This window comes from Fervidobacterium riparium, from assembly GCF_025370035.1.
Classification (GTDB): domain Bacteria; phylum Thermotogota; class Thermotogae; order Thermotogales; family Fervidobacteriaceae; genus Fervidobacterium; species Fervidobacterium gondwanense.
Window position 1 is genome coordinate 1,169,386 of the sequence record NZ_CP009277.1, and the last position, 57,671, is coordinate 1,227,056.

The 57,671-nt window shown below is 37.2% G+C and carries 59 protein-coding genes and 1 riboswitch (2 of these 60 only partly in view); of the genes, 37 read left to right on the forward strand and 22 right to left on the reverse strand.

Features of this window, described 5'->3' with window-relative positions; all coding sequences use genetic code 11:
• The 3 genes in view from cbiR to cobT are tightly spaced (each overlapping or abutting the next) and all read right to left on the reverse strand, a layout consistent with a single transcriptional unit that may run on beyond the window.
• Positions 1–451, reverse strand: the 5' portion of a protein-coding gene (gene cbiR / locus IB67_RS05370; RefSeq protein ID WP_072760657.1) for a cobamide remodeling phosphodiesterase CbiR. It extends 200 nt beyond the left edge of the window; 451 of the gene's 651 nt are visible here — the first part of the coding sequence; it begins with the start codon at positions 449–451; the stop codon falls past the left edge of the window.
• Positions 448–954, reverse strand: coding sequence for a bifunctional adenosylcobinamide kinase/adenosylcobinamide-phosphate guanylyltransferase (gene cobU / locus IB67_RS05375; protein ID WP_464309340.1), 507 nt, complete (start codon positions 952–954; stop codon positions 448–450). Before cobU ends, cbiR begins: the two co-directional genes overlap by 4 nt.
• A complete protein-coding gene (gene cobT / locus IB67_RS05380) occupies positions 951–2,027 on the reverse strand; it encodes a nicotinate-nucleotide--dimethylbenzimidazole phosphoribosyltransferase (RefSeq protein WP_339744970.1) in 1,077 nt (358 codons plus the stop codon). Before cobT ends, cobU begins: the two co-directional genes overlap by 4 nt.
• A 70-nt stretch (positions 2,028–2,097) precedes the next feature.
• Positions 2,098–2,289, reverse strand: a riboswitch (cobalamin riboswitch).
• Positions 2,290–2,469: 180 nt separating this feature from the next.
• Between cobT and IB67_RS05385 the strand changes: the two genes are divergently transcribed.
• The 5 genes from IB67_RS05385 to IB67_RS05405 are packed head-to-tail and all read left to right on the forward strand — an operon-like array spanning position 2,470 to position 8,864.
• Entirely contained in the window at positions 2,470–3,120 is a 651-nt protein-coding gene (locus IB67_RS05385; RefSeq protein ID WP_072760652.1) for a Dph6-related ATP pyrophosphatase, read from the forward strand.
• 13 nt (positions 3,121–3,133) lie between these two features.
• Entirely contained in the window at positions 3,134–4,006 is an 873-nt protein-coding gene (locus IB67_RS05390; RefSeq protein WP_072760650.1) for a cobyric acid synthase, read from the forward strand.
• On the forward strand, positions 3,997–5,856 hold the full coding sequence (locus IB67_RS05395; protein WP_072760647.1) for a beta-N-acetylhexosaminidase: 1,860 nt from the start codon (positions 3,997–3,999) through the stop codon (positions 5,854–5,856). Before IB67_RS05390 ends, IB67_RS05395 begins: the two co-directional genes overlap by 10 nt.
• 15 nt (positions 5,857–5,871) lie before the next feature.
• Entirely contained in the window at positions 5,872–7,416 is a 1,545-nt protein-coding gene (locus IB67_RS05400) for an ABC transporter permease (protein ID WP_072760645.1), read from the forward strand.
• Positions 7,416–8,864 (forward strand): phospho-sugar mutase, encoded by a 1,449-nt coding sequence (locus IB67_RS05405; protein ID WP_072760643.1) that lies wholly within the window; start codon positions 7,416–7,418, stop codon positions 8,862–8,864. The genes IB67_RS05400 and IB67_RS05405 overlap by 1 nt, the downstream gene beginning before the upstream one ends.
• A 43-nt stretch (positions 8,865–8,907) precedes the next feature.
• Here IB67_RS05405 and IB67_RS05410 read toward each other — a convergent pair whose 3' ends face one another.
• Positions 8,908–9,789, reverse strand: a complete 882-nt coding sequence (locus IB67_RS05410; RefSeq protein ID WP_072760640.1) for a PhzF family phenazine biosynthesis protein — start codon at positions 9,787–9,789, stop codon at positions 8,908–8,910.
• 154 nt (positions 9,790–9,943) lie between these two features.
• Between IB67_RS05410 and IB67_RS05415 the strand changes: the two genes are divergently transcribed.
• Both IB67_RS05415 and IB67_RS05420 read left to right on the forward strand, forming a co-directional pair.
• Complete coding sequence (locus IB67_RS05415) at positions 9,944–10,732, forward strand: metallophosphoesterase family protein (RefSeq protein ID WP_072760638.1); 789 nt, start codon at positions 9,944–9,946, stop codon at positions 10,730–10,732.
• 110 nt (positions 10,733–10,842) lie between these two features.
• Complete coding sequence (locus tag IB67_RS05420) at positions 10,843–11,559, forward strand: DUF3298 and DUF4163 domain-containing protein (protein ID WP_072760636.1); 717 nt, start codon at positions 10,843–10,845, stop codon at positions 11,557–11,559.
• 1,472 nt (positions 11,560–13,031) lie between these two features.
• Here the strand turns inward: IB67_RS05420 and IB67_RS05425 are convergent.
• Entirely contained in the window at positions 13,032–13,328 is a 297-nt protein-coding gene (locus IB67_RS05425; RefSeq protein ID WP_082204731.1) for an RsiV family protein, read from the reverse strand.
• Between the two features lie 396 nt (positions 13,329–13,724).
• Between IB67_RS05425 and IB67_RS05430 the strand changes: the two genes are divergently transcribed.
• From IB67_RS05430 to IB67_RS05505, 16 genes are all read left to right on the forward strand, one after another.
• Positions 13,725–13,874, forward strand: a complete 150-nt coding sequence (locus IB67_RS05430) for a YkvA family protein (protein WP_158510125.1) — start codon at positions 13,725–13,727, stop codon at positions 13,872–13,874.
• A 135-nt stretch (positions 13,875–14,009) separates the two neighbouring features.
• Complete coding sequence (locus IB67_RS05435; RefSeq protein WP_498875162.1) at positions 14,010–16,451, forward strand: type I restriction-modification system subunit M; 2,442 nt, start codon at positions 14,010–14,012, stop codon at positions 16,449–16,451.
• On the forward strand, positions 16,444–17,703 hold the full coding sequence (locus IB67_RS05440; protein WP_498875163.1) for a restriction endonuclease subunit S: 1,260 nt from the start codon (positions 16,444–16,446) through the stop codon (positions 17,701–17,703). The genes IB67_RS05435 and IB67_RS05440 overlap by 8 nt, the downstream gene beginning before the upstream one ends.
• A 179-nt stretch (positions 17,704–17,882) precedes the next feature.
• Positions 17,883–18,632, forward strand: a complete 750-nt coding sequence (locus tag IB67_RS05445; RefSeq protein ID WP_498875164.1) for a transposase — start codon at positions 17,883–17,885, stop codon at positions 18,630–18,632.
• A gap of 25 nt (positions 18,633–18,657) precedes the next feature.
• Entirely contained in the window at positions 18,658–18,900 is a 243-nt protein-coding gene (locus tag IB67_RS05450; RefSeq protein WP_498875165.1) for a nucleotidyltransferase family protein, read from the forward strand.
• The gene (locus tag IB67_RS05455; RefSeq protein ID WP_498875166.1) at positions 18,893–19,153 is read left to right on the forward strand and encodes a HepT-like ribonuclease domain-containing protein; all 261 of its coding nucleotides are present in this window, start codon (positions 18,893–18,895) and stop codon (positions 19,151–19,153) included. Before IB67_RS05450 ends, IB67_RS05455 begins: the two co-directional genes overlap by 8 nt.
• 88 nt (positions 19,154–19,241) lie before the next feature.
• Entirely contained in the window at positions 19,242–22,451 is a 3,210-nt protein-coding gene (locus tag IB67_RS05460) for a type I restriction endonuclease subunit R (protein WP_498875167.1), read from the forward strand.
• 5 nt (positions 22,452–22,456) lie between these two features.
• Positions 22,457–23,131, forward strand: a complete 675-nt coding sequence (locus IB67_RS05465) for a M48 family metallopeptidase (protein WP_498875168.1) — start codon at positions 22,457–22,459, stop codon at positions 23,129–23,131.
• Positions 23,132–23,154: 23 nt separating this feature from the next.
• Complete coding sequence (locus tag IB67_RS05470; RefSeq protein WP_155804085.1) at positions 23,155–23,325, forward strand: hypothetical protein; 171 nt, start codon at positions 23,155–23,157, stop codon at positions 23,323–23,325.
• The gene (locus IB67_RS05475) at positions 23,312–23,689 is read left to right on the forward strand and encodes a YkvA family protein (RefSeq protein ID WP_090222513.1); all 378 of its coding nucleotides are present in this window, start codon (positions 23,312–23,314) and stop codon (positions 23,687–23,689) included. Before IB67_RS05470 ends, IB67_RS05475 begins: the two co-directional genes overlap by 14 nt.
• Positions 23,690–23,918: 229 nt before the next feature.
• Positions 23,919–25,178, forward strand: a complete 1,260-nt coding sequence (locus IB67_RS05480) for an FAD-dependent oxidoreductase (protein WP_498875169.1) — start codon at positions 23,919–23,921, stop codon at positions 25,176–25,178.
• 166 nt (positions 25,179–25,344) lie between these two features.
• The gene (locus IB67_RS05485; RefSeq protein ID WP_312058725.1) at positions 25,345–25,692 is read left to right on the forward strand and encodes a carboxymuconolactone decarboxylase family protein; all 348 of its coding nucleotides are present in this window, start codon (positions 25,345–25,347) and stop codon (positions 25,690–25,692) included.
• Positions 25,693–25,894: 202 nt separating this feature from the next.
• On the forward strand, positions 25,895–27,628 hold the full coding sequence (locus IB67_RS05490; protein ID WP_498875170.1) for a hypothetical protein: 1,734 nt from the start codon (positions 25,895–25,897) through the stop codon (positions 27,626–27,628).
• 120 nt (positions 27,629–27,748) lie between these two features.
• A complete protein-coding gene (locus IB67_RS05495) occupies positions 27,749–28,534 on the forward strand; it encodes an MBL fold metallo-hydrolase (RefSeq protein ID WP_498875171.1) in 786 nt (261 codons plus the stop codon).
• A 151-nt stretch (positions 28,535–28,685) separates the two neighbouring features.
• Positions 28,686–29,336 carry a DUF7424 family protein gene (locus tag IB67_RS05500; RefSeq protein WP_498875172.1) on the forward strand — a complete coding sequence of 217 codons (651 nt, stop codon included), beginning with the start codon at positions 28,686–28,688 and terminating at the stop codon, positions 29,334–29,336.
• Between the two features lie 474 nt (positions 29,337–29,810).
• A complete protein-coding gene (locus IB67_RS05505) occupies positions 29,811–29,954 on the forward strand; it encodes a hypothetical protein (protein ID WP_498875173.1) in 144 nt (47 codons plus the stop codon).
• A 55-nt stretch (positions 29,955–30,009) separates the two neighbouring features.
• Here the strand turns inward: IB67_RS05505 and istB are convergent, their stop codons facing one another.
• Together istB and istA are read right to left on the reverse strand one after the other, a co-directional pair.
• Complete coding sequence (istB, locus tag IB67_RS05510; protein WP_014451263.1) at positions 30,010–30,774, reverse strand: IS21-like element ISCbe3 family helper ATPase IstB; 765 nt, start codon at positions 30,772–30,774, stop codon at positions 30,010–30,012.
• 20 nt (positions 30,775–30,794) lie between these two features.
• Complete coding sequence (gene istA / locus IB67_RS05515; protein ID WP_290853041.1) at positions 30,795–31,997, reverse strand: IS21 family transposase; 1,203 nt, start codon at positions 31,995–31,997, stop codon at positions 30,795–30,797.
• A gap of 155 nt (positions 31,998–32,152) precedes the next feature.
• On the opposite strand from istA, the gene IB67_RS05520 reads away from it, so the two are divergent.
• Both IB67_RS05520 and IB67_RS05525 read left to right on the forward strand, forming a co-directional pair.
• On the forward strand, positions 32,153–32,644 hold the full coding sequence (locus IB67_RS05520) for a winged helix-turn-helix domain-containing protein (protein ID WP_498875174.1): 492 nt from the start codon (positions 32,153–32,155) through the stop codon (positions 32,642–32,644).
• A gap of 106 nt (positions 32,645–32,750) precedes the next feature.
• Positions 32,751–32,987 (forward strand): restriction endonuclease, encoded by a 237-nt coding sequence (locus IB67_RS05525; protein WP_363357916.1) that lies wholly within the window; start codon positions 32,751–32,753, stop codon positions 32,985–32,987.
• A 92-nt stretch (positions 32,988–33,079) separates the two neighbouring features.
• On the opposite strand, the gene IB67_RS05530 is transcribed toward IB67_RS05525, so the two are convergent.
• The 5 genes from IB67_RS05530 to IB67_RS05550 all read right to left on the reverse strand — a co-directional run bounded on the left by IB67_RS05530 (position 33,080) and on the right by IB67_RS05550 (position 37,242).
• Positions 33,080–33,319, reverse strand: coding sequence for a thioredoxin family protein (locus IB67_RS05530; RefSeq protein ID WP_498875175.1), 240 nt, complete (start codon positions 33,317–33,319; stop codon positions 33,080–33,082).
• Between the two features lie 32 nt (positions 33,320–33,351).
• Positions 33,352–34,452, reverse strand: coding sequence for a permease (locus IB67_RS05535; protein ID WP_072760618.1), 1,101 nt, complete (start codon positions 34,450–34,452; stop codon positions 33,352–33,354).
• A gap of 1 nt (position 34,453) precedes the next feature.
• Entirely contained in the window at positions 34,454–34,747 is a 294-nt protein-coding gene (locus IB67_RS05540) for an ArsR/SmtB family transcription factor (protein ID WP_072760616.1), read from the reverse strand.
• 145 nt (positions 34,748–34,892) lie between these two features.
• Positions 34,893–35,948 carry a SpoIIE family protein phosphatase gene (locus tag IB67_RS05545; RefSeq protein WP_072760614.1) on the reverse strand — a complete coding sequence of 352 codons (1,056 nt, stop codon included), beginning with the start codon at positions 35,946–35,948 and terminating at the stop codon, positions 34,893–34,895.
• 13 nt (positions 35,949–35,961) lie between these two features.
• The gene (locus IB67_RS05550; RefSeq protein ID WP_072760612.1) at positions 35,962–37,242 is read right to left on the reverse strand and encodes a S41 family peptidase; all 1,281 of its coding nucleotides are present in this window, start codon (positions 37,240–37,242) and stop codon (positions 35,962–35,964) included.
• 139 nt (positions 37,243–37,381) lie between these two features.
• Between IB67_RS05550 and IB67_RS05555 the strand changes: the two genes are divergently transcribed.
• Positions 37,382–38,008 carry a phosphatase PAP2 family protein gene (locus IB67_RS05555; RefSeq protein WP_072760610.1) on the forward strand — a complete coding sequence of 209 codons (627 nt, stop codon included), beginning with the start codon at positions 37,382–37,384 and terminating at the stop codon, positions 38,006–38,008.
• 24 nt (positions 38,009–38,032) lie between these two features.
• Entirely contained in the window at positions 38,033–39,007 is a 975-nt protein-coding gene (locus IB67_RS05560; protein WP_084634427.1) for an alpha/beta hydrolase, read from the forward strand.
• A gap of 15 nt (positions 39,008–39,022) precedes the next feature.
• Here IB67_RS05560 and IB67_RS05565 read toward each other — a convergent pair whose 3' ends face one another.
• The 8 genes from IB67_RS05565 to IB67_RS05600 form a co-directional block, all read right to left on the reverse strand.
• On the reverse strand, positions 39,023–39,160 hold the full coding sequence (locus tag IB67_RS05565) for a hypothetical protein (protein WP_178137764.1): 138 nt from the start codon (positions 39,158–39,160) through the stop codon (positions 39,023–39,025).
• 122 nt (positions 39,161–39,282) lie between these two features.
• Positions 39,283–40,638: an NCS2 family permease gene (locus IB67_RS05570; protein WP_072760608.1), complete on the reverse strand. Its 1,356-nt coding sequence runs from the start codon at positions 40,636–40,638 to the stop codon at positions 39,283–39,285.
• 60 nt (positions 40,639–40,698) lie between these two features.
• Positions 40,699–40,932, reverse strand: coding sequence for a hypothetical protein (locus IB67_RS05575; RefSeq protein ID WP_072760606.1), 234 nt, complete (start codon positions 40,930–40,932; stop codon positions 40,699–40,701).
• Positions 40,933–42,063, reverse strand: a complete 1,131-nt coding sequence (locus tag IB67_RS05580; protein WP_072760604.1) for a DegT/DnrJ/EryC1/StrS family aminotransferase — start codon at positions 42,061–42,063, stop codon at positions 40,933–40,935. It abuts the gene before it with no gap.
• 13 nt (positions 42,064–42,076) lie between these two features.
• Positions 42,077–43,261, reverse strand: coding sequence for a hypothetical protein (locus IB67_RS05585; RefSeq protein WP_143145316.1), 1,185 nt, complete (start codon positions 43,259–43,261; stop codon positions 42,077–42,079).
• Positions 43,262–43,274: 13 nt separating this feature from the next.
• Positions 43,275–43,937: a RadC family protein gene (gene radC, locus IB67_RS05590; RefSeq protein ID WP_072760599.1), complete on the reverse strand. Its 663-nt coding sequence runs from the start codon at positions 43,935–43,937 to the stop codon at positions 43,275–43,277.
• The gene (locus IB67_RS05595; RefSeq protein ID WP_072760597.1) at positions 43,897–44,517 is read right to left on the reverse strand and encodes a Maf family protein; all 621 of its coding nucleotides are present in this window, start codon (positions 44,515–44,517) and stop codon (positions 43,897–43,899) included. The genes radC and IB67_RS05595 overlap by 41 nt, the downstream gene beginning before the upstream one ends.
• A gap of 17 nt (positions 44,518–44,534) precedes the next feature.
• Positions 44,535–45,464 carry a ribonuclease gene (locus tag IB67_RS05600; protein WP_072760595.1) on the reverse strand — a complete coding sequence of 310 codons (930 nt, stop codon included), beginning with the start codon at positions 45,462–45,464 and terminating at the stop codon, positions 44,535–44,537.
• A gap of 274 nt (positions 45,465–45,738) precedes the next feature.
• On the opposite strand from IB67_RS05600, the gene IB67_RS05605 reads away from it, so the two are divergent.
• A complete protein-coding gene (locus IB67_RS05605) occupies positions 45,739–47,085 on the forward strand; it encodes a GGDEF domain-containing protein (protein WP_498875176.1) in 1,347 nt (448 codons plus the stop codon).
• Positions 47,082–47,264 (forward strand): GGDEF domain-containing protein, encoded by a 183-nt coding sequence (locus tag IB67_RS05610; RefSeq protein ID WP_498875177.1) that lies wholly within the window; start codon positions 47,082–47,084, stop codon positions 47,262–47,264. Before IB67_RS05605 ends, IB67_RS05610 begins: the two co-directional genes overlap by 4 nt.
• 45 nt (positions 47,265–47,309) lie before the next feature.
• Here the strand turns inward: IB67_RS05610 and IB67_RS05615 are convergent, their stop codons facing one another.
• Both IB67_RS05615 and IB67_RS05620 read right to left on the reverse strand, forming a co-directional pair.
• Positions 47,310–47,915, reverse strand: a complete 606-nt coding sequence (locus tag IB67_RS05615) for an MBL fold metallo-hydrolase (RefSeq protein ID WP_072760591.1) — start codon at positions 47,913–47,915, stop codon at positions 47,310–47,312.
• 53 nt (positions 47,916–47,968) lie between these two features.
• Positions 47,969–49,105: a CD0519/CD1768 family membrane protein gene (locus IB67_RS05620; protein ID WP_072760589.1), complete on the reverse strand. Its 1,137-nt coding sequence runs from the start codon at positions 49,103–49,105 to the stop codon at positions 47,969–47,971.
• A 258-nt stretch (positions 49,106–49,363) separates the two neighbouring features.
• Between IB67_RS05620 and rnr the strand changes: the two genes are divergently transcribed.
• The 8 genes from rnr to IB67_RS05660 form a co-directional block, all read left to right on the forward strand.
• Entirely contained in the window at positions 49,364–51,616 is a 2,253-nt protein-coding gene (gene rnr, locus IB67_RS05625; RefSeq protein ID WP_245789614.1) for a ribonuclease R, read from the forward strand.
• Entirely contained in the window at positions 51,570–53,582 is a 2,013-nt protein-coding gene (gene ligA, locus IB67_RS05630) for an NAD-dependent DNA ligase LigA (protein WP_072759715.1), read from the forward strand. The genes rnr and ligA overlap by 47 nt, the downstream gene beginning before the upstream one ends.
• Positions 53,572–54,291: a 2-C-methyl-D-erythritol 4-phosphate cytidylyltransferase gene (gene ispD / locus IB67_RS05635; RefSeq protein WP_072759717.1), complete on the forward strand. Its 720-nt coding sequence runs from the start codon at positions 53,572–53,574 to the stop codon at positions 54,289–54,291. The genes ligA and ispD overlap by 11 nt, the downstream gene beginning before the upstream one ends.
• A 39-nt stretch (positions 54,292–54,330) precedes the next feature.
• Complete coding sequence (locus IB67_RS05640) at positions 54,331–55,374, forward strand: lysylphosphatidylglycerol synthase transmembrane domain-containing protein (RefSeq protein ID WP_072759719.1); 1,044 nt, start codon at positions 54,331–54,333, stop codon at positions 55,372–55,374.
• On the forward strand, positions 55,334–55,831 hold the full coding sequence (locus IB67_RS05645; protein WP_339747854.1) for a metallophosphoesterase: 498 nt from the start codon (positions 55,334–55,336) through the stop codon (positions 55,829–55,831). The genes IB67_RS05640 and IB67_RS05645 overlap by 41 nt, the downstream gene beginning before the upstream one ends.
• 11 nt (positions 55,832–55,842) lie before the next feature.
• Positions 55,843–56,523 (forward strand): ComF family protein, encoded by a 681-nt coding sequence (locus IB67_RS05650; protein WP_245789601.1) that lies wholly within the window; start codon positions 55,843–55,845, stop codon positions 56,521–56,523.
• 30 nt (positions 56,524–56,553) lie between these two features.
• Positions 56,554–56,805 (forward strand): hypothetical protein, encoded by a 252-nt coding sequence (locus tag IB67_RS05655; RefSeq protein ID WP_072759721.1) that lies wholly within the window; start codon positions 56,554–56,556, stop codon positions 56,803–56,805.
• A gap of 120 nt (positions 56,806–56,925) precedes the next feature.
• On the forward strand, positions 56,926–57,671 hold the 5' portion of the coding sequence (locus tag IB67_RS05660; protein WP_072759723.1) for an ABC transporter substrate-binding protein. The gene runs 514 nt beyond the window's last position; 746 of the gene's 1,260 nt are visible here — the first part of the coding sequence; its start codon is at positions 56,926–56,928; its stop codon lies beyond the right edge, outside the window.

The following is a 57,671-nucleotide window of genomic DNA, read 5'->3' on the forward strand; positions in this document are numbered from 1 at the left end:
TTTTATCAATCAACTCCATTGGGAATCTTTCACCAAGAAAATGGTGCCCAACATCAAAAGTCATCTTTTCGTAGGGCAAGACCTTTTCCTTCAAGTTCTCAACCGAAACATCTTTGCTTGCAACTTTAATAAACTCACTTATGCCATCTATTGGATGCACTACATAATTCAGAATTTCCAAATCTGATTTCCTCAGAAAATTGTAAGCACTAATCATGTTTTCTACATTGTTTGTTGGCAAGTGGACAGTATATTTCAGACCATACTTCCCGGTTAGTTTTGCTAAATATTTAGCTTCCTTTTCTAAAAGCTCCTTGGTTTCATCGTCCCATGTATAGACCAACAGTTCAACAAAGTCAACTAAATGTGCCAAAATCCTTGCATTCTCGTAGTATGTTCCAGGTATGACCCAAGAGGTGCTACCAATAAGTTGCTTGTTCGCTGTGCTCATCTTATCCTTACCTCAATCCCACTGAAGAGTACGTAAACCTCGTTTGATATGCCTGCAAGTCTCGAATTGAGCCTTCCAAGTGTTTCTGCGTACTGTCTTGCAAGTTTGTTTTCAGGTACTATTCCGAAGCCAACTTCATTTGTGACTATAACAACATCATAATCGACAGTCTCTAAGATATTGATCAGATTTTCAGTGTAGTTTTCCACGTCGTAATTGTAATGGAATAAATTGCCGAGATAAGTCGTAATGCATTCAATTAGTGCAACGTCATAACCTCCACTGAGCTTTTTTAATACTTTGTGTACTTCCACAGGTTCTTCGAATGCATCAAACAATGTTCCGCGTTCTTTTTTGTGCCGTTCTATGCGCTCTCTCATCTCATCGTCAAATGGTACACTTGTTGCTATATATGCCCTCTTAGAGTAGGGCTTTTTCAATATGTAATTTTGTGCAAACGTGCTCTTGCCAGATTTTACCCCGCCGGTTATCAATGTAATCATACAGGTTGGTCTTCTCCTTTCGAAACGTTCGCACTTTCAAAAGTCGCCATTTCTCGAATCATTTTGATCGCAGCTTCTATGATTGAAATGGAAAGCACAGCACCTGTTCCTTCGCCGAGTCTCATATCAAGATCCAGAATTGGTCTCAAACCAAGTTTATCAAGAATCACTTTGTGTCCCTTGACTTTTGATTTGTGTCCTGCGAATACGTAGTTCAAAACTTGCGAATTTATCTTCCACGCGATTAAAAGCCCTGCTGTTGTTGGGAAACCATCGATGATTACGGGAACGCCTTCCTCAGCTGCTTTGAGTATAAACCCAGCCATCTGTCCAATACAATATCCACCAACCTTCTGCAGAACATCAATCGGATCATTAGCGTCTGGGTCATTAACTTCTAAGGCATATTTTATCGCTTCTTTCTTTTTTCTTAATCCTTCTTCATTCAACGGTGTTCCAATATCTAAGATTTCGTCAAGCCCAAAGCCTAAAGCCACTGCTACTGCAGAAGCGGTTGTTGTGTTTCCGATTCCCATATCACCGACAACAAGTAATTCTGCTCCTTTTTCTATTGCTTTGTCGGCGATTTCAGCACCTTTCTCGATACATGCATAAGCTTGCTCTTTTGTCATCGCAGGTCCTTTAGTAAAATCTTTCGTACCGTAGCCTATCTTAGCTTTTATTAACCTTTTGTGCTCAATGTCTACGTCTACTTTGACACCTGAGTCAACCACAAAGACATCTGCACCAACGTGTCGAGAAAAGACGTTAATTGCAGCACCACCGTTGAGAAAATTTAGAATCATCTGATATGTGACCTCTTGCGGATATGCGGAAACACCATTTTCTGCTACTCCATGATCTGCCGTAAACACGTAAACTTCTTTCCTTTTTGGGAGCTCAGGGATAACCTTTCCTTGGATTAATCCCATCTTCAGGGCGATTTCTTCGAGATAACCTAAGCTTCCGACGGGTTTTGTGAGGTTGTTAAGTCGGTTCACTATAGCACTTTTCAGTTCATTTGAGAAGGTTGCATTAATGTTGAAATTCAAGCCTTTCCTTGTGATTTCCATAAACTTTTCCCCCTTTATATACTTTAGAAATTAAAAACAAATTTTCCCGTAAAGCCCGAGCTTTCGGGAAAAACAATCCCCATTTGCAAAGGTATCCCGGCTTGCGGATCACCCTACTCACCACGCCTTCCCAAAAGCTAAGCTTTCAGTGGCATATTGTGGTTTTCGTCCCCGCTTACGGTTGCTGGGCAGCCTCGGATTCTCACCGAAGTTCCCTTTGCAAAAGAGTGAAATCTATTTACTTTCAAAAAGCATTATACAATATTTTCAGAAATGAACAATCTTGACAATCGCACGATAACGAACATTAGAATCGAAAATTTGACAATAACTGTATTTCTCTATATTCAGCACTAAATATTGTACATATTTGCTTTTGACAATACTACATTTTGTTAACTATAATCTTTATAAGCAAAATTCTACGAATGGGGTGATAGTTTTGTTTGTATTTGCATCGTGGAGTGGAGGAAAAGATTCTGCCTTAGCATTGTACTATGGTATGAAAAAGTACGGTAAAGTTGATTGCCTTTTTACTATGCTTGATGAAGACTGTTCTTCTTCAAGAGCACATGGTTTTGGCAAAGATATACTTGAAAAACAAGCTTTATTAATAGGGACAAAATTGATAACAAGATGCAGCAGCTGGGAAAGTTATGAAGAGAACTTTCTTGATTTTTTAAGTAACCACGCAAAAGGAGGAATCGGAATTTTCGGTGATATTGACTTACAAGAGCATCTTGATTGGGTAAAAAGAGTTTGCAGCGTTCATAATGTTACTGTAGAAGAGCCTCTCTGGAAGAGGAAAAGAGAAGTGATTTTAGAAGAGTTCTCAAACTTGGGATTTAGAGCTCTGATTGTATCTGTAAAGAAAAACTTAGGTATTGATGAAATCCTTGGTAATGAACTAACGAACAGAGAGACACATAGAATTCTTGAAAAATCCGGTGTCGATATCTGTGGTGAGAATGGTGAATACCATACGCTTGTCTATGACGGACCAATATTCAGCTCTCCCCTTAATTTCTACGTTGAAGGGCTCTACGAAGACGACAATGCAAAGCGACTAAAAGTTAGAGCGAAACAACTTTAATGGAGATGATAATATGAAAAAAGGTTCATTAATGATTCAAGGTACATCTTCAGCGGTTGGTAAATCTATAATCACACTTGCGCTATGTAGATATTTTTCGAATAATGGTTACAAAGTCGCACCGTTTAAGTCTCAAAACCTCTCCTCTGTGTCGTTTACTTCCAACAGCGGTCAAATCTTTGCATGGGCTCAAGCGCTCCAAGCTTTTGGAGCTAAAACTAAACCAATTGAGGAGATGAATCCTGTATTAATCAAGCCGGTCGGCGGAGGATACAGTGAGGTATTTTTGCTTGGCAAGAGCTTGGGAAGATTACATTATACGGACTACAATCGGAGAAAAACATTTTTGTGGAGAAAGATTAGAGAGGCGTATAACACTCTTTTAGAGAAACATGATATAGTTATTGTGGAAGGTGCAGGAAGTCCCGTCGAGCTTAACCTTAAAAAAGGTGATATTGTAAACATGAAAGTAGCTAAGAGTTTTAATATACCAGTGCTAATCGTTGGAAATATACATCTTGGCGGAGTTTTTGCTTCACTATATGGAACATACAAACTACTATCAAGAGCTGAACAAAAGCTTGTCAAAGGATTCATCATAAACAAATTCAAAGGCAGTAAAGAACACTTAGGCGATGGACTGAAGACTCTTGAAAAATTGACTAAAGTTAGGACTGTTGGTATTGTTCCATTTATCGATCACCATCTTGAAGACGAAGACGATGCTGGAAAGAGTTCAAAAAACATTGAGAAAAACATGGACTCATCATCTTTCACAGATGAACTTGATAGTGAAATAGAATGTATATCAAAGATCATTTGCGATAATTTAGACATGGTTTATATAAAAGAACTTCTATTTAGGGGGGATAGAATATGGAATTAATTCTCATACCTTATCCAAAAGTTGTGAAACAATGTAGCGGTTATGTTGGGCTTGGTACAAGGATTGCAACGACTTTTTATCAGGTTGCTCCAAACAGTGTTGATAAGTTAACAAAATTCTTAGGACAAGAACTAAGAAGATTAGGATTCGAATTATCAATGGATAGAACTGAAGCTTTGATACTTAATTTGTCAGTAAATCCAGACGTAGTTGTAGATCAACAAGGGTACAAGATGTTTGTGGAAGAGGAAATAAGCATTTACGCTAACGATGATGTTGGGCTTTTTTATGGCGTCCAGACACTCTTACAACTCTTCAGAAATGTGGCAGAGACTAAACAATTACCAAAGTTGTACATCCATGATTATCCTGACATACTGAACCGCGGTGTAATGCTCGACATCAGCCGAGATAGAATACCAAAAATGGATACGTTGAAAGTTTTAGTTGACAAATTATCTCATTTGAAAATAAACCAACTACAGCTCTACATGGAACACACATTTGCATACAAGAACCACAGAGTTGTTTGGGAAGAATATTCTCCATTAACCGCCGAAGAAGTAAGAGAATTAGATGAATATTGTAAAGAAAGACACATAGAGCTCGTGCCGAACCAGAATACTTTTGGCCATATGGCAAAGTGGCTCATACACGACGAATACAAATATTTAGCTGAAGCACCAGATGGTTTTGAAACACCATGGGACACTAAATTTCTCCAACCATTTTCGCTTTCTCCCGCTGTTCCCGAATCTATCAAACTTGTTGATGAGATTTTGCAGGAACTCTTACCAAATTTCTCGAGCAACAAAGTCAATATTGGTTGTGATGAGACATTTGACTTATGTCAAGGTAAATCTAAAGAACTTTGCGAAAAGATAGGTAAGGGACGTGTGTATCTTGACTTTCTCTTGAAAGTATATAATATAGCGAAAAAGCACAAACAGACAGTTATGTTCTGGGGAGATATCATTGAAAACCACCCAGAATTGATTGAAGAATTACCGAAAGACATGATAGCTATGGTTTGGGGATATGAGGCTGACCACCCATTTGATGAAAAGTGCAAATTGTACGAGCAAAGCAACATTTCGTTCTATGTGTGCCCAGGTACTTCAACTTGGAATTCATTTATCGGCAGGAGCAAGAATTGTATAGAGAACATCAAAAATGCGATATCGGCTGCTAAGAAATATCATGCTAACGGTGTTTTAGTAACAGATTGGGGAGACCATGGTCATTCTCAGCACCTACCATTTTCGTGGATAGGTTTTGCGTATATGGCTGCACTGAGCTGGAACTATACATTGGATGACAGCATAGAGAAAGTTCTTAGAGCAATAGACATACATGTATTTGAAACAAAAGAGGAAATAAGTAATGTAATTTTTGAACTTGGGGAAATTTGCGATAGATTACCATACACTCCTAATGGCACTCCATTCTTCTACACATTCTTGTATCCTGAAAATGTGATGAATTATGCTCAGAAATTCCGACAAAAGACGATAGAAGATGTGAAAAGTAGCTTAAACAAATCTCTTCTTAAATTAGAGAAGCTTAAGGAAAACAATAATCTTAAGGAAGTTGTCGAACAAATAGCCAATAATGTGAAGCTCGCAATCATGGGAATTAGAACTATTGAATTACTTATCAAGTACGGTACAATAGAGAACGTTGAGGACAAAGAATGGGAAAGATTTGAAAAGGATCTTGAAGACATACTTGAAGAGTATTCAAGAATATGGTTAAGATTAAATCGGACTGGTGGATTGAAACAAAGTTTGGAAAAATTGCGTAGAATAGAAAGAGTAAGAAGAGGGGAACGACCATATTTAGTTTTCTGATTGAGGCTATTTCATATGATTAAGAGAAGACACGTTATATACATACTTCCTATTGCTTACATAATATTTTCACTTTTTATTCCTTTCATCCTCAACCTCCATTTTTCAGGAGGTTTTTCGCTCGATGCACTGATAGACAACGCTTCAAAGATCCGATTTACTATATTTCAGGCTCTTCTTTCCTCAGTTTTGACTGCTTTACTCGGACTTCCAGGAGCTTACCTTGTCGGTAGAACGAAGATACATCCGGTTATAAGGCGCACATTCAGAGTGATGTCAAGCATTCCATTTGTCCTTCCCGGTATAACAATGGCAATAGGATTTTTCTTAGTGTTTGGGAAAAACGGCGTGTACACAAGATTTCTCAATACTTTTGGCTTAGATGTTAGGATACTTTATACCTTCAGCGCAGTTTTACTTGGTCATGTTTTTTATAACTTTCCACTCTTTATTCGGATTGTTGGCGAGGCTTGGGAGAATATAGACGGATACGTAATTGAAGCTGCGAAAGTTGATGGTGCAAGTGGTTGGGAAATATTTTCTAAGATTGAAATTCCGATGTTGTTGCCATCTATTCTCAGAGCTTTCTTTTTAACTTATATATACACTTTTACAAGCTTTTCCGTTGTGCTTATCCTTGGTGGAATTCAGTTCTCAACATTAGAAGTTGCGATTTACATGTACTCGCGAGTAACGTTTGATTTTAGAGCAGCAGCAACGTTGATGATTTTCCAAATTATACTTATATCTTTTATCGGTTATTTTACATCGCTTAAGCGTGAGGTTCATGAGAAGCACCACTATAGACACTTGGACAATTTTCCGAAGTGGGGTTATGTGTTCTTTACAATCTCAGCAATCCTGATATTTATCCCTCTTGTTTACTCAGCTTTATCAGGTTTTCTCGACTATTACGGTAAGTTCTCTCTCGAGAATTTCAAACTGCTATTTTCAGAGGATATATCGTACTTAACGGGTGCGAGTTTAAGCGAAGTTGTAAAGTACACGCTTGTAATCTCTACGAGCGCATCTATTTTGAGCATTCTTGTCAGTTTATTTGCCGGTTATTTCTCAGTGCGTGGAAAGAGGTTACAATATATCGTATTGATACCTGCGGCTATGTCATCCGTATCGCTTGCTTTTTCGTATGTGCTCATAGATATTCCAGTTTTGCTCAAAATAATCCTTGTCCACTCGCTTATAAATCTTCCCATATCATTTGGCATAATAGAATCTGGCTGGAGGAATATACCGCAAAATATAATTGATTCAGCGAAAATAGATGGCGCAGGAACTTTCAGATGGTTTTCAAAAGTCGCATTCCCACTTATGAAAAATAGCATATTTACAGCCTTCGTTTACTCATTTACAATTTCTGTAGGTGAGACATCCGGAACTCTAACATTAGCTGAGCCACCAATAACCACATTCGCAGCCGTTGTTTTTCGATTAATGAGTTCAAGAAATACTGAAATTGCGATGGCATTAAATACATTTTATTTCATATTCGTCGTTACTTTGTTCATAACAATAGAAGCCTTAAGGAAGGAGGAGCATTGATGATTCTTTTTGGTACAGGTGGTATCCGCGGTATTATGAGAGAAGGAGAATTTGATGAGAAGACTGTAGCTGTTGCCTCAAAAGGCGTTGCAGAGTACATGAAAAAGGAAGGATTAAAGAAGGTACTGATTGCATATGATACAAGGAATAACTCTGAAAAGTTCGCCAAGATAAGTGCTTCCGTGTTTGCAGGCGAAGGTATGGAAGTTTACATCTTTGATGAACCTGTACCAACGCCTGTTTTGTCGTATGGGGTTCGAAAATTAAAGATGGACATGGGGGTAGTTATCACAGCGAGCCACAACCCGCCAGAATACAACGGGTACAAAGTTTACACATCAAACGGTGTGCAAGCGGTTCCTGAAGTTACCGATATACTTTCAGACTTAGTCGAACAAGCTTGGAATCAGCCAATAAATGCCATTGAAAAGTACAGTATTTTAGGAACAGACATCCTCGATGAATATATAGATGAGTTGGCTGAACTTATCAACGCGGATCTTAGAGGTCTACGGGTTGTTTACTCCGCACTTCACGGCACTGGTACAAGATTCGTTCCAAGACTTCTGAGAAAAATGGGTGCTGAAGTTATAGAGGTTCAGGAACAGATGAACCATGATGGGAATTTTCCAACTGTGAAAACACCGAACCCAGAAGACAACAGGGCTCTTGTGCTTCTGAGAAAATACATGGAAGAACACAACGTAGAACTTGGAATAGCGACAGACCCCGATGCAGACCGAGTTGGTGTTGTGTATAAGAACGTAAGGCTTACTGGAAATCAGGTTGGCGTGATACTTTCTGACATGCTAATATCAGAATACGTCAATAAAGGCAATAACAAAGGTATGTTAATAAAGACTATAGTGACTACAGACATGGTAAAGCCAATGTGCGAAGAACACGGTATAAGACTCTTTGAAGTTCCTACAGGATTCAAGTTCATCGGTGACTTAGTAGAAAAGACTCCACAGTACGATTTCATTTTTGGTTTTGAAGAAAGCTGTGGATACCTTACAGGTGATATGGCGCGTGATAAAGATGCAGTTTTGGCTTGTGGATTAGTTGCAAAGGCTGCAAAGCAATTTGACTTACTTGAAAGACTTGATGCGTTGTACAAGCAGTATGGATACTACTTCGAAAAACTCTTGAATTTTGAGTTTGCATCAGTTACACAAGCATTGGACGTTTACTCAAAACTCAAATCAGTCGAATTACCCGAAGTGAAAGAAGTAATCGACTATTCAGAAGGGTACGATGGTGTCATACCAAACGAAACTCTTCTATTGGATTTTGAAAATGGAAAGATATTTGTCAGACCATCGGGAACAGAACCCAAGATGAAAGCATATGTTATGGTACAGACTGATAGTAGTGAAAAGTCTGGAAACGAATTAGATAAGCTTGAGAAGTTTATGAAAGATCTTGTCGAGAAGATAAAGGGCTGATAATTTCCAAAAGAAGCGGGGAAATACAACCCCGCTTTTTGATTCAAATATGTAAATCACCTTTGATTATAACCCTTGCATGTCCACCAACAAAAGCTTTGTAGATACCGTCTTTGTACTTTAATGATGCAAATATATTAGACATCCTACCCATGGTCTCACCTTGGATAATTTCGTATGTAACATCAGGCTGGACTACACCATGTGTATAAAGATAATAAATCAATGCACCATTTGCAGTTCCTGTTGCAGATTCTTCCGGGATTCCATACAGTGGAGCAAAATCTCTACAATTCGCAAGTGCTCTGTGTTCATCTAACGTAAATACGTGAAAGCTTACAATGTTGTTTATTCTACAAAAGTCCTCAATTCCATCCAGATTAGGTGAAATAGTAAACAATGTATGTTTAGACCTTACAGGAATAATCATGTCCCATAATCCGGTGCTCACGATTCTCGGCTTAAGGCTATATTTATCATCACCAATCTCCCCGGCCTCTATTCCTAACAATTCAGCAAGAGTAGTCTCGTCGAAATTCATTTCTTCAGATGTTTCCATCATTTGAGGCTCTGCTTGTTCCATCATTACTTTACCATCTTCAACGGTCACTTCAATAGCTCCCGTCCTTGTATGAGCTATGTATTTTTTATTCTCTTGAATAATGCTCTCTTCTTTTAGAACATAAAACGTTGCAATTGTTGCATGACCGCAGAGGTCTATTTCAGAAACGGGGGTGAAATAAAGCAAAACAAATTCATTATCAGACCTTTGTCTCACAAATGCTGTTTCTGAAAATCTAACTTCCTTTGCTATGTTCAACATCGTTTCTTTTGATATCGCGTGATCATCGTTTAACAAGACAACACCTGCTGGATTTCCGTAAAACGGTTTTTGTGTGAAAGCATCGGCAACAAAGAAACGCATCATCGGCCCCCCTTTCCAAATGCTAAGTATTCCGACTAATCTCATTATACCAAAAATGTGCGGTAAGTTTCTCAAAATTTCTTAACACAAAGTATGTTTAGACATAGTATAATTAATATAAATAACTGTAGAATCACCAAAAGGAGTGGTTTCTGTGCGACGAATAGCTTTTATTTCTGACATTCATTCCAACCTCGAAGCTTTAGATTCAGTAATGAAAGATGTTGAGAAACAAAGTATCGATGAAATTTACTGTCTTGGCGACCTGGTTGGTTATGGTCCGAATCCTAACGAAGTTGTTGAAACAATTAGAGCTATGAACATTATCACAGTCATGGGTAATTACGACGATGCTATTGGATATGAAAAAGATAGCTGTGGATGTGCGTACAATCCTGGTAGAGAAACAGAAGTTGGTGATGAGTCGATTAGCTGGACTATAAAGAACACAACAGTTGAGAACAAAGAGTTTCTGAAAAAGCTACCACACAAATTATCATTAGATATTGAAGGAGTCAAAATACTACTTGTTCATGGAAGTCCAATCAATTACCTTATTGAATATGTAAAACCTTCAACAAGTGCGGAAAGATTGAGAGTGCTGGTGAAAAACGTAGAGGAAGACATAATAATTAACGGTCACACCCATTTGATTATGGCCAAACACATCTATGGTAAGACAATCCTCAATCCCGGTAGCGTTGGAAGGACAAAAGATGGACAACCCGGAGCAACTTACTTGATACTGAACGTAGATAACGGAGTTTACTGGTATGAATTCCGATTTGTAGAGTACGATATTAAGACAACTGTTGAGAAAATTATCAAAACTGGTTTACCAATAGAACTCGCAACTGTTTTAGCATTAGGACAGACATTTGATATGGGACCTTCAAAGGAAGAAAAGCCGGAACTGAAAGAAATTCCAGGCTTCAAGATTTGATTTCGAATAAGTAAGGCAATCTTTCCCGGCAACTGTGAATTGATTTAGTTGCTGGGATTGTTTTTTCTTAGGTGTATAATAGAATTGGAGAACATAGAGGAGGTATTCTTATGGAAGAGCAAAAGAGATTTACCAAGCAACTATCTGCACTTTCTGTACTATTCTTGATTGCATTGATCGCATACATACTTTCGATGAACACAAAACAGGTTGTGCTGGTCGAAACTAAAACCGAAGATAAACTAACGAAAATCTTTGTACAAATACCGAAGTTCCAGAATTTCAAAAATGAAAATATACAAAACGAGCTTAATAATGGAATTCAGGAGAAGGTCAAGAAAATCGTTGAAGAGGTTAAAGAAATAGCAGAAGAAGTTAATAAAGTTGAAGAGCTTCGCTATCCATATCAAGCACACATTTCAACTGAAATCACTTATGAAGGTAGAGACCTAATTAGCTTGGTTATTTACTATTACACTTTTACAGGTGGTGCTCACGGTAATACCGTATTTGAAACGTACACTATTGATGTAAAAAGCGGAAAGATTTTGACACTGGCGGATCTATTTGACGGAACATGCGATTATACCAAGGTAATAAAAGACGAAATAATCAAAGAAATCAAATCAGAAGAGCAAGACTACTACCCTGAAGCTATCGAGTATATAACCCAGGAAGATTTTTCCAATAAGGCGTTTACGATCTCAAAAGATGGAGTTCAAATTCGTTACCAAGACTACGAAATCGCACCGCATTCAACTGGACTTCCAACATTCACGATACCTTGGGACAAATTCGCAAACTGCTTGAAGTATACTATAAAATAGTATTCAAACTCCTATTGTTCTTATTGCATTCTTCTGAAGCCACGGTTATTAACGCCCTGGCTTATTTATTCCAGAAAATATGTAAGTCCTTAGGGAATTGCCTGAATTTAACTTGAAATGCATCAGTGGATTCTCGGAAATCAAAGTCCAACCTCTCGATTAGTGCACCTTCTGGATTAATTAAAAACCTGCTTAGTATTGCGCTCAAGCATGTATGAGAATAATAATTAGAAGCGAAAATCCTGCACACGATTTATATTATGTCTATCACTCTGCTCAATTTTCGCTCTCTTTAACAAATGGCGTTCATACCTACACATACAGCGTTGATAATTCTGTTAGTCTCCACTAATGCACTCACGATTTCTGAAGTACATTCTATTGTGAAATACCTTTAGCTATGCCTATAATATTATCTACTATAGATTTACTTTGGCAATAGTTTATTACTATACAAACCTATTTCACTGTGCTTTGCCTATATAACCTTTTAATACATTAGTATATATTTATACACTAAATCTTTATGTGTATGCTAATTATCATTCTTAAGATACAGCATCTTCCCACCGCTCGCCTCATCTTATGTCAACAAGTTGTAATAATTATGTACTTATAGGGTTTTAAGCAGTTTCCGAAAAGACCTAAAAATTACCATGCCGTTTATTTGACCTATAAGCGTTTTCAAACTGTCCAGATATATAAGATTGCGTTAAACCTTCTCGAAAGGGCTTATAAGCGATTTAAAACGAAAGTGTTCGAAAAGCAATAATTTGTGCGTGTTGTAGAACTTAGAATAGTTGACGGAACAAAGGTAACCAAGTCCTCAGAAAAAATGCAATATAATGTTTCTTATATTGCAGTTTTTGTTCCCAATGTCAATCTTCATATAAACAATTAATTTGAGATTATTTCAAGCCGATTTAAAACACCATCCTTTTTATTTGACCTATAAAGCATTTCATGACAGCCGATAATTCTTAATATATCTTCTCGTTTTTGAATGTGTTATAGGGCATTTTACAAGGGTGGCGTTCAAAAACTTTTATTTATACTATTTGTTGCGCGGTATGTTATGTGATTAGCATACAAACAATTGAGAAGTGCGGTGCGAAGGATAGTATTTAATACGATAATAGACGACTGTAAGACCGTACTCTGTTTTCTTATTTGTCTGTAAGATAAATACTGACGAAATGTGAATTTAAGAGCCTAAGAATAAGGGAAGACCATATAACTTAGGTATAGCTATGTTATATCTATGGTAGAAATTACACAGTTCTGACTAAGAAAATAATATATAAGAAAAGTACATTTGTCAGGCATAATAAAGTAGTCAAGATATATACAGTGTGGTTAAGCGCCGTTACTTGCTATTGGCATACTAAATTGTGTCATGGTAATCATGATAGATATACTAAGTAACAATATGAGCACTAATGAAATTTATATCTCAAACAGGTTTCAAGTTTTCAAAATGGAATTTCGAAGATTGGCATACCAGTTAAGTAAGGGGCAATCTCGTAATCTTGGTAGCATATTTGCAAGGCACCTTTTGTTATCGTAAATGGTCTTTGTGACAGGGAGGCTTTTTCAACATACGCAACGGTATCTTCGAAGTGAACATCTTTCTGCAAATTGATTTTGAGTTCACAAAAAACACTGCTAATAATCAATACGACAATAAATGCTACCAAAAGTGTGATTAAAAAACCAAAGTTTTTCCCTCTGTTTCCTCCCACATTAGATGAAGGAGTATGTCTTCGCATACATTATTAATTATACAGCGCACGATAAAGGCCATGGATTCGAATTCCATCGGCTCCACCAGATTTAACAACATATTGATGCGATGGATATGAGCCTTGAGAAATCAAGCCTATGCGTTTTAAAGGATGAACAAAGATAAGGTGAAAAATGAAGTGGTTCGACAGCAAAGCAAAAGCGTTGAAAGGTCTAAAAAGTTGATTGAATGTAAAGAAAAAAGAAAGTATTTGAAATGTTTTTGCGGTAACGATATGATATAATTGTAATAGAATACTAAAGTTGTAACATATCAACAGATAGAATAAATCTATAAGAAATGGCAACTACCTATGCAAGAATATTAGGTTAAGTGGTTAAGCGGAAAATATGGAGTTTCATTTAAAACAAACTTAGCTATTGTGATAGTAGTACTTTATTTTGTTAATCCCATAGATGCCCTACCAGATGGCATTCCTTCTCTTGGCATAACAAATGATGCGGATGTATTTGCGCTCATAATAAACCAAATTAGAGTTGAGTTGGATAGATACAAAGAATGGAAACGATGACTTATTCATCTTGCGAACCTACCTTTTTCAAGAGTTGTTTGTGAGTGTCTCATATTTAAAGGATAATGTGCTTTTTGGAAAGTTTCAATAGTTTTAATAAACATTATAATAAATTTATTAATTGGAGGGATCGATTTGGCTGGTGACAAAATAACCTTAAGACAGCTTGAAACACATCTTTTCAAAGCAGCTGATATACTCAGAGGTAAGATGGACGCCTCTGAATATAAAGAATATATTTTTGGTATGCTTTTTCTAAAATATGCATCAGATGTCTTTGAGGAAAAAAGACAGGAGTTAAAAGATACCTATAAGCTCATGGGATTTTCTGAAGAGCAAATACATGAGCTTTTAGAAGATCCAATCTCTTATGGCGATGCCTTTTTTGTACCTGAAAAGGCAAGATGGGAAAATATTTTGAAATTAAAAGAGGATGTAGGAAATCAACTAAATAAAGCCCTGAGCGCTTTAGAAGAAGCAAATCCAGAGCTTGATGGAGTTTTGAAACACATAGATTTTAACGCAGTAAAGGGAAAAACCCGACTAAAGGATCAGCAGCTTATTGACCTTATTAATCATTTCAACAAGTATAAACTGACACCTTCAAACTTTGAATTTCCTGATCTGCTTGGTGCTGCTTATGAGTATTTGTTAAAGGAATTTGCCGATTCAGCTGGTAAAAAAGGAGGCGAATTTTACACACCGCCACATGTCAAAAAATTAATGGTAAGATTAGTTAAGCCCCGTGAGGGCATGTCAATTTATGACCCAACTGTGGGCTCTGGTGGTTTTTTGATTGAAGCGTTCCACTACGTTGAGGAACAAGGACAAAACCCAAGAAACTTAGCTCTTTACGGGCAAGAACTCAATGGATTGACATGGTCTATATGCAAAATGAATATGATTTTGCATGGCATCAATGATGCAAAAATTGAAAACGAAGACGTACTAACAACCCCCATGTTTTTGGAAAATGGATACATAAAAAGGTTTGATAGAATATTAGCCAATCCACCTTTCTCAGAAAATTATAGCCGCGCAAATATGCAGTTTGAAGAAAGATTTAAATATGGCTTTACTCCTGAGAATGGGAAAAAGGCAGACCTTATGTTTTTACAGCACATGATTGCAAGCCTGAAAGATGACGGAGTAATGGCAACAGTTATGCCCCATGGAGTTTTGTTCAGAGGTGGACAGGAAAAGGTTATAAGGGAAGGGATTGTAAGAGATGATTTGATTGAGGCAATAATAGGACTGCCACCGAAGCTTTTCTACAACACCGGAATACCTGCTTGTATTATTGTGATTAATAAAAACAAGCCAGAACATTTAAAAAATAAGATCTTGTTTATTAACGCTGATAGAGAGTATGGAGAAGGTAGAAATCAGAATTTCTTGAGACCAGAGGACATAGAAAAAATAGTCACAGTGTTCGATGAGAAAAAAGAGATACCTAAATACTCAAGGTTGGTTGATATAAAAGAGATAGAGGAGAATGATTTTAATCTAAATATTCGACGGTACGTAGATAATTCCCCAGACCCTGAAATCGAAGATGTGCGTGCCCATCTTTTTGGTGGTGTACCGAAGAAAGAAGTATTGCTGTATGAAAACCAGTTGAGGAAATTTAAGTTGAGCTATGATATTTTGCTATCAGAGAAGAGTGAAGATTATTTGGAGTTTAGAAAAGACATTACTGACAAAAATCAAATTAAGGAACTGATTGATAACTGTGCTGAGGTTAAACATACAATAGAAGAACACAAAGAAAAACTTTTGGAGTGGTGGCAGGTTGTAAGGACTGAAATTGAACAGTTTTACGGCAAAAATAATCTTTGGAAGTTTAGAAATGAAGCTTTGAAAAAGTTGAAAGAAAGTCTCTTGCCAATTGGAACATTTGATGAGTTCAAAATAGCGGGCATATTTGCAAATTGGTGGGAAGAACTTGTTTATGATTTTAAAAGTATAGTTTCTGCGGGTTGGAACAAGAATTTGGTTGAAGGAGAAAGAATTAAAGAAAAATATTTTAAAGAAGATATAGAAGAAATTGAAGATCTTGAAAGCAGGCTTGCCGAAATTGAAGCAGATTTAAGTGAGCTTTTAGAAGAGGTTGAAGATTGGGATGAAGAGCAGCAGGGAGATAAAACTGCAAGCAAGGTCAAAGAGTTTCTGAAGGACTTGGTTAAAGATTTAAAATCAAAAGACAGCGAGACTGCAAGAAGAGAAGCAAAAAAATGGGTAGACTTGTTAGAAAATATTGCTCAAAAAGAAAAGCAAATTAAAAAGGTAAGAAGCGAGATAAGCAGAAAGCAAAAGGAAATTGAAAATAAGATAAATGAAAAGATTGAATCTATTACCGAAGAAGAAGCAAAAGAGCTATTGCTCGAGAAGTTCTTTGAATTAATTAGCAATCAACTTGAAAAGTACTTAAATGCAGAGAAGAAAGAACTGATAAAGACTTTTGAAAAGCTTTGGGATAAATACAAAGTTTCTTTGCAAGACTTGAAAGCTGAAAGAGATGAAGAAATCAAAAAATTGGAGGAATTTTTACAAAGGCTGGGATATTGCTATGAGTGAGAATGTTAAATTGCCTGATGGATGGCAGAAAGTAAAACTGAGCGAAATAATTGAAGAAGTTAAAGAGAGAAATATTACTAATAATAAAGAGTATCCTATATTAACTTCTTCTCGTAAAGGAATATATATTCAAGAAGAATACTTTAATCGTGTTGTTGCAAGTGAAAACTTATCTAACTATAAAATCATCAGAAAAAATGAGTTTACGTATCGCTCGATGAGCGATGACCAAACTTTTGTTTTTAATAGACTTGAATTACTTGAGGTTGGATTAGTGAGCCCTGCTTATTATGTTTTCAAAGCAAAAAATTCTTTGAGCACATTCATTAAATATTTTCTAAATAATTCACAAGAAATAAAATCGCAGATTTCTAAAGTAATAGAAGGAACAACAAGGACAGCTCTAAGATTTAATCAAGTTTTAAAGTTTGTAGCAATGGTTCCCCCTCTCCCTGAACAACGCAAAATCGCTGAAATACTTGAGACAATTGATAATGCAATTGAAAAAACTGATGCCATTATAGAAAAGTACAAACGCATAAAGCAAGGTTTGATGCAAGATTTGTTTACTAAAGGAGTGGTAAGTGAGGGTGCAGGTGAGCGTGAGAGGTGGAGGTTGAGAGATGAGAATATTGATAAATTCAAGGACTCACCGCTTGGGAGGATTCCTGAAGGTTGGAAATGGGTAAAGTTGGGGGAAGTGATAACTTTTATTAAAGGCAAAGTTCCCAATAAACTATCAAACATTCAAGAGCATAGTATGGTAATATACTTATCACCAGAATATTTAAGAGGAAACATCAACGAAACATTTTTCTGCAGTGTAAAAAATGTTATTTTAGCAGATAATGACATAATAATATTGTTTGACGGTTCAAATGCTGGAGAAATATTTTTTGCAGAGAAGGGTGCAATTGCTTCAACTATGGCTAAGGTAGACATTCAGACAAAATTTATTCATAAAATTTTTCTTTATTATGTTCTAAAATCATATGAAAGGTTAATAAAATCCCAAATAAAAGGTTCTGGCATTCCTCATGTAGAAAAAAATATTTTCGAACTACTTTTTGCACCTCTCCCCCCTCTCCCTGAACAACGTAAAATCGCAGAAATACTTGAGACAATTGATAATGCAATTGAAAAAACTGACGCTATTAAGGAAAAACTTGAAAGAATCAAAAAAGGCTTGATGGAAGATTTGCTAACAGGCAAAGTTAGAGTAAATCACCTTATTGAGGAGGAAGAAAAATGAACAGTGATATACAAGTAATTTTACAAGAACGTAAAAATTATTTAGTGGAGACCCTGGCCAAAGTGGGATGTGAAATTGGAGGGATGAGTTAACAAATAAAAAAGAGAGTTAACAAAAAGGGGGAACCGTGCCAAAATTGTATCGAACACCAATCAATACGAAAGGAGGCACAGTTCCCCGTGATCAAAGTTATTATACCAGAAAAATCATTAGAAGCTATTGCGAAAATTGTCTTTAAGAGGTCAAGGAGGATGTTTACGAGGAAATATTCGGATTTAGACATATTAAGAGTCATCATTGCAATGTGTTTGACGAAATGTCAGTATGTGAGGGAGTTCTACGATGAAGTCAAGAGAGGGAATATCTATTATCCATACAAGTTACCAACTCGGCAGACGTTAACGTATCGGATGAAATATATAGACAAAGCGAAGATATCAGGAATAATGAAGAAGGTAGCAGGGAGCATACTTGCGATAGATTCGAGCGAGTTGAGAAATAAGAAAGAGAGATTGCATGCGTTGTACAACAGCAAAGAGAAAGTAGTAGTGGACTTCGAGGTAAGTGAGAGGCGAGAATGGGACGTAGGGATAGAAATGACGAAAGGGTGCAAAGGTAGTTTAATAATAGGAGACAGGGGATATCACGTTAAAAAGTTCAGGGCAGAAGGGGAAGGAGAAAAGATAATCAGGCCGAGGGGAAAAGCTGGTGAAGAATTCATGAAAAGTGAGCTGATGAGGGCGATATACAGGAAGAGGTGGGAGATAGAGTACTATTTTGAAAGGTTGAAACTGGGATTAGTGATAGAGAAGATAAACAAAGCGACGTTGTTTACGAAGTTAACGATAAGGTTAATTGGGCAGGAGTTAACATACTTGATAGGGATGCTGAAGAAACAACCGAAGCTATACACAGTTCTGTTCACTTAGATTTTACATTGGCCAGGGTGATTTAGTGGAAAAGTTCGGAGTAATTGAAATTGCTGTCTTTGGTTCATATGCAAGGGGCGAACAAAGAAATGATAGTGATGTAGATATCATTGTTGATTTTAAAGAGGGTTACAAAACTTTTGATAATTACATGAATTTGAAATTCTACCTTGAAGAACTTTTTGGTAAAAAGGTTGACCTTGTGATTAAATCGGCTATAAATCCACGCATAAAACCTTTCATAATGGAGGAAGCCATATATGTCTAAAAAGCGTATACTAAAGGTAATTCTTGAAGACATCATTGAAGAGATTGACCGCATTAAAAAGTTTACACAAGGAATTGAGAAATACAACAATTTTGTTGAAAATGAACTGGTTTTTTATGCAGTTTTAAAAGCTCTTGAAAATATTGGTGAAGCTGTTAAGCAGATTCCGGATGATAAAAGAGAGCTTTATCCAATAGAATGGAAGAAAATCGCTGGTTTAAGGGATATTCTTATTCATGAGTATTTTGAATAGATGCTGAAATAATCTGGGAGGTTATCAAAGAGAAGCTGCCGGAACTTGAAAAGGCAGTAAAATTCCTTCTTGAAAAGGAGAGTTAAAAATGTTTTACAAACTTGACGAAGAACATTATGTTGAAAATTCATTCCTCTTTCACCTTCAAAGGCTTGGATGGAAGATTTATAGACAAAACAAAGATAACCCTGAGGATACAAAAGAAATAATATCGTTCACTTCTTCATTAGAACCTGAATATGGTGAAAGCCAAAAATTCAGAGAAAGCTTTAAAGAAGTAATCCTTGAGGGAGTTTTAAGGGAGTCTTTAAAGAGAATAAACCCATGGATAGAAGATGACCAAATAAGTGAAGTTGTTCGAAGAATTACAACACCACAAGCTAACTCTCTTTTAGAGGCAAATAAAGAAATCCACGACTTGCTTTTAGAGAACACCTCAGTTTCTGAAAATAGAAAAACAGGAGAAAAAAGCCCAACTGTTAAGTTTATTGATTTTAAAAATCCGGACAATAATTCATTCATTGCTATATCACAGTTTAAAGTGAATATAACGGGAACTGAAAAACATATTGTTCCCGATTTAGTCCTTTTTGTGAATGGTTTGCCTCTTGTGGTGGTTGAATGCAAATCTCCAGCCATTGCTGACCCAATTTCTGAAGCAATTACTCAGCTTATGCGCTATTGTAACAGACGTGGCGCAATTGAGGGAAATGAAAAGCTTTTTTGGTACAACTTATTCTTAGTAGCTACATCCAATCAGGTTGCAAAGTATGGCACAATAACCTCAGAGTATGAGCACTTTGTTGAGTGGAAAGACCCTTATCCTTTTTCGCTGTCAAACGTAAATCCAGATGGAAATGTAACAAGCCAGCAAGTTTTGATTCATGGGATGCTTTCAAAAGAAAACCTTCTTGATCTGCTTCACACATTCACCATCTTTAAAGAAGATCCAAAAAGCAAAATGATAAAGGTTGTTGCAAGGTATCAGCAATTTAGAGCAGTAAAGAAGATGATAAAAAGGTTAAAAGAAGGCAAAACACCAGACGAAAGAGGAGGAATTGTTTGGCATACACAAGGCTCTGGTAAATCTTTGACAATGATGTTTATGGTTCGAGAGCTTTATCACAATCCTGAGTTTGGAAACTACAAAGTTGTTTTTGTCACAGATAGAAGAGATCTTGAAAAGCAGTTAAATGAAACATCAAGAAGTGTTGGATTTACTGTTAAGTTAGCAAGAAGCATTCAGGAGCTTAAAGAACTTTTAAAAACTGATACACCCGAACTTGTTATGGCTATGGTTCATAAATTTCAAGAGAGGGAATTAAAAGGAGAATTTCCTGTCCTCAACACATCACCTAATATTCTAATAATGATAGATGAAGCACACAGAACCCAATACAAGCTGCTGGGTGCAAATTTAAGAAAAGCTCTTCCAAATGCAACAAAAATAGCATTTACAGGTACACCTATAGAAAAGACCGAGATGACATTTGGCGATTACATAGACAAGTACAGCATAAAGCAGGCAGTTGAAGATGGTGTGACTGTTGAGATTGTATATGAAGGGAGAGTTCACAGCGCGGAGCTTTCAGACGAAGAGGCAGCAAATGCAAAGTTTGAAGATGTTTTCAAAGACGCTGATAAAGATACAAAAAGAATGATAATGGGAAGATTCACATGGAGAGCGTATCTTGAAGCTGAAGAAGTTATCCGTGACAAAGCAAAAGATATGATACAGCACTATATAACTCATATATTCCCAAATGGATTTAAAGCTCAAGTTGTTGCAGTGTCTCGTCTTGCTGCAATAAGATATAAAAAAGCACTTGAAGAGGCTCTCAAAGAAAAGATTTATGAATTAGAAAAAGAAAATAATTCAAAAATAGATTTAGAAACATTGAAAAAGTTAGAGGTTGGTGTGGTTATTTCAGGAGCTCAGAACGACCCACCTGAGTATCGTCCTTATACTGACCCCAATGAGCACGAAAGGATAATCAAAAGCTTTAAACTTCCATTTGACAAAGTAGATGAAAATGGTATCAGTGGCAATGTTGGTATTTTGGTTGTTCAAAATATGCTGATAACTGGTTTTGATGCACCTGTAGAGCAGGTTATGTATCTTGATAATGTGATTAAAGGACATAACTTGCTACAAGCTATTGCAAGGGTAAATAGAGTATACAAAAATAAGTCTTGTGGTTTTGTTGTAGATTATGTAGGTGTTTTGAAACATTTAAAAGAAGCGCTGGCTATTTACGCAGATGAAGATATTGACGAGATTTCACAGGTAGTTAGGAACAAAGCAAAAAGCGTTGATGAATTGAAGTTGAATCACCGCAGGATTGAAGAGTTCTTTGAAAAATATAAGATTAAAAATTGGCGTCAGAATATAGACGAGTGTATTGACATTCTTGTAGATGAAGAGATTAGAGATGAATTCATAGCACTTGTAAGACAATTTAACCGTAGTATGGATGCAGTTCTTCCCGACCCAGAGGCCTTAAAATATGTACATGATTTAAAAATTCTGGGTTTTATAAAAGAATCAGCAAGGAATAGATACAGAGATGACAAACTAAGTATAAAAGATACAAGTAACAAGATAAGGGGGATTATTGAAGAGTATCTACATTCTCAAGGTATTGATCCTAAAATACCACCCACTCCGCTTTTTGAAGACAAATTTCTCGAAAAACTTCACAAGGAACCAAGTAAAGCAAGGACACAAGAACTTCAACATGCAATCGTTGAGCATATTGAGGAACATTGGGAAGAAGACCCAGAACTCTATGAAAGATTTTCTGATAGACTGAAAAGACTACTTGAAGAATATAGAGAAAATTGGGACGTTTTGTATGATGAGCTTGAAAAATTAAGAGGAGAAATGAAAAAGGGAAGAGAAGTTGAACAAACATTTGGACTTGAACCTAAGAAAGAAATGCCATTTTTTGGTCTGATCAAAAGTGAAATATTTGGTAAAAAATCTGTCAGTGAGCTAACTGATAGCGAGATAGATTTTCTTGTTAACACAACTAAGGATATTATAGAGATAATAAGTAGAGAGGCTCAAACGGTTGATTTTTGGGAAAATATAACCAAACAAAAGAGGCTTAAATCTTATATAATTTCACACTTGCTTGCTAAAATATCATCTTCAACTTTTAAAAATAACTATGATACTGTAAGTGAAGAGCCTGTGCCTTATATAGCTAATTCTACAGCCAATATTGTATTCAGCAAAAGAAATGAAATAGCTCAAAAATTAATAGAACTTGCTTATTACCACTTTAGGAAGTGAGATTAATGGAAGACATAAAAATTGAAAAGATAATACGCTCGAAAAGAAAAACCATAGCTTTGCAGATGACAGACAATGCAACACTAATCGTTAGAGCTCCATTTAATTTAAGTGAAAAGACTATTTGGGAAGTTATAAATAAACATAAAAAATGGATTTATAAAAATAAAAAAGAGATAGAAGCAAGAGATCCAAAAGCTTTGCCCAAAGAATTTGTGAGTGGAGAAGGATTTTTATACCTTGGCAAGTATTATAAATTGCATATAGTAGATGGGCAAGAACAGCCGCTTAAATTTGAAAATGGGTTTTATCTTTCAAGAAGTGCTTTGCCAGAAGCAAAAAAGGTGTTTATAGATTGGTATAAAAAAGCTGCTTACGAGAAGATTATAGAACGGGTAAACTGGTGGGCTCAAAAAAGAGGTTTTAAATATAACAAAGTAAATATAACAAATGCCCAAAGAAGATGGGGGACTTGTTCTTCTAAAGGGAATTTAAACTTTTCTTGGCGGCTTATTATGGCCCCCCTTTCTGTTATTGATTATGTTGTTGTGCACGAACTTGTGCATCTTGAAGAAAAAAATCATAGCAAGGCCTTTTGGACAAAAGTAAAGATGCTTATGCCTGATTATAAAAAATATGAAGATTGGTTAAAAAAGAATGGGTATTTACTGAAACTCTAATGAAATTTGTGGAGGGTGGTAAAGTGCAAGAGATATTTAAAAAATATAAAGAAAGGTTGGTTAATTTAAGCGGCAGAAACAGAAGTTTGATGATGAAAAAGATATATAAAAAGCATTCATTTGATTTGTATCTATTAAAGAACTTTCAAGATAAAGATATTTATGCAGGAGGTATTATTTATGAACAATTCTGAATACGAATCTGAATATGAAAAATATAGAAAGAAAGCTGAAGAATATATAAATGATAGAGAAAAAACCAGGAATCTTTTAGATCAAGCTGCGAAAAAGGCTAAAAAACAAGGGCCTTTAGACAAAATATGGGATGATATTCAACTTATGTTTGGATTATTAGGCGATTGGTTAAGTGGAACATATAAAGTTTCAACAGGAACAATCTTAGCTATTTTGGGAGCAGTAATTTATTTTGTTACTCCCATTGACGCTATAGTAGATTTTATTCCTGTTCTTGGTTGGATGGATGATGCAGCTGTATTTACGCTAGTAATAAACCAAATTAGAGCTGAGTTGGATAGGTATAAAGAATGGAAACGGTGAGTTATTCATCTTGGGAAACCTGCTTTTGTCAAGAGTTAGTTGGGGGTGTTACCTATTTAAACGGTAATGCGGTTTTTGGAAAGTTTCAATATTTTTAGTTAACATTATCTTACTAGAAAGAGGAGGAGTTATTTGTGATTGAAACAGACATTTTAGTTATCGGTGGTAGTGCAGGTGGTATACTTACAGCAACCACGGCAAAAAAATCTATCCAGACAAGAGGGTCGTCGTGGTAAGGAAAAATAAAACAGTTATGGTTCCTTGTGGGATTCCTTACATATTTGGTACTCTCTATGACACCTCAAAGAACAGAATTCATGATGAAATGGTTAAAAGTGCTGGCGTTGAACTACTCATAGACGAGGTCATTAGTATTGACAAAGACAAAAAAGTAGCGATTTTGAAGAGTGGTGAAGAAATCAAATGGGACAAACTTGTTCTTGCAACAGGTTCACTGCCGGTTATTCCAAAGTGGCTACCTGGACACGACCTTGAAAACGTCTTCCCAATTATCAAAGATGAAGAATATCTTTCAAACATGCTCAGTAAGCTCAAAGAGATTAATGAAGTTGTTATAATTGGTGGAGGTTTTATTGGTGTAGAATTTGCTGAACAACTCGCGCTTGCTGGTAAACACGTAACACTTGTTGAAATAGCCCACAAGATACTTTGGCAAGCATTTGATGACGAATTTGCAGCGATTGCGGAACAAGACCTCGAAAGCCACGGGGTTACACTCAAACTGGGAACGAAAGTCAAAGCAATTCTTGGAAACGGCAAGGTAGAAGAAGTGGAATTTGAAAGTGGGGAAAGAGTTAAAGCAGAAGCAGTCATACTCTCCATGGGTGTCACGCCAAATACAGAGCTTGCAAAACAGCTTGGACTTGACCTCACAAGAAAAGGTGCCATAGTAGTTGATGAATACATGAGAACAAGTGCTCCAGATATCTTTGCTGTTGGTGACTGTGCACTTAAAAGAGACTTCTTCACCAGCAGGCATGTTCCAATACTTCTTGCATCAACTGCAGCTATGGAAGCAAAAATTGCAGCAGCTAACCTGTATGGTATCAAGTTCATCAGAGAGAACAGAGGCACTGTAAGTGCATTCTCTACGAAGATATTTGATAAAACTTATGGAGTTGCTGGTATAATCGAAAGATTTGCCAAAGAAGATGGATTTGATTACGTGGTTGGAAAAGCCGTATCTATGGATAGACATCCGGGGGCTTTACCAGGTGCAAAGAAAATCGAAGTTAAACTCATCTTCTCAAGAACATCTGGAGTTCTTATAGGTGCCCAAGTAGTTGGAGGCGATAGTGTTGGAGAAATGATTAATATACTAAGTCTTGCAATCCAAAAAGGTCTGACAGCAAATGAACTCAACACTATGCAAGTTGCAACTCACCCACTCGTGACTGCTTCACCTGTGACTTATCCAATCAATGCAGCAGCACTCGATGCGCTCGTAAAAATCTGCACAAAGTGCTGAACACTAAATAGGAAATAACTACACTTAATTCAGAGGTCTGGGACATTCCAGACCTCTTATATTTTTCTGTTACTAAGGCTTGACTAAGTAATTTATCGTGATATAATTAACACTTAATCGCTCGAGTGAAAAGAGCGAAAGAATATAAGAATTGGAGGTATAGCATATGGATGCAAGAAAATCAGTGAATGATTTCATGAATACTATGAAAGAACTTTCAAAATTCGACAAACCTTACGTTGATTCATTCATGAACTTTTTCAAAGAAGCTGAAAAACCAGGGAAACTCACTGCAAAAGAAAAGGCATTAATAGCTGTTGCCGTTGCAGTTTCTGAAAGATGTTCCTATTGTATTGCCATCCACACTAAGAATGCGCTTGATGCGGGAGCAACGCGTGAAGAAATTCTTGAAGCTGTAGAAGTTGCTGGACTTATGGGTGGCGGACCAGCTATAGCTTACATAACTCTCGTTCTTGAAGCGCTTGATGCATTTGGAGCAAAACAAGATAAATAAAGTTCTTAAGCAAGAACAAAAAAGTCCTGGGTCTTTCCCAGGACTTTTAGTTATTTTAATCCCAAAGTAAAGAATATTAAAAATTAGTGGTATAATTAAATTAAAATGTTTTGCTTTAACTTGAACCATAAGTGGATAGACGGCTTTATATCGTTCAAAAACACAAAGTAAGTTCCAAACCTTATAGAAAGGGGGTATCGGTATGGCAAGAAAGTTTATTTTGACAGTTGTTTTCGGCATGCTGTTTTCGACATTATACCTATTCGCTATCACCATAACCGTTCCTGGAAACTCTGATTTCGTTATGTACCTTAACCTCAGTAACATCAGTGACCAAGAACTGGCAACTGTTCTCCAAGATGCGGATATTACTCCAATAATTTCGGTGTATGGAAAGCTTTCAATTGGTAATGCATTAAACCCATCATTTTTCGACGAGCTCGAAAACTTTTCACCTAAGGTTTTGTTCGGTTCACCAATAGGTATGGTGCTCCCAGGAAAAATTGGTGACAAGAGCCTGGAGTTTTTGCTTAGCTACATGTTTGATACAAACGTCCAAATTCCGAAGCTAACAATCAACGAACCTTCGGTAGTCACAATTGATAACAAAAAACTCCACATCATACGCTCAAAAGATAACATTTATCTGTGTTTCAACAAAGACATTTCTATGTTCACAAAAGACATGCTAAATACCAAGATTTCAGCTATATCTCTTTCAACAAAAGATGATGTTATAGCTTACTTTAAGACATACAAAAAATCATTTATAGGCGAATTTTTATACACGTTCGGTGATTATTTTGGTATTCCTAATTCCGATGAACTAATTATCACCAAGAATGGTGAAAACTATAGCTTAAGCGTGACGGTTAACAAAACATTTTCTGACTACGAGAAAAAACTAGTACTTACCAGAAGAGGTATCCTGAAAGGACTTTCCTATCTAAATGGAGCTAACGTCATTGTCGCATTAGACACAAGCAACATTGCAGACCTTTCTTTGTTAAGTAAAAATTTGGATATGGATATTCCTCAAGAAATACAAAAAGTATTCGAATTCTTAGACATCTTTAACTCAATTGCACTTTCCGCAACTTTTGATGGATACTTCACATTCTCAGGTACATACAAACCCGAAAACGAACAAGATGCGAGATTTATATCCTCACTACTGAAAAACCAACTCTCAAACATGGGATATCAAGTAGTTGTTGAAAATCAAAAAATAAACATATACCCAAGCCAGATAGACAAAGCCCTGCTAAAGTCGATAACCGAAAACGCTTCGTTTATACTGTCCATAAACTACTCCGATGAAGAAAGTTCGGCAATGCTTAGTATAAAAACTGAAATTTTAGATAGCGGCAACTTGTCAATAAGTGGAGAATTTAATAACTTAGCCTGGTTCCTTGAAAAGTTCGAAGAATTAGCAGAACCATATTTTGATGAAACATATGAAGAGGAATGGGAATACAAAGAAGACGAGAATTGGGATGAAGAATACGAAGAATATGACGAAGAATATGAGGAAGAATATGAAGAAGAATACGGCGAAGAACGGTATGAGGAAGAAGATACAACAGAAGAAATCAACTATTCCGAGCTTGAATACGAAATAGCGGATGAGATAGTCAAAATACTCAACGCATGTGCTGATTACGTCCGTAATCAAGGACCGCAAGAGGTTACTTTAGAAGACTTGTATGATTATGGCTATATCGATTATATACCAGACAACTTCGATGTAAAAGGTGTCGTCATGAACGATGGGACGGTTTATGTTGTTATACATGTTGACGTTTCAGAGTACGACGTCGAACCAAGCAATATTAAGAGTATACTCTACTACGACAAAAACATCTATTCAGACATCATCAACGGAAAAATAAGTGTGATTCTGCACGTTGAACCTGAGCAGAAAGCTGAAGAGTAAAAAGAACAAGGAAATCTGTAAGTTTATTATCTAATCAGTAAACGGTGCCCCGTACGGGGCACTTTTATTTCTGAAAGTAGTATAATTGTAGTAGTGAATTACCCACAAGGAGGCTTAAAAGTGCAAAACAACAGTTCATCGATTACTCTTGGGTCTACTAATTTGACTATCCTTTGCGATGATACTCTTCAACCGCCACTACACTCTGAGCATGGTTTTTCTTTGCTGGTTGAAAAAGCTGGAGAACCAACTGTGCTATTTGACACCGGTACATCTGATGTATTCATCAAAAATGCAAGTACCATTGGTAAAAACCTTACGAAGGTAGATTATATTGTCATTAGTCACGGTCACTACGACCACGCAGGCGGGTTGAAATATTTAACCAACCTTGGCAAAAAATTCAATGTTTATCTTAGACAAGATGCATTTTTACCAAAATACAGTGGTGACAGATTCACTGGAATAGACTGGGAAGCGATAAAAGACTGGTTTGAATTTGTAATTGTCAAAGACAAACTCATCAAGATAACGAATTCCATTTATGCTTTTGGACCCGCACGGATGAGAAGCAAATTCGAAGAGCCTGATCCTAGTTTCCAGATTATAAAGAACAACGAAATGGTCAGGGACTTTTTTGAAGAAGAATTAAACCTTGTCGTAGATGAAGACGATGGAATAGTGTTGATAACCGGATGCGCACACAGAGGGATAATAAACATAGTTCTTGATGCTCTTGAATTGTTTGATAAGAGAATCAAACTCCTTATTGGTGGATTTCATCTTTACACATCATCTGAGGAAAAGGTTGATAAAGTCGTCTCAATTCTAAAAAGCTTGCCGATTGAACAGATAATTCCACTACACTGTAGTGGCGAGTTGGCGAGGATGAAACTTGCACTATAGATTCCGTCTTTAGCTTTGAATAGTGGTGCTTTGTTAGGAATTTACCTTTTGAAGTATACAAGAAATATAAAGAAAGATAATTGGGTGGTGTTGGAATCTTCACAACACCTAATTTGGTATATCTTAAGATGCTTAGGAGGTGGCGTAGTTTATGAAGAAAAAGTTTGTGAGTGTCCTTCTTGGAATCTTGGGTCTTGTGGTTATTCTTGTTCTCTCAAGTTGCCGGTTTGATGTCTCTGCCGAAATTTACCTGCGGGATATCTATGACTACGTGACGGGTGCTGCAAAAGATTTCTCCGGATACGGTATCTTCAATGCAGAGTTAGACAGAGAATATTATGATACTTATGAAAGTTCGGTGACTCAAATAGCAAAGAAGTATTTTTCAAACCTCGGTAACGTTCGATATGAAAACTCGGGGTATACCGCAGATATAGAAATAACAACAAACCCAAAACATATCTTTTACTTCACCGTCCAAAAAGATGGTACACTGGCACTCTTTTTTAACAACGAAAAATTCGATGCGTTGAACAAAGAATTAGAACAATTCAAGGAAAGTTACATGACATATAGTTTAAGCCGAGAACAGATGTCAATAACACTGACTTTTGTAAATGATTTGAAAAAACCTATCAAAGTGGTAGTTGCTGGAGCGGTGTATGTAAACAACGAACCTTGTCCATTCTCGCAAGAGTTTACATTAAAAACAAGAGAAAAGTTGAAAATTACCTTTACAGACGTTCTTAGAGATTACCTAACAAAACGAGGAAGCACGCCTATATTGAAAATATACTGGTGAGGACCTCATTAAATAAAATTGATAGTGTTAACTTATAGTGATGAAAGAGTGTAAGTGTGAAAGAACGCGTTTGATATTACCATTCTGCGTTTTCCAAAGATGCTTCACTACACAAAAACCATATGAGCGTTTTTGAATAAACTGGTGAAATCACATTTGGGGAAAGAAGGTTTTGAGTTGCTCATCTTGTGGAACCTGCTTTGTCAAGAGTTGGTTGAGGGTGCCCCTTATTTAAAGAATAATGTGGTTTTTGGAAAGTTTCAATACTTTTAGTTAACATTATCGATGATTCAAGAGTGACTCTTTGAACCCAATTCTCCTAATGAGATATGGGAAGTAACAGATAAAGGAAGAGAATATTATCTACAAAATGTTGAAAAGCTGAGGAGTAACAATAGCGTGAGACGAACTTTAGACTAGTGCTAACTCATGTGCTGAAACTATCAACATTGAGTATTTTCAGGAGGCGATATGTTGGCAGGCAGCAAAGATAAGAGCAAGGGTGTGGAAGTTGCGTTTGAGATTCTGGAAGAAGAAATCGACATCGCAATTAACGAGCTCAGTGAGAGAATTGCTCAATTATCTAAACAGCAAGAGTTTGATAAGGCAAAAGTGTAAATGTCAATATCAAAATGAACAAAAAATCGAAAATAAAAATGTACAAAAAATAAACTTAGTTTTGCTGGTTTGTGTTGCTAAAATATACTGTTTTTGACTGCAATCTGTATGAAGGACCTTTTATGAAAATCACGTAAGAATGATGGAGTAGCCTATCCAAAATTGCATTTGCTATCGTCGCTCCACCAAATATCTCTCCCCACTCTGAAAATACAACATTAGTTGTTATTATTGTGCTGCTCTTCTCATATCTGCTTGATATCAGCTGGAAAAATAAATTCGCTCCATCATTGTCTATAGGCAAATAACCTATCTCATCTATTATTAAAACTTTGTATTTCGAAAAATGCTTAAGTCTGTACTCTAATCTGTTCTCTAACAGTGCTTTTTTTAGCTGAGCTATTAACTCTTGAAAATGTATAAAATATGTTGAATACCTTCGTTTTGCACACTCTATACCTATTGCTGTGGCTAGATGCGTTTTCCCTACCCCTGGTGTTCCGACAAATAGTATATTTTCATTACCCTCTAAAAATCTCAAACTCATTAAGTCCATTATCTGTTGCTTGTTTATACTTGGCTGAAATGAAAAATCAAAATCTTCTATACCTTTTATAAATGGGAAATTTGCCACCCTCACACATCCTAATATCGCCCTTTCTTCTTTGGCTTTTATCTCTAAATTACTAAGTTCATATAATGCATCTGTCATACTCTTTTCTCCGCTTGCCACTAAATCTAAGTATTTGTCAAGGTTATTCTTTATGTTGTGAAGACCTAACTCTTCTAAGTTGTTAAGTAGTTTCACATAGTTGCTCATTTTTAGATTTTCTCCTTTCTTTAGTTTTTCAACAGATTATCAAATTTCTTTAGGTTCTCCTCACATATCTTGTTAAGCTCTTCTTTTTGACCAACTCTCATTAGCATTAGCTGTTTGTAATCTTCATCGTGATAATTGATACTTTTTTCATCAATAACATGTATCCTTAACAGGTTTGTGTTATAATAAATATAAATTTTGTTTTCCACCTCCTTTACTTGGACTGTTTTTCCTATGTATTCGGGTGGAACAGAGTATTTACTTCCCTTGTAGTAAATCAGAGAGTCCTTTTGGACTTTAACTGACTTGTAGGAATTTAGGTAACTCTCTATTAACCTTTTGTCTGGCAAGGGTTGTAAATACTCTTTTTCTTTTTGAAACAGAAGAGCAGGTGGGACTTGAGTTGTTTGATTTGGCTGCATACTGACCTTTGCGTTTATCTCTTTTATTATCCTTACTAAGTCCTCTTCTGTTTCAAATTCACCCTGATATGGCAGTATCCAATATATAAACTTGTTTGCTGCTTCAACTTTTCCTTTTGTGTACGAATGTCTTGGTTTGCACAGTTTCACTTCAAACCCAAAGTCTTTTGCAAAACTTTTAAATCTTGAATTTACTTTAATTTTCTCACCTGTTATATCAACAACTGCTGCTGCATTGTCAAATAAAATCTCTTTAGGTACTCCGCCTATATCTTTGAATATTCTTATTAGACTTTCTATTAATTCTTCTTGAGTTTTTGTCCTGTTTATCTCAAAGCAGCAATATCTTGAATAACCTAATTTAAAATCAAGAACATTAATAACAAACTCCTCTCCATTTCTTGAGACAAGCTTTATATTCTCTTTCCAATCAACTTGCGCTTGCTCACCTGGATCTGTCTCAAATCTTGGGTGACCTTTTACTTTCTTCTCTGGCTTTAATCCTTTTTTCTTAACATACTTATTGAAATTTGAGTATGTTCCTATTGTCTCATCTTTTGATTTTAAATACTCATAAACACCCTTGACTGTAACTCCTTTGATAGCAAGCTTTGATTTTATCTCATCATAGTATTTGTCCAATTTACTTGGTTTATTTCTATTCTTAGGTTTTCCTTCATAACCCTCATAATACTTTTTTACTGTTCTTCTGTCTATCCCATATATTCTTGCAAGTTCTGAAAAGTTAGGTTTCATTTTCATCGCCCTTATCATGTTTAAATGTGCTGTTAAGTTCTGCATTTGATATCCCTCCTCACTATGAGAAAGGATATCATATCAATGTACAATTTTGTACATCCTTATATTCCACTTTCAGTACATTTTTATTTTATCATTAACAGGCAAAAGCACTTATTGATGTGGGGCGAAAGGTAAAAGAATACAAAGAAAAAGTAATGGCACTTAAGAGAGAATGGAGAGAGATTTTTGAACAGGAAGAGATTGGGAATGAGACTTCTGAAACAAGCATTCAAAAAAGCGATGATGGGCTTTTCAATTCAGAATCAGTAGAACTTGGCATGAAAAAAGCCAAAGAAAGACTAAAAAAAGGGTTGAGGACACCAGAAGAGGAATATATTATTCCAATATTAGAATCCCTAATAGAACTTGGCGGAAAAGCAAAAATAGGACAGGTTCTCAAACGAGTCTATGAGAAAATGAAAGTGAAACTAACATGGTACGATATGCAGAAACTACCCAGCTCAGGGGATATACGTTGGGAAAATACTGCACGGTGGGTGAGATTTTATTTGGTAAGACAAGGGTTTTTATCTAAGGATTCTCCAAGAGGAGTTTGGGAAATTACAGACAAAGGAAGAGAATACTATAGACTAAGAACTAATCAAAGCGAGAAAATATTCCTGGGAGAAGAAAATCAAGATGTCTAAGTGTGAATTTCCAAGATTCTTTTTCTTGGCATAAAAAGTTATTTATGAGGCAATATCTTAAATCAAGAATAACTCAATCACTTAAAAAACTGTCTTCTGGTGTAAAATAAAAAGCTTTGTTGGCGCACTTCATGGCAAGGGTGCAAGAAAGGGTATATTCATCACAACCGCATCGTTTACCAAAGAAGCTCTGCAATATGCTGAAAATATAAAGGACATAAAAGTCGTTCTTATCGATGGTGACAAGTTGCTTGATTATATGATTAAATACAACCTCGGAGTGCGTGTGGATAGTGTTATTGAGATTAAAAAGATTGATTCGGACTATTTTGAAGAGGAGTAAAGGTTGAGAGATTTAAATAAGCTTGAAGATATGTGGAACAATAAAAGAGGCTGAGCGAAAAATTGTCCCGCTCAGCTTTTTTATACAATGTCTTATTTACTTAGCAATGCTTTTGCCTCGTCCAACGTTGGTATCTTCCCACTCAATACTACTTTTCCATCAATTGCCACTGCTGGGGTTGCTGCAACTCCTCTTGAAATTATTTCGTTGATGTCTTGGACTTTCTCAACTACTGCGTTGATTCCAAGTTCTTGAATCGCAGTTTCAATAATCTTGAGCGTCTGTTTGCACTTTGGACATCCTGAACCGAGTACTTCTACCTTCTTTGCCATGCAATAATCCCTCCTATGCTTGTTTAGTAGGTTTATCCAATAAGACCATAGATCATTCCAAATATTGTTGAGAAAAGAACAACCAAGCCGAAGTATGTAAATGCTTTCTTTTTTCCAAGAAGCTTTGTTATGACTATCATGCTTGGCAAACTTAGAGAGTTTCCTGCCATGAGCAATGCAAGTGTCGGTCCTTTTGCCATTCCAAGTTGTGTCAATGCTTGCACTATCGGCACTTCTGTAAGCGTTGCAAAGTACATTAACGCACCTATGATGGAAGCAACGAATGTTGAGAATATGTTGTTCTTGCCAAGTAAGAAGACCACTACATTCTGTGGAAGTAGTTTTGTTATGATTCCTGCTAAGAATACACCTACAAATAGGTATGGAAGTATCTTCTTAGCAAAATCCCACGTCTCAGCAATCCAAGATCTTGTTTCGTCTCTTTCAAATCCGAAAAGTGCCATCCCAAATACTGATAAGCCAAGTACGCCGAGTCCAGCATTTTTAATTGTTGGGTTTATTTTGAGCCCGCTGAGTACAAGGAAAAAGAGTTGCAACAGAAAAAATGTCAGTGCTTTTGCATTACTTGTGTTTGTCTCAGCTGTTTGTACAAATCCACCACTACCTTTTTCTTTGTAAATCAGCTCCATAATTAAACCTATGAGTATCGCTGCACTTAATGTTGCTATCATCCTTGCAATTCCAAGGTCCCAGCCAAGGATTCTTGCTGTTAGAAATATCGCTGCGATGTTGATAGCGGGTCCTGCGAAAAGGAATGTTGCTGCTGGACCGATTCCTGCTCCTTTCTTATATATGCCACCAAAAAGCGGGAGGATTGTACAAGAGCAAACCGCAAGTATTGCCCCGCTGATAGCTGCAATTGGGTAGGATATTATTCTTTTGGCATCAGGACCGAGAAGTTTCAGTATGGCATCTTTTTTGAGCATGACGGAAATTGTGCCAGCGATGAAGAATGCAGGGACTAAACAAAGTAGAACGTGTTCGCGGGCGTATTCGTTGAGCATAACAAAACCGTTTAAGATGCTGTCCTTAACAGCGGGTGCATCGAATGGGACAAAATAGAATACGAAGAATACGGCTAAGATTAGAAAGAATAATTTTAGTTCGCTCACCTTATTTCACCTCTGCATTAATATATTTGTCTATTAAATCCAGAAATTCTTTCAAAAATCTGTTGTCCGAAAGTTTGTAAAAGACCATGTTACCTTTCTTTTCTGTTTCGACCAGTCCACTTAGTCTCATCATGGACAGGTGTTGAGATAGGTTTGGTTGACTAATACCGATGCGTGGTAACATTTCACACACGCAGAGTTTTTCGTTATCTTTTAACATCATAAGTATTTGCAATCTTATCGGGTGTGCGATCACTTTTAATGTCTCTGCATACTTCTCTAAGTTCTCTACCATGCTTCCACTCCTTTCAAGCATAAAGTGTAATTTCTGTATTTAGTATATAAGAATATTCTAATATTTTCAAGTGACTTTTTTAACTTTCAAACAAAAAACAAAGGGCATTGAAAAATGCCCTCTGCTATGCGTTGTAGACAAATGGTTATTGTTTGATTAGTATCATTGTTATGTCGTCTTCTTGTAAGCCAGAAGCCCTAAGTGAGAGTGTTTTTAAATATATGCTTGTTGTATTATCTTCAGGCGCGAGTGTGCTGATTAGTCCTTCTGTTCCCAGCATACCAGTTTTTGTTTTCATTTCTGTAAGTCCATCTGTATAAAGGAGCAGATTGCCGTCTGAAAGCTTATGGCGATTAATAATCGATTCATCGTACTCATCACTTAACCCCCATCCAACTGGAACAACATTCTTCGTTTTAACAACCTTTTTTTGTGTTATGTTAACTGGAGATGGATGTCCCATGTTTATAAAGGTAAATTCATCTTCCTTAAGCTGTCCGAATATCGATGTTAAGTATACTCCCTGCAATTTGAATCTTTTCAGTTCATTCTCTAACAAGTATGGAAGCGCATTTAAAGGAGGGTCGAAGGCAATGACAGAGTCGAGAGAAATCCTAATCAGCATACTCACAAGCGCAGCGGCTACTCCATGACCGCTGATGTCGATGATTCCAATCCATGGTGGGTTGTAGTAAATCATGTCTCCACCAAGTCCTGTTGACGGGCGGTAGAAGAATTCTATCTTGTCGTTACTTTCAGGTACGAACCCTTCTTGAATGGTTATAGCGAGTGACATGTCAGCATCCAATTTCTCGGCATCTGTAAATAGTTCTACAGCTCCAAGTATTTCATTACCGTTTTTGATAGGTAGACCGAATACAGAAAAAGGCCTCCTTTTACCTGATTTTGTCAACCCATATACCGCAAAAGGTACTTCGACTGGAATACCATTCTTGATAGCTTGGTATAATGGGCAAAGGTCGGTTGAACAGACGGGAATGCCTGTTCTATCAACATGATTAAGCACTTGTTCAGCGCATTTCCTTCCTATGACTTCTTCTGAGTCATATCCTGTTAGACTTGTCGCTTGTCCGTTCCAGAAGACAATCTTTCTATTTTTGTCAACAACGTATGCGGAAATTTCGAGTGCTTGTAAAAAGTCCAAAACGTTCGTTCTTGAAAGATATTCCGATAGTTCCATAAATGCCACCTTCTTATTCTTCTTTGGTAGTTTCTAACATGTCAATAAAGTTTTTCAACCATTCAAAGTAGCGATTTTCATCGATCAGTTCTTCTATGGCCACATCTGGTCCGTCACCTATAACAAAGTCAATATTGGTATTGTATTCGACTCTGCCTTGAGGCATTACTATGTATGTGCGAGTATTGGGGAGTATTTTCCAAAATTCATCTGTATAGTAAACGCCTTTGTTGATACTTTCAGGAATATTCCAAGCGATGAAATTTCCAAGTTGGTGCTGATTCAGAACTGTTATGAGCGTCTTTTGTGGCTGGTAGAAACAAGAGTTGTTGACAAGAAAATAAACTTTTGCATCTATTCTATGGTCGTCTGGTTCTATTGGAATTTGTTTCTTTTCGATTTCCTTGTTTCTAAATCTGCCCGTGTATTTCGGATACAGTGCCGTTGGACTTGTAATTAGTTTTGATATTATAATCGTCGGTATTGTGCTGTCGCCGTCGTTTGCATATCTTAAGTCGAAGATTACATTCGTTGCGTCATTTAGTTCACCAAATGCTTCAAGCAAACTTGTCATTTGCTTCTTATCAAAGATCTCGAAGCTGAGTATTTTTAGAATTGCATAATCCTTTATCTTGTAAATCTTGACATTCTCGACGTCTTTTTTTATTTCAGTGTCCCATCTTTTCTTGTCCATTGCTTTGATGTACGCTGTTCTTTGTACACTGGAGTTAGGAAGATAATATGTGATGTGAATAGTTGAGCCATCAATTATGCTGGGATAAGCATACAGTAATTTATCGACAAAAGCATATTCTCTTTCAAATTCATCAAGTGTGGGGAATAAATCTCTGTATTTCTCAATTATGTCTTTTATTTGGTATCCGTTCATTGTAAGTATTCTTGAACCAACAGGAATTTCGCATTTGCTTTTGTAGACTATAACGTCTCCATCAATAAGTTTGAAGCTCATCGGGAGAACTTTGTCCGTTGATTTTAATTGAATTTCTATTCTTGTAATTCCGTCGTTTAGTTTTGACAGGATTGGTTCAAGTTTGAGTGCGAATTCATAAGTACTCAATCTTTCGGTGATTTCTACATTCTCAAAAACAATCTCATCTCTTTTCACCGGATTCCATAAATCAACGTGTCTGTCTCTTAGGTATTCTTTCGCAACTCCTACGTCAACGAGTAACGCAAACGGTGAGTATCTATAATGTTCATATATGTAAAATCCAAAAAGACCAATTATGACAATGGCTATAATAAAGATAACTGTAAAATTGAACCATTTCATAGCACCACCCCTTACATTTATACTGAGCCGCCATTCACATAATAATTATACCACTCTTTTTTAAGAACTATGTTCGGTCAGTAATAGTTGACTTAAGAGGTTCAGGGGCTATAATAATCTTTAGGAGGGGTGATTGATAATGTTGAAAAGGTCTTTAGCTATGTTCTTATTGTTACTGATTCCTTTTATAAGTTTTGGAGCTGATTATTTGGATGAATTAGTAATGGACGTACATAACTTGTCAAAGGTAATTGTTCCTGTTTTCTGTGTTCCGCTTCCATCCTTTTTGTTAGATGAACCTGTAAATAGGGGGGTGTCAAGATCGAATTTATTTGATTTTCTTAACGACTTGAATCTTGTTCATTTCACTGCGATTGCGGTTGTGAGTGCAGCCGTTGCGTATCCATTCGATGAATATACAGCATTCACAGTGATAGAGAGTTTCTTGACTACCGCTGTTTTTGTTGGATTAGTAAAGTTTGTTGTTGGAAGAGGACGCCCGTACGCTGAAAACAACCCTTTCATTTTTAAACCGTTCTCTCTCACTGAGGGTTACCAATCATTCCCATCTGGTCACAGTGCTTTGAGTTGGTCTATTTTTACGCCAATTGCAAAGCGTTTCGGAGATGTGTGGTATTCAATACCTCTGGTTTTCTCGGCGCAAAGATTGTGGTCCAATAATCATTGGTTGTCGGATGTTATGTTCGGCAGCTCGACTGGATATTATATAGCCGATGTCTTTTATTCAACAAAAAGTCCCGAATAATTTAGAAAATTGGGGGTGCAAGTAGTGTACATTTATGAGTACGATAAGAATTTGCCTTTTAATCTTAAGGTCGAAAAAGAGGACGAGAAATACGTACTTCTAAGTTTCGACACGGTCTATGAACCAGATATTCCAGAGTCAAGCAGAGTATATGTCTACAGATATAGCGCAGAAAATCCTTGGATGAGACTGATATTCTTGCATGGAATTGGGAATGGACATATTCCATATCTCATGTGGTTTGCAGAGAATTTTGCACAAAAAGGCATAGAGACGTATTTTCTTATACAACCCTACCACATGCAGCGCACAAAGCAGGAGTGGAACGGAGGAGAGCCTTTCTTCCATCATTCACCGGCACATTGTATTGTACGCTTCCACCAAGCGATCAAGGATGTGAGAAGGACGATAGACCTTTTAGAGTCAGGACTCATTCAAGGCGTAAGTAATGATTTGCCATTGGGAATTATGGGGTTCAGCTTTGGTGGGATGATAGCGACAATGAGCCTTGCACTCGATAGCAGATTGGATATCGGTGTGCTTGCTTTCACAGGTGGTGACTGGCGCTGGATTAATTGGTATTCTCCGTATGTTGAGCCAGTAAGGGAAGGATACAAGAAATTCAGCAATGAGTGGGGATGCAAAGATGAACCAAAATGTATAGAGCTAAGGTCAAGCAGTAGGCGGAAAGTTCATTCACTAAAGGAACTGAACGATATATTCACGCTAACCCCAACGTGTTTCCATTATGACCCTCTATCGTACGCAAAATTTGTCAAACAACCCGTTTTAATGTTCTCGGGTGTTTTTGACAAGGTTATACCAAAACAAGCATCAAATGGGCTTTACAGACTATTACCAAATGCAACAAAAATAACTGTGCCATCAGGACACAAATCATCTTATCTATTCAGACGTTTTATCGCAGGAAAGAGCCTCAAATTTTTCAAAAAACAGGCTCAGCGAATATACAAAAAAGCTAATCAGAATGCGGTTTAGAATGCATCAAACATATCATGGATATCCTTTAAGTCTTAACCCAAGCAGAAACCATAGCTTTGAGAGGATGATTACAACAACAATTAAAATAATTAAAACGGATACTAAAATTGCTCCGTTTCGATAACCCATTTTGTTGTTTCTCTTTCTCATATTTCCCTATCCCCCAAGTTCTTGGTGTTTCAGCCCCCTACTTTGTATTATACCATGTTGAAATAGAACAAGAAAAACAAGCCCCGGAGAAATCTCCGGGGCTTTGCTGTTAACTGTCTGTTTCATTCTCTGAAGAATGTTAAGTAAGCGACAAACAGTGCTGCAAGAATCCACGTGAACCAGTGGATTTCTTTTCTCTTGCCTGATAATGCTTTGACTATTGGGTATGTTATTATTCCGAGCGCTATACCGTTAGCAATAGAATATGTGAAGGGTATCATGGTGAGCGTCACAAACGCAGGGACTGCATCTGTTACGTCATCCCATTTTATCGACATCAAGCTCTTGACCATGAGAACGCCGACGAATATAAGCGCTGGTGCTGTTGCTGCTGCTGGTATTGTGAGAGCAAGTGGTGAGAAGAAGAGCATTGCAAGCATGAGTAATGCAACTACGACCGCTGTAAGACCTGTTCTTCCACCAACTGCAATACCTGTACTGCTCTCGATGTATGTTGTAACAGTGGATGTTCCAAACAATGCACCTGCAACTGTTCCTATCGCGTCTGCCAAGTATGCCCTGTTTGCTCTTTCCATTTCTCCGTTCTTCTTTGTAAAGCCTGTACCTTCAGCAAGACCTGTCAATGTACCAAGTGTATCGAAGAAGTCTACAAAAAAGAACGTGCCGACAACTATCCAGAATGTTGCTGATAGCAACGTCTCGGGGTTGAACTGTATTTTGAAGAAAGTTGGGGATATATCTGGTATTTTGCCTATTATCCCTTGGTAGTGTGTTACATTGAAAACTGGCATTGCACCAATGACTGTTGTGAGGATTATTCCTAAGAGTATTGACCCAGGAACGTTGAGTGCAAAAAGAACGACAGTTATGAAGAAGCCTATTACAGCGAGTAGTGTGTCTGGCTTGTTAAGATGTCCGAGTGTTACGGCTGTTATTGGGTCTGGCATGACGATACCTGCGTTCTTGAGTCCGATTAGTGCTATGAACAATCCTATACCTGCACCAGTTGCAGCCTTAACAGGTTGTGGGACAGCTTTTGCCACGAAATTCCTTGCACCGGTAATTGTGAGTATCACAAAGATTAAACCCTCGATAAATACTGCCGTTAATGCAAGCTGCCATGGAATACCAAGTTTGAGACAAACTGTATATGTAAAGTATGCATTTAGTCCCATACCCGGTGCAAGTGCGAACGGATAGTTTGCAAAAAGTCCCATAATAAGTGTTGCAATAGCACCGCCAACGATCGTAGCAACCATGAAAGCGCCGTAGTAGCTGTTGTAAAGTGCTTGGTCGAGAATCTTACCAGTTTGGTCAAATATGCCTGGTACTGCTTGCACAAGTATAGACGGGTTAACGAAGACAATGTAAGCAAGCGTTAGGAAGGTTGTTATACCCGCGATGATCTCAGTACGTACACTAGAACCTTGTTCGGTTATCTTGAAATACCTGTCCATACACTCTTCCCCCCACGTAAGGTTTTTTGTATGCCGGTTTTTCCGGATACTTTGTATTATTTACTTAAGTTTTATCTTTGTCTTGTTTTCAAATTCTACAACAGAGCCATCGACTATTATATGGTCTATATCCGTACCTTCAACCATTTGTATTATCGCGTCTTCCAAGTCCTTTTTTTCTTTGTTGAGTTCTTTTATAGTATCTCTAACTCTCAGATATCTCCTGACGAAATTTTCGAGTGTTTGAAGAAATTGTTCGTTTTGTGCTTGTTTTTCGTTCTGAAGCTCTGCCATTTAAATCACCTCGCTGATTTTCTCTACAATTGTTGCTATTTCCTCATCGGTAAGCTCAGGGAATATTGGGAGTGCGAGCGTCGTTTTAGATAGTCTTTCTGAAACAGGAAAATCACCTTCTTTGTATCCGTACTCTGCAAAGCACTTTTGCAAATGTAGTGGTAGTGGATAGTAAAGAGCTGTTCCAATATCGTTCTTCGTTAGGTACTCTTTTACTCTGTCTCTTGTCTGTTCATCTTCGAATTCGACAACGTATTGGTGGTAAACGTGTGATCTGTAACCTTTTTCTTCGACTTTCGGATACTTCAGCGGTAGTCTCTTCTCTTCAAATAGTCTCTGGTATTCTTTTGCGATGTTTATTCTTCTCTCTGTCCATTCATCAAGATACTTCAATTTAACTGAAAGTATTGCAGCATGAAGAGAGTCAAGTCTTGAATTGTATCCAACCATTTCATGAAAATACTTCTTCTTTGAGCCGTGCTGTCTCAACATTTTCGCTCTTTCTGCAAGTGTATCGTCGTTCGTAACTATTGCACCAGCATCACCGTATGCACCAAGGTTTTTGGTTGGAAAGAATGAAAAAATACCAATATTTCCGAATGTGCCTGACTTTTTAATGATATTATCAGTTTTTCCTTCGCTTCCTATAGATTGCGCAGCATCCTCTAATATTTTAACACCATATTTGACTTTTAGGAAGTGGAGTTTTTCAAAATCCACAGTTCTACCGAAAAGGTGAACTGGAATTACGGCTTTAGCGTTTTCTTTTCTTATTGCGTGTTCTACCTGTTCAAGGTCTATATTGTACGTTTCGGGATCAACGTCGACGAAAACAGGTACACCTCCGTTTCGAACAATGCATGATGCTGTTGCGAAGAATGTATATGGAGTAGTAACAACTTTGTCGCCCTTTTCTATGCCGAGAGCGTGGAGCGCTATTACGAGCGCATCACTTCCATTTGCAACTCCAATAGCATGCTTCACATCCAAATATTCTGCAAGTTCTTTTTCAAAGTTTTCCACTGCCGGTCCAAGTATGACTCTTCCATCAGAAAGGACGCTGTCAACTGTTCTGAGCACTTCTTCGCGGAGCTTGTTGTACTGTCTTGTTAAGTCAAAAAGTGGTATCATTTTGAGTCCTCCTTTATTTTGAATAATTTATTTTACAGTGCTCTTCGGAAAAGACCAAGCGAACGAATTCGAATTTGCGATATCTAACATAGATATCATAACCCGGATTTTTTGTGACGAATTCTATAATGGAGATTTTTTCTTCGACAGGTTCAAAGTCGCTCGGCAGGGCTATAAACTGCTCAATTCCCATTTTAGACTGCTTAAGATGTTTCTTGTATATTTTATAATCCCCTACTTGCTTTTCAAATGCGTTTATATACTGTTCTGCGATGGTTTTGTTTCCCTCATTGAGGTAGACAAGTCCCAAGAAGAGCTTTCCTTCAGGTGTTTTTTCGAATGGTTTCACTGCTCCAAAGTCTATTTTATAACCTGCCAAGTATCTTCTTGCTTCTATCGCAATTCTGCCAAAGGGACACCAATCGGGGGCTGAAATTGTTTCACCCCGTAAATATGATTTGTGAGCATTAAGACATGTATGGTTTTGAATTGGGAGATCCTTTGTTCTATCAATATATACAAACAACAGCATTATTAAAGATGCAAATACCTTTTCTCTCACAGCGGAAATAGCAGCTTCTTCAGAGTAAGTGTCTTTAAAAAGCTCAAAAATAAGATGCCAGAAATAAGACCTCTTAGACAATATTGACAGTATCTTTTCTATTCCATCAGCGGTACCTTTAATAATCTCTCGCTCAAGTATGAGAAGTAACGGATAAATTGAATCAGGATATGACTTCAAAAAGAGTGCGAGCTCTTGGGATACATCTTCTCCGCTGTATAAATTTGAAAGGATTTTATTATACTGAGCTTCTATTCCCTGAGCTTGTGTGAAAGAATCTTTTGCGCCTTTTACATTTCCCTCGAGCAGTTTTACCAGACCTTCAAATATTAGTTTATGGTTCATGTTTGTGGTTTTCGCGGAAAATATTCTCAGTGCTTTTATAACATCCTCAATACTTGCATCGTAGTCTTGAAGGTTGATATTGTACAGAGTAAGGCTTTCTTCAGGAACTATGTGAGAACTCTTTACAACACTTTCCTTGAGTCTTTTCATTGTTGACTCATCGACGGTAGAACTTTTTGAAGTTTCTTGCTTTTTATCTTTCAAAAGGCCTTTTTTCTTGAGATCTTTTTCCAATTCTTCTTTCAACTTCATTATGTTCTTTAATTTATCTTCCTCATTAGAACCGTACATATTTGTCATCTCCCTATTTGTCTTTTATTCTCGAGATAATACTAATATATCCAGTTCCGATAACTACATGATCATGGACAGTAATTCCTATTATTTTTCCGGCTTCTATAAGTTTCTTTGTTATCTCTATGTCATCTGTACTTGGTGTAGGGTCGCCAGACGGGTGATTGTGAGCAACGATTATTCCAGGCGCATTCTTTGTTAAGGCTTCCCTGAATATATCTCTTGGATGAGCTATAGATGTGTTTATTGTCCCCTTGGATATGTCCTTTGAACCTATCAATCTTAATTTTGAGTCAACAAACAACACTCTTACCACTTCTTGTTCAAAAGACTGCATATCAATGCAGTATTTGTAAACATCTTCTGGTGATTTCAAAGAAACGAAGGATTCTTTGTATTCTTCTTTGACAAGTCGTTTTGATATTTCAAGTGCCGAAAGTAATGTCACTATTTTTACATCGCCAAGTCCTTTTATTTCCCTTAACTCATCAATCGTCGCTTTTGAAAGTTTGTAAAGACTCCTATCGTATCTATCGAATATCTCTCTTGAAAGCGCGATAACATCTTTTTCTTTCGTGCCTGTTCTTAACAAGATAGCAATGAGTTCTTCAGTTGTCAAATTTTGAGCCCCGTCATTTAATAGCCTCTCCCTCGGACCATTTTCGAGTTGCATAACGTTTGATTACCCCCCTGTCGAACAGAAGTTTCCAAAGCTTTGGTAAAGGTAGTCCGACAACGTTAGTGTAATCCCCCTCTATTCTTTCGACAAGAACGCCTCCAAGTTCCTGAATACCATAAGCCCCGGCTTTGTCTAAAGGCTCTCCGGTGGATACATAAAAATCTATCTCTTCGTCTTCAAGCTCTCTGAACTTTACACTTGTTTCCTCGTAAAAACTGAATTCTTCGTTATCTATTTTAACACAGACACCGGTAAAAACTTTGTGCCATTTTCCAGAAAGCTCTCTGAGAATTTCTTTTGCGTTACTACTGTCTCTTGGCTTTCCAAAAATTCTGCCATCCATCCACACTATCGTATCTGCTGTAATAATTACATCAATGTCCTCGCGGTTTATAGTGTTATCACATATCTTTTGCAACTTATCTTTTGCAATTTTTATAACAACGGCTTCAGGAGTTTTGTATAGAGTTTCGTCTACTTTTTCATCGATTTGTGGTGCCAAAATCTGAAATGGAAGTTTAAAGTGCGAAAAGAGCTCGATCCTTCTTGGAGATGATGTACCAAGTATTATCATTTCTTGCCCCCTTTACTTTATATTCCCAATTCATACCATATATTCTTTATATTGTCAGCGTAATCTTTGAATCTGTCTTGTGAGCAGACTACACCTCCTAATTCTTTTGCAAGTCCTATGATCAGCTCATCAGCAGGTGAGTGGTAGTATACTCTTTTGTACTCGAAGTACTTTGTGCGGAATTTGTATTTTGCATTCTCATCAAAGACAATGAAGAAAGGAAAATATGTTTGATTGAGTCTTGCTATGTATTCGAGTAGCGAATCTATTTTCTCCGGAAACTTCAATTTTGGTGACATCAGTACATTGTTGCCATCAATTACAATCGGAATTGCGGTGCTCTTACTTATAAGAATCTTCCAAACATATGGGTGAAGTTTTTGCCTTAAATTTTCTTTTTCGATAGGAGTGAGATATTCTACAAAGTCGCGGACCCACAGATACTCTTCAAGGTTTTCTGGCCTTATTTTGAGCACGGTGCTTTTGATCTCTTTCAAAAATGTATCCCTTTCAACGCTCTCCAAAGCATATAGTTGGAGAAAATTTTCAACTCCCATTTTCTTTGCTTTTTCACGTTTTTGTTGAACAAAAGATCTATAATTAGATATTTTCTCATTAGGAAAAGGATAACTTGAAGGTTTTGACCAGAATAGTATTTCGAAAAGAACGTACCTCGATATTCTACTCTTTTCAAATTCTGCAATTTTTACTTCGAGATTTTCGCGAATATTCAGTAGACTATCAATTAGGAATGAAAAAATTAAAGGATTGATTTTTTTCAATCCTACCTTGTCTGGATGTTCTAAATTCTTAATAAGCACTTCTAACTTTTCTTTTTCTATCTTTTTATAGTTTCTGAGAATGTCCAGTATAACTTTTCTTTTTATCTCAAGGGAATGTAACCTTTGAAGATACTGTTGATCATATATATCTGGTAAATTGCTCAAAGTTCCAAACCTCCACTCTTGTCTCTTGCCTCACTTATATATTATATCATTTTTCTCTCTTTATTAAGAATTTCAGAATATTTTCTAAATTCCAACGGAAGTTTTGTCTGTGCTTTGCAAAAGCTTCAGTTCTTGAAAAGTGTTTCCGTAGCAGGGTTTTCGACATTCAATATTAGGTATTCGCTATTATCTGAACGAAATGATATAAATCGATGTCTAAAGTACCGTCAGGTATACCGCGTGAATAATGAAAATATGAGAAGAGGTCTATGATATGAAGATAAGAACAAAACTTTTTGATGTGCTTTTTGTCATTAGCGTTTTTACCGTTCTAATCGCTGTATCTTCATTCGTGACTCTCGAGATTTTTCATAAAATGAATTCAGAAAAAAGATATCTTAATACTTTATCTTCTTACTTTACGTCGAACTTAAAATATGCACTCTCGGTTTTTGAAAAGAGTTTGATGAATGCTGTCAGTGATGTCGATTTCTATTCTTTGGCAATGGACGATGAAAACATGAGCACAAGTACCAGAGCGAAATTGGAAAAGCAGATTAGTTCCTTTAAATCATACTTTCCATACGCAGAAATGTTCCAGGTAAGGTATGTTGAAAAAACGATTTTTTCTTATGGGACTGATAAGGTATCTAACGTGGATGACACTATTTTTTACCGTAGCAAAGCGTTTATCCTACTTAATAACAGCCTATACTTAGTTAGAAATTACAAACCTAATGAGGATGTAGAGGTGCTTTCTCTAATTAACTTTAGTAGATTTGTAAGAGACTTTTTCACAAACATAGTTTCAGATGATAATAGAGGAATTATGTTTAGCTTGGGGAACATGAATATTTTCTCTTTCAAGAAAGGAACAGAGACCACAACCAATGATAGTTTCATTTTTTCTGATGAGAGAATGCTTTATGATGTAAAAATATTCGCTGTGGTGTCAATCGATATGGTGTACAAGTCAATTCGTCCAATCTTAATTTTTGGAGCATTGTTATTGGCTGCACTATTTTTGATTGTTCTTATACTTTCCCGTCAACTGAGCAAAAAATTGTCTCTGTCTTTTGAAATTGTTTCAAGAGAAATCCGTGAGCACAGCAGAACGAGTTTTAAAGAAATTAAGAACTATGACAAATACAAAGATGAACTGAAAGGGTTCATAACTTCCTACAACGAAATCGGTCAAGAGCACGATAATTACGTTAAAGAAACAGATAGAATTGTAGAAGAGAAAACAGCGCAAATATATGAACAAAACGAGCTCTTAATGGAAATTTCTACAACAGACGCACTCACAGGGCTTCACAACCGAAGGCATTTTGATGAAAGTTTTCCCAAAGATTTCAACATTGCAAGAAGGGAAGGTTTTTATATAAACTTTGCAATAGTGGATATAGATAACTTCAAAGAAATAAACGATAAATATGGACATTTGTGCGGTGATGCGTGTTTAAGAGCTTTGGCAGTGATGATAAGGAAGTGTTTCCAGAGATCGTCAGATGAATTTGAAAGATTTGGAGGAGAGGAATTTACCATTTACAACGTATCTAAAGAATCCGATGACTTTGCGAAACACTTAAACTTATTTAGAGACGAAGTTGCCAAATGAAAGTAAGATGTGAAAAAGACAACAGTAGTTTTGTTGATGTAAGCTTCACGATTAGTATTGGAGCAGTGAGCTTTGTTCCACAATATACGGATACATTTGAAAAAATAATAGATAAGGCGGATACCAACCTATACATTGCGAAACGAACAGGGAAAAATAGGGTAATTTTACTGGCATGAACTTGCCTAAGGATATATGAAAAGGATAACGAGTGAGTAGCCTGGTTATTTAAAAAATGGATTTATTTCGAATAGTCTTTTGATCGTCACCATTTCTCCATGACCAGGGCAGATGTACCAATCCTGTGGGAGTGTTTTTAGAAACTTTCTGAGCGAATATATCGTCTTCTTCATCTCTTCTCTCATTTTAACTTTATCATGCTCATCAATATATAGGTCCACTCTCCCTATAGAGTTTGAAAAAACTACATCACCTGTAAAAATCACACCGTCAAAGAGTATAATTCGAGAACCATTAGTATGGCCCGGTGCGAAGAGTGTGTTGAAGTATTCGTCTACGTTATACCAATTTACATCTAAGCTAAATGGTTCATCAAAAAGGACAGAAAGATTAACTGATGGGTCGGATAGTGCTTTACTGTCTTCAGGCGAAATGTAAATTCGTTCGTGTTTTAGCTCAGAAAGTCCAGCTATGTGGTCGTAATGGCCATGTGTTAGTATAACGTCGCATTTTACTCCGCCGAGGTATTTTCCCACCCCTATCCCTGGGTCAACTACATACGTTATGTCATCAATTGTAAAGACATATGTGTTCGTTTCAAACTCACCGGATGTCTTGTATACTTTTAACTCAGAAATGGACAATTTCATTACTACACCCCCACAGATTCTTCAGGCACTAAAATAATATGTATATTGAGATCTCAAAAGAATAAATTGTACAGTACATTAGCGCTGAAACCAGCAACAATACCACCTATTGTATGCGAAAGAATTGCCTTACTTGTTAAATATCTGTATCCAAGAGCATCCATCATACCAACATGGGTGCTCAAGTATCCGCTCCACGTCATGCCTATTGCTGTAAAGACGGCAATGTCACTTGGTTTAATAAGTCCGTGTTCTAAAAAGCGTGGAACCAGAGCTAACGCAGCTCCAGTGGAGCCAAGACACGTTATTGGAAATGCCAGAAGCTGAGAACTGTCAAAACCAAAAAGTACTTTGAATGGAAGAAAAACTATTCGGCCAAATTTGTCAAAGATAGCGATGCCTTCGTATGCTAATCCTTGATACCCCGCAGTTGGATCCTTTGGCCCAAAGGTTAACATCATGACAACTGTACTTATTACTATGACTCCTGGTATGATTCCAAGTCCTATGTCAACCCCTGTTTTTCCCCCATCGAGCATGGCTTCAAGAAATCTCTCAAACCAGTTACCTTCGCGTACATTTCTAAAATGCGGGTTTGTGTGTTCAACTTCTTTGTGTACACTTCCAAGTTTCTTTTTAGTCCATACAGAGAACAACCTTACACTTACGATGCTTCCAATAACCGTAGCAATGTTTCCAATGATTACTGCTGGAACTAAATTCATTCCCACGCGTCCACCTTGAGCTATGAAGAACGTTGAGACTATCATACCCATCCCAAATGCTGTACCGAGGTTGCACAACAAAGGTTCCTGCCATTTTTCAAAATGGTTTATGTAAGATTTATCCTTTGCAAGCGCTATTATTGCCGGATTATCCGAAAAATACGTCGAAAGTATTCCCATTGCAGCTATACCAGGGAGTCCGTAAAGCGGTCTCATTAATTTATCCAGTAGTAAGTGTATCCAGTGAACTATGCCAAATTCGTTAAGTAAGCCTGCGAACGCACCGGTGAGCACAGCCACTGCCATTATAAAGAATACAGTGTTTAGCAACAAATCGTGAGCTGTTGCCATCAGTGTCTTGAAGAAATTTGCACTTCCCATAGAGCCTATAAAAAGCCAGAAGAACAAAATAAGTACGGCTAAGAAAACAAAACTTTCAGAGGAAAAAATCTTTTTCGTCTGCACAAGGCTTCCTCCCTTTATAGTTCTTTGTCTAAATTGTCCAAAGAAAGTTTATCATCAGCATAAATGGGCGTCAAATTCTCTGAAAATGTAAAATAACTCGTATCAAAGACGAAAAATGCTCTATCGATTCGAATGTTGTCGAAATTAATTATTACTTAGGTATGGTATAATATTTATTGAGATAGAAATAAGGGAGGGCTATACGTGCCTAAGAAAAACGAGTTGAAAAAATTTTTTAAGTCTGAAGAATACACCCCAATGACATTTAAAGAACTGTGCAGATACTTTGGGTTAAACGATGATAAAGAAAAACAGTTGTTGAAAGAACAATTGGAAGAGCTTACTGAGAGTGGATTTATTTTTAAGCGAGACGACGGAAGATATGCAATCACGAAGGGAAATCTCTTTACTGGTACAATAGAATTTACGAGAAGTGGTAATTTAACATTTGTCTTAACAGACGACGGGCAAGAGATAGCGGTTCCTATTGAAAAAACAAATCTTGCAATGCACAAAGACAAGGTTCAAGTGCAGATTGTTGGCAAGTGGTACGAGCTACCCGAAGGTAGAGTCGTACGCATATTGGAACGTGGAATAAAACAGTTTGTCGGTGTTTTTCAGACACGCGGGCAATTTTCATTTGTGATACCGGATGATCCAAAACTTCCATACGAATTTGCTGTACCTGTTGAAGAAATCAACGGCGCAAAGCCTGGAATGAAGGTTGTTGCAGAGATTACCCGCTATCCTTCAGTTAAAAGGTCGCCTGAGGCAAAAATAATTGAGGTGCTTGGAAAGGTCGAAGACCCAGCTACTGATTTTCCAACTGTTGTTGTGAAACACAATTTGCCAGTGCAATTCCCTGAAGAAGTTTTAAAGGAAGTTGCCGAGTTGCCGGATAACGTAAGACCAGAAGATATCGAGGGCAGATGGGATTTCAGAGATGAAATTATAGTCACAATCGACGGACCTGACGCTAAAGATTTCGACGACGCTGTGCAAGTAAAAAAACTTCCTAATGGAAATTATTTGCTGGGCGTACATATTGCAGATGTTGCTCATTATGTAAAGCCAGGAACTGCACTCGACCAAGAAGCCTATAATCGTGCAACGAGCGTGTATTTAGCTGATAGAGTAATACCAATGCTCCCGTTCAAGCTTTCAAACGGACTGTGTAGTCTTGTGCAAGGTGAAGATAGGCTGGTAATGTCTTTGCTTATGGAAATCGATAGAGATGGTGACGTTGTGAACTACAAAGTCGGAAACGGCGTGATTAGAAGTTACAGAAGATTAGTATACGACGACGTGAACGCATTTTTGGAAGATAAACCAGAAGGCGATAAATTGAAAGACCTTGCAGAGCATATATATCTCATGAAAGAGTTGAAAGATGTGCTTAGAGAAAACAGAAGGCGCAGAGGAGCTATTCTCGACATAGAAGGGGACGAAGTAAAGATTGTTCTCGACGAACAGGGTCATGCGGTTGACATAGTCCCGAGAAAACGCGGAGAGTCAGAAGTCATTATCGAAGAATTCATGATTAAAGCTAATGAGACGGTGGCTGAAATATTCCACAATGCAGATATTCCGTTTCTATATCGTATCCACGAGGAGCCTGATTTTGACACGCTTTTGCAATTAAAGAATTATCTTAGTGCCATAGGTATAAAGATGAAACTGCCACAAAGGGTGCATCCAAGAGTTCTGCAAGAATTACTCGAGAAGACGAAAGACCATCCACTGAGAAGTAGTATTCAAAGACTCTTAGTTCGCTCTATGAAACGTGCCGTGTATTCTCCGGGCAACGTTGGACATTTTGGACTTGCGTCTGAAGCGTACACTCATTTTACGTCTCCTATAAGACGTTATCCAGACTTAATTGTACACAGATTATTGAAGCTGTACTTGGAAAAAGGTGGAGCTATACAGAAAAAGGAAATGAAGAAGTTAGAAAAATACCTTGCAAAAGCAGCCGTCCACTGCAGTAAACGTGAACGCGTTGCCGACGAAGCAGAATGGGATTACGATGCCTTGAAGAAGATAGACTATATATCCAAACGTATAGGTGAAATATACGATGTCGTTGTGACCTCAGTGACAAAATTTGGGATGTTCGTTGAGATTCCAGATAAATACATCTCAGGTTTGATTCACGTGTCGACACTTGATGATTATTACTACTACGACGATGTTAAAAGTATGCTTGTGGGTAAGCATACTGGAACTGTTTATAGGATCGGCGATATGCTAAAAGCTAAGGTAGTTCGAGCTGATAAAATCAGAATGGAGATAAATTTTGAGATACCTACAGATGAAGAATTGAGAATGCTTGAAAGTAATGCCAAAAGCAATAGAGGTAAAAAGAGCGAACAAATTGAAAAGAAAGGTAAGAAAAGCAAGAAGAAGGTGAAAACAGAAGATGTTGAGCAAACCTATGAATTAAGGGAAAAGAGTGGTGTAAAGAATGGTTCCCGAAAAGATAAGAGAAGAAGTAGAAAAGCTAAGAAATGAAATCGAGTACCACAACTATCGTTATTACGTTCTTGCAAGCCCTGTAATAACAGATGAAGAATATGACAAACTGATGAAAAGACTGATAGAGCTTGAGGAAAAGTATCCTGAATTAAGAACCCCTGACTCGCCAACGCAAAGAGTCGGGGGTCAGCTTTTGGAAGGCTTCGAAACAGTTGAACACAGCGAACCAATGTTGAGTTTAGATAATACTTACAACGAAGCTGAGATGCTTAACTTCCATGAACGTGTAAGAAAATCTGTTGGTGATGTCGAATACGTTGCTGAACTTAAAATAGATGGTGTGTCAGTGGCTTTAAGGTATGAGAAAGGAATCTTAATGAAAGCTATTACAAGAGGCGATGGACTCAGAGGAGATGACATTACCGCCAATGTGAAGACAATTAAATCAATCCCTCTCAAATTGCCCGAACCGATAGATATTGAGGTGCGCGGTGAAATATACATGCCGGTTAGTTACTTTGAGGAATACAATCAGCAGAGAGAGGAAAATGGTTTGCCAGCATTTGCGAATCCAAGAAACGCCACGGCAGGTACTCTCCACCTCTTGGACCCAAGCGAAGTTGCTCAGAGAAAGCTCGATTCTTTCATTTATTTTGTTGTGAAGCCAAACTTATATAACCTAAGAACTCATTGGGAGGCTCTTGAATTCTTAAAGAGGCTCCATTTTAAAGTCAACCCTCACAATAGATTGTGCAATTCAATAGAAGAGGTTATCGCTTATTGGCAGGAATGGGCTGCTAAAAGGCATGAATTGGAATACTGGGTAGATGGTGTGGTAATCAAGGTCAATGATTTTCAAAAACAGAATGAGCTTGGCTGGACTGCAAAAGCACCAAGGTGGGCAATTGCATTTAAGTTCCCAGCACAGCAAGCAAGAACAAAACTATTGGGCGTTACATACCAAGTTGGGAGAACAGGTGTAATAACGCCGGTTGCTGAATTTGAGCCAACTGAATTAGAAGGAACGGTTATTAAACGTGCGTCGTTACACAATTTTGATTACATCCAAGAAAAAGACATACGTATCGGTGATTATGTACTTATTGAAAAAGCTGGCGGAATAATTCCTCAAGTTGTTCAAGTTATCGCTGATTTGCGAACCGGTTCCGAAATACCAGTAGCGCCACCTGAAACATGTCCAGTATGTGGAGGTCCCGTTGGTAAAGAGTCAGGTGAGTATGTTGCTTACAAATGTCTTAATCCTCACTGCAGTGCAAAATTGAAAAGGCATCTTGAGGTCTTTGTCTCAAGAGAGGCTTTAAATATCCAAGGACTCGGTCCAAAGATTATTTCGAAGATAGTCGACGCCGGTTTAGTCAAGGACATAGCAGATTTGTTTTACCTTACGATATTTGACCTTTCGCAAATCAGTGGGCTTGGTCCTAAGATGATATCGAATATTCTAAGCGAAATAGAGAGGGCTAAAGATACCTCTCTTGAAAGGTTGATCGTTGGGCTTGGTATACCGGATGTTGGAGAGAAAACAGCAAAAGTCATAGCAAAGAAGTTTAGGAATCTCGATGAACTTGTGAATGCTTCGATTGACGAACTTTTACAAATAGAGGGAATTGGAGAAGATATCGCTGAGAGTATCGTAACATACTTTGCAGCACCAAAGACGCGGGAAATAATTGAAAAGCTGAAATGTGCAAACGTAAATTTGGAGAGCAAGATAACCGAAGAAGAGAATATACTCGACGGACTTACAATATGTGTTACTGGTACGCTCCGCAACTTTTCAAGAGAGGAAATTAAAAAGTACATCGAATCCTTAGGTGGACATTTCACAGATAACATATCAAAGAAGACTGATTATCTTGTGGTTGGTGAAAACCCTGGTAGTAAGTTACAGAAAGCACAGAAATTTGGCGTGAAAATCATAAACGAAGAGGAATTTTTAAAACTCGTGCAAGAAAGGAAAGAGAGAGAAAATGTCAAATAGTGAAAAAATTAAAGATACCAAAGTCTTTGCATTGCTCATGTTTGGTGGAATAGGCTCGCGTTTTGGATGGGAGAAGCCCAAACAATTTTATAAAATAAGTAATCGAACGATTGTTGAGTATTTAGTTGACAAGTTTGTAAATCTGGAACTCTTTGATAGAATAGTAGTTGTCTCGCCTGAAAAGTATATTGAAGAAACCAAAAAAGAGTTGGAGAATTTCAAAGATAAGGTTTACATCATTCCAGGTGGTGATACGAGAGAGCATTCCGTGTGGAATGGTGTAAGTTTTTTAGGAACGTTTGCAAAAGAAGATGATATCGTTTTGATTCACGATGGTGCGAGACCATTAGTTAGTAAAGAAATAATTAGTCATAACATAGAATATGCTAAAAAATTTGGCGCTGTTGTAACTGCTATTAATGCTACTGATACTGTGGGCTATTCTGAAGACGGTGTTAAGATTGACGAGATTGTCCCGAGAAGCAAGATCTTCCTGCATCAAACTCCTCAAACTTTTAAGCATAAAATCATTAAGTCCTCCATGGAGAGTGAAATAGAAAACCTTCATCTTTTTTCAGATGATGCTTCCATTGTACTTGCAAACGGATATGAAATTTATTATGTTCAGGGAAGCAGGTTGAATTTTAAGATTACAAGCCAAGAAGATATAGCACTTGTGAAGCTTTTTATTGAGAATAGAATATATTGATAAAATAAGCGTGGGTAAAATGTGTAGGGGGAGATATGATTGAACTTAAAGAAGATATTAATTAACGTTATAATAGCTGTGATAATAGGCTTAGCTATTGTTAACATCGTTGGACTTTTCTTTGCAAAGCAAGATCCAATAACAGCTCTAAGGTCATTTCCATTGAAGGGATTTGGTATACTCATAGTCCTACTTTTTTTAGATTACTCAATACAAGCCATCAGAACAATGGTCTTTGTTAGGTTCATGGGGTATAGATTGTCTTTTTGGCGTTCTTTTGAAAACTTCTTTTTCACAATCTTCTTTTCGTTCGTAACACCTATGTCTATTGGTGGTCAGCCTTTTCAAATCTATCATTTGACAAAGAATGGAATTTCCTCACATGACGCAACTAATATATCCATAGTTAGAATGTTTGAGGGAATCATAATTGTTTCTGTTGTAGATATAATATTTCTCAAAGATGTAGTAGGAATTCTCAGAGGAACTGTCGGTCTATCTGTTATAATTGTTGGCTTCTTAGTTACTTTAGGTATCAGCATTGCCGGATTTATTGCCTTTGTTAACAAAGAATTTTTGTACAAGATTTTCAAATTCTTCTTGAAATTCACAAAATCTGAAAAGATACAAGAGAAAGAAATAAAGGCCCTTGCATGGCTTGATAATATGAGTGCATCAACGAAAACACTGCTATTAAAAAATTATTGGATTGTTTTAGTTGATGTTGCTCTTGGTATTTTAGTATCTGTATTGTCTCCACTGATGCTTAAGTTATCTATAGAATATGTGAGTCATGTAAAAGTACCTCTAACTACTATTTGGGGTGTCATCTCAATGCTTAATACTATCGTGTACTATGTACCTACTCCGGGTTCAAGCGGTGGTATAGAGGGATTCTATCAAATGGTGTTCTCACACATATATGGTGCTCGAGCATCAATGACTGGTATATTCGTGTTTAGGCTTGTAACATATTATCTCATAATATTTATAGGTCTATTCTTGATGATGCGTTTCACAAGATTTAAGGAGGAGGTTGAGAGTGTTGGGCAAGAAGGAAGAAGTATGGATGATAATAAGTGATTCGCATGATAACATACCAAACGTCAAGAAATTTATTGAAATAGCAAAGCAAAAGGGCGTAACTCATATTTTTCATCTGGGTGATATAGTTTCACCGTTTGTGGCGCCGTGTTTTTTGATTGATGAGATTGAATTCTTCGGTATCTTTGGAAACAATGATGGTGAGAAGCTGTTCTTGATGCAGAAATTCCAAAACAAACTCCACAATCAGCCGTACGAAAAAGAACTTCACGGCTTCAGAATATTTTTGATGCATGAGCCGTACGCTCTTGTTCCCGCCATAAAATCGCAACTCTATGATTTTGTCTTCTACGGTCATACACATCAGCTTGATATACGAACAGAAGGAAAGACTCTTGTCATAAATCCGGGTGAATCATGCGGATATCTGACAGGAAGGTCAACAGCAGTAATATTGCGACCGGAGCAAAAAGAATACGAAATACTGGAGCTTTGAAGCTTGAGAATATGGGTGTAATTGAACAAAAATATGAGGAAATGCTTCACAGATTAAACGAGATAGTTGAATCAGTCTTAAACATTGCAACGAACACGGAATGTATCGTCTGTGGAAAACAAAGTTTTGGAAAGAGGCTTTGCGAAGATTGTGTAAAGGTTATTGATGGCCCGCCGTCAATGACTGGAAGATTCATACAAAACATTGAAGTCAAATACTTCGGAATATACGAAGAGAAACTCAGAGACTTTATTCTCGCTTACAAATTTAGAAATCATCATTCTCTTTCCAAAGTATTCTCCAAGATGCTTTCGCAAACGATTAAGCTACATTTAATAGCCGCAGATTTCATAGTATATATTCCAGCTACTAAAACAGCTAAGAACAAACGGGGATATGACCATATGTACCTTATTGCGAAAGCACTTTCAAAAGAAATTGGAATACCTGTTTTAAAAGCGCTAACGGCTCTTCGAGAAACAGATCAACTCCAGACTACTGATAGAACCGAGGCTGTGAGAGGAAAATTTGCGTTAGTAGATAGTGCAGATCGGAAGATATCAGATAGAAACATTATCCTTATAGACGATGTTCTTACTACAGGAAGCACGATAAAAGAAGCAATAAAGATACTAAAAATTGCAAAGCCAAGAGCAATACATCCGATTGTGGTTGCAATGAATAAGAATTAAATGTACGAAATAGTGCGTGGAGGTGTTAATATGAACGGGCTGAATGAAAAATATATAAAAGAGAATACAAGCTTTGAAGAAATTGCTGAACACTTTCCCTATCTGATATCACCGTTGCTCGAAATTGGTATCAAAGTTATAGTCTGCGGTGATGTAAAATGGGGAACGCTTGGCGAAGAAATCGAACGAATGGGTTTAAATAAAGACGAGATTTTAGAAAAACTGAATAAAATTGCTATAGAGCAAGGGGGACCTGTAAAATCGCTGAAATTGGACCTGTAGGCGATTTTTTAAACTTAAAATGTCTTATTAGTTTCTTAACATAACATGATATAATAGTATGCTACGGTAGTATGGTAAGAATCTTCGATTCTTCATAATCAAACGGGAGGTGTACAGGGTATGAAGAAGTTCCTTATCGTCAGCTTGTTAGTCTTAGCGGTCACGTTCTTCGGTGCTACGAAAGTGGTCTTTTGGCATGCCATGGGTGGTGCACAGGGTGAGACACTCAACCAGATAGTTAAGGCATTCAACGAATCACACCCTGATATCGTTGTTGAAGCGGTATATATTGGTAACTACAATGCATTGCAGCAGAAACTCCTTGCTGGCGTCCAAGCAGGTCAGCTTCCAACTATTTCACAGGCATATGCAAACTGGACAGCAAAGCTCTTGCAGAGCAAGATCGTTGAACCATTGAACAAGTATATAAATGATCCAAAGATAGGTATGACCAAAGCTGAATGGGAAGACGTATTCAAAGCTTTCAGAGACAACTGTACATGGGGAACAACAGTATATGCAGTACCTTTCAACAAGAGTCTTTACATTTTCTACTATAATGCAACGGCATTTTCAGCAGCTGGCGTAAGTGCGCCAAAGTCAATAAATGAGCTTCTTTATGCATCCAAGGCATTGACAAAAGATAAGAACAAAGACGGAAAACCAGATGTATATGGCTTCGCATTCAGAACAACAGTTGACACATTCCAAATTTTCCTAATGATGCGCGGTGGCGACATTGTTAAGCTCGGTAAAGATGGCAAATATGTTTCTGCAATAGACTCACCAGAAACCAGAGAAGTTCTTACGTTCTTCAAAAAACTGCTTGACGATAAGGCTGCGTTCGCACAAGGCGGTTATTTGAA

Bases quoted from the DNA above. Each gene is read 5' to 3' on its own strand.
- IB67_RS05655 (WP_072759721.1), top strand. From the start codon at position 56,554: ATGAACGGGCTGAATGAAAAATATATAAAAGAGAATACAAGCTTTGAA.
- IB67_RS05540 (WP_072760616.1), bottom strand. From the start codon at position 34,747: ATGGTAGAGAACTTAGAGAAGTATGCAGAGACATTAAAAGTGATCGCA.
- IB67_RS05405 (WP_072760643.1), top strand. From the start codon at position 7,416: ATGATTCTTTTTGGTACAGGTGGTATCCGCGGTATTATGAGAGAAGGA.
- IB67_RS05460 (WP_498875167.1), top strand. From the start codon at position 19,242: ATGTTTTACAAACTTGACGAAGAACATTATGTTGAAAATTCATTCCTC.
- IB67_RS05455 (WP_498875166.1), top strand. From the start codon at position 18,893: ATGTCTAAAAAGCGTATACTAAAGGTAATTCTTGAAGACATCATTGAA.
- IB67_RS05520 (WP_498875174.1), top strand. From the start codon at position 32,153: ATGGCACTTAAGAGAGAATGGAGAGAGATTTTTGAACAGGAAGAGATT.
- ispD (WP_072759717.1), top strand. From the start codon at position 53,572: ATGTCAAATAGTGAAAAAATTAAAGATACCAAAGTCTTTGCATTGCTC.
- IB67_RS05610 (WP_498875177.1), top strand. From the start codon at position 47,082: ATGAAAGTAAGATGTGAAAAAGACAACAGTAGTTTTGTTGATGTAAGC.
- IB67_RS05490 (WP_498875170.1), top strand. From the start codon at position 25,895: ATGGCAAGAAAGTTTATTTTGACAGTTGTTTTCGGCATGCTGTTTTCG.
- IB67_RS05595 (WP_072760597.1), bottom strand. From the start codon at position 44,517: ATGATAATACTTGGTACATCATCTCCAAGAAGGATCGAGCTCTTTTCG.
- ligA (WP_072759715.1), top strand. From the start codon at position 51,570: ATGGTTCCCGAAAAGATAAGAGAAGAAGTAGAAAAGCTAAGAAATGAA.
- IB67_RS05615 (WP_072760591.1), bottom strand. From the start codon at position 47,915: ATGAAATTGTCCATTTCTGAGTTAAAAGTATACAAGACATCCGGTGAG.
- IB67_RS05530 (WP_498875175.1), bottom strand. From the start codon at position 33,319: ATGGCAAAGAAGGTAGAAGTACTCGGTTCAGGATGTCCAAAGTGCAAA.
- IB67_RS05425 (WP_082204731.1), bottom strand. From the start codon at position 13,328: ATGCGAAGACATACTCCTTCATCTAATGTGGGAGGAAACAGAGGGAAA.
- IB67_RS05555 (WP_072760610.1), top strand. From the start codon at position 37,382: ATGTTGAAAAGGTCTTTAGCTATGTTCTTATTGTTACTGATTCCTTTT.
- IB67_RS05440 (WP_498875163.1), top strand. From the start codon at position 16,444: ATGAGTGAGAATGTTAAATTGCCTGATGGATGGCAGAAAGTAAAACTG.
- radC (WP_072760599.1), bottom strand. From the start codon at position 43,937: ATGCAACTCGAAAATGGTCCGAGGGAGAGGCTATTAAATGACGGGGCT.
- IB67_RS05465 (WP_498875168.1), top strand. From the start codon at position 22,457: ATGGAAGACATAAAAATTGAAAAGATAATACGCTCGAAAAGAAAAACC.
- IB67_RS05550 (WP_072760612.1), bottom strand. From the start codon at position 37,242: ATGAAATGGTTCAATTTTACAGTTATCTTTATTATAGCCATTGTCATA.
- IB67_RS05545 (WP_072760614.1), bottom strand. From the start codon at position 35,948: ATGGAACTATCGGAATATCTTTCAAGAACGAACGTTTTGGACTTTTTA.
- IB67_RS05400 (WP_072760645.1), top strand. From the start codon at position 5,872: ATGATTAAGAGAAGACACGTTATATACATACTTCCTATTGCTTACATA.
- IB67_RS05575 (WP_072760606.1), bottom strand. From the start codon at position 40,932: ATGGCAGAGCTTCAGAACGAAAAACAAGCACAAAACGAACAATTTCTT.
- IB67_RS05475 (WP_090222513.1), top strand. From the start codon at position 23,312: ATGAACAATTCTGAATACGAATCTGAATATGAAAAATATAGAAAGAAA.
- IB67_RS05565 (WP_178137764.1), bottom strand. From the start codon at position 39,160: ATGAGAAAGAGAAACAACAAAATGGGTTATCGAAACGGAGCAATTTTA.
- IB67_RS05390 (WP_072760650.1), top strand. From the start codon at position 3,134: ATGAAAAAAGGTTCATTAATGATTCAAGGTACATCTTCAGCGGTTGGT.
- istA (WP_290853041.1), bottom strand. From the start codon at position 31,997: ATGCAGAACTTAACAGCACATTTAAACATGATAAGGGCGATGAAAATG.
- IB67_RS05485 (WP_312058725.1), top strand. From the start codon at position 25,345: ATGGATGCAAGAAAATCAGTGAATGATTTCATGAATACTATGAAAGAA.
- rnr (WP_245789614.1), top strand. From the start codon at position 49,364: ATGACATTTAAAGAACTGTGCAGATACTTTGGGTTAAACGATGATAAA.
- IB67_RS05650 (WP_245789601.1), top strand. From the start codon at position 55,843: ATGGGTGTAATTGAACAAAAATATGAGGAAATGCTTCACAGATTAAAC.
- IB67_RS05420 (WP_072760636.1), top strand. From the start codon at position 10,843: ATGGAAGAGCAAAAGAGATTTACCAAGCAACTATCTGCACTTTCTGTA.
- IB67_RS05500 (WP_498875172.1), top strand. From the start codon at position 28,686: ATGAAGAAAAAGTTTGTGAGTGTCCTTCTTGGAATCTTGGGTCTTGTG.
- IB67_RS05580 (WP_072760604.1), bottom strand. From the start codon at position 42,063: ATGATACCACTTTTTGACTTAACAAGACAGTACAACAAGCTCCGCGAA.
- istB (WP_014451263.1), bottom strand. From the start codon at position 30,774: ATGAGCAACTATGTGAAACTACTTAACAACTTAGAAGAGTTAGGTCTT.
- cobT (WP_339744970.1), bottom strand. From the start codon at position 2,027: ATGGAAATCACAAGGAAAGGCTTGAATTTCAACATTAATGCAACCTTC.
- IB67_RS05605 (WP_498875176.1), top strand. From the start codon at position 45,739: ATGAAGATAAGAACAAAACTTTTTGATGTGCTTTTTGTCATTAGCGTT.
- IB67_RS05410 (WP_072760640.1), bottom strand. From the start codon at position 9,789: ATGCGTTTCTTTGTTGCCGATGCTTTCACACAAAAACCGTTTTACGGA.
- IB67_RS05570 (WP_072760608.1), bottom strand. From the start codon at position 40,638: ATGGACAGGTATTTCAAGATAACCGAACAAGGTTCTAGTGTACGTACT.
- IB67_RS05395 (WP_072760647.1), top strand. From the start codon at position 3,997: ATGGAATTAATTCTCATACCTTATCCAAAAGTTGTGAAACAATGTAGC.
- IB67_RS05585 (WP_143145316.1), bottom strand. From the start codon at position 43,261: ATGTACGGTTCTAATGAGGAAGATAAATTAAAGAACATAATGAAGTTG.
- cobU (WP_464309340.1), bottom strand. From the start codon at position 954: ATGATTACATTGATAACCGGCGGGGTAAAATCTGGCAAGAGCACGTTT.